This is a genomic window from Micromonospora sp. NBRC 110009, assembly GCF_030518795.1.
Lineage (GTDB): Bacteria > Actinomycetota > Actinomycetes > Mycobacteriales > Micromonosporaceae > Micromonospora.
The window spans coordinates 4,684,820-4,742,490 of record NZ_CP130427.1; the positions used below are offsets into that span (position 1 = coordinate 4,684,820).

The window sequence follows — 57,671 nt, forward strand, 5'->3', positions numbered from 1 at the left end:
GGAGTCAAAGCGGCATTAGCGTGGACACGAAGGCCTCCTGGTTGGCGGAGCGGTTTCTGGACAGCTCCACTCCACAACCGGAGGCCTTCGTCATCACGTCTATCTACGTCGTGTCATCACACGTCCTCAACCAACGTCCCTGGGCAGTACAGCTAGACGAGTAATTCCTAAGTCGGTCCGGGGCTGCGAACGCAGCGAAGGGTGTTGATGATCCGTTTGTGACGACAGACATCAACACCCTTCTCACCGCACTGTACGTGAAGATCGACGACTGGCTGGGGCGGCCCCGCAGGTCCGGTCGGCCACCGAAGCTGTCAGATGCCGAGCTGCTGACCCTCGCGGTGGCCCAGGTGCTGCTCGGGATCCGCTCCGAGGCCCGCTGGCTGCGGTTCGTCCCCGCGCATCTGCCCGGAGCGTTTCCCTATCTGCCGGGCCAGTCCGGCTACAACAAGCGCCTACGCGCCGCCGTGCCGCTACTGAAGAGGGCGATCCGGGCGGTGGCCGCGGACACCGACCTGTGGACCGACTCGACCTGGGTGGTCGACTCCACCCCGGTCGAGTGCGGCCGGTCCCGGCCCACCGCGCGCCGCTCACGGTTAGCGGGCTGGGCCAGCTACGGCTACTGCCCATCGCACTCGCGCTGGTTCTGGGGCCTGCGGCTACACCTGATCTGCACCCCGGCCGGCCTACCCGTCACCTGGGCTCTGGCCAACCCCAAGATCGACGAACGGCAAGTGTTGACCGCGGTCCTCGAACACGACCCGGACCTTTTGGCCGAACGCCCAGGCCTGCTGATCATCGCGGACAAGGGCTATGTGTCCGCCGAGCTGGACCGCTGGCTGGCCGAACGCGGAGTGCGGCTGCTACGACCCTCCTACCGCAACCGCACCCCACGCCCCGACGAACACCTCCTCAAACCGATCCGGCAACTCATCGAATCGGTCAACGACACGCTCAAGGGCCAACTCGACCTCGAGCTACACGGCGGCCGCAGCATCGAAGGCGTCGCCGCCCGCGTCGCACAACGACTCCTGGCCATGACCGCCGCCATCTGGCACAACCGCACCACCGGACAACCCCTGACCAGGTCCCTGATCGCCTACGACCACTGACCAGGATTAGGACTTACTCGTCTAGCGCTTGTCCGCCCGGCGCCCCTTGAACGCAGACGCGTTCCGGCTCTGGTCGTCGTCTGGCGCTTGGTCGCGCTCCGACCTTCCGATTTGTATGTGGACACTGGCCGAGCAACGGACGGTGACCCAGCGTAGCGGAGAGGCGAGAACTCGGCCCGTCCTTGCGACAACCGCCCGGACGGCGCGGCCCGCCGGCGGGAACAAGGGGAACAGGATGTGCCCGATCATGACAGCGAACGCGGCGTTGAAGACGACCGTGATGGTCTCACGCCAGGACGTAAGAGTGGGAGCCATTGTGGCCAGATGCGCTACAAAGGCAACGCTCGCGCTGCTACATACCGCCGGACTAAGAGGCGTTCTTGTCACGGAAGTCCCGTTCGGGTCCGTACCCATGCGACATCGCCCTCCTCAAACGCCTTGATCCGCTGTGCCTCTGCCAGGTTCGTTGGACTTGATTTCCGGGAACCTATGTACGAATGTGGCAGCTCTGGGCCGTCCGCACAGGGGGCACCACGGACGCAGAGCAGGGGCAATGACAGTGCACGACCTATGCCAGACCCATCGGGCTGTCATGCTGTGATCGTGGAGTTCGATGTCATCGAGACGCTGATCGAGTTGCGTCGCAGCTACGGCCTGACGCCCGGACACATCCGTGAGGTGGGGCAACCCCTCATGGACGCTCTGGGTACTAGCGATGCAGACCTTGCGCACAAGATCGTCGCTGACGCCATCGAGCATATGGGGCGGACACGGCACGCGCTCGTCCTCAGGGCGTCCTATGGACTGGACTCGGACGACGCGGTGACATCGCTGGCAACCCGGCAGAGTCAAGTGGCGAGGTCGCTCGGCATCTCAGTCGACACCGTTAAGCGCGACGAGCGCCGGGCCATCAACGAGCTCCAGCAGCTACTCTTCCCCGCCGGTGCGAGGATGCTCCCCGCTGCACGCTCTGACGACCGAGCACGCCAATATATGAACGCGCTCGAGTATATCGATCTTGACGCCCATTCCGGCCAAGCCCAGTTTTCAATCGCCGCCAGCAACCACTACCACAACCAAGGCGCCCATATTCCAAACACGCCTGCCGATGACGAGTGGCGTGACGACCACTTCCTGACGGTCACGTCCGAGGTGCGGAAACATGTGACCACGCTGCTTGCCTGCCTCGCTGGCTGGCCACTCGAGTCGCTGATGTTGGTACGGCCGGACGTGCGGTCCGTATTCGGTCAACGCCACGTCACTCAGCGGATCGATTCGGCTCAGGATATCGCGCAGCCCGGCTGGCACTCGATCTCCGCGCTGCTACACCTGCGGCGCTGGCAGATGTTCCGCGATGTCGATGAGGGCTTCGTCGATCTCTATGTAACCCCGTCCGCGGCTCAGCCGTGGGATGCGTACACGCCGGAGGTGTACGACGACGCGATTGCCAGCCGGCTAGTCGGAATGCGTGATCAGATCCTGAGACCGGTCACTAGGATCGTCCAAGAGGTCCTCAAGGAACCGACGGCCAGGCTGGCGTACAGCGGCAGCGTCCAGTGGGAAGAGGAAGGCACTCCCGTGACATGCGGCGACAGCTACCGCTTCCGACTGGTGATCATCGACAACACCTGATCAGCAACCCGTGAGGCAACATCCGCACAAGTCGCGAGTGGCGCGGTGAAGATCGGCATCGAATGAACCAACCAGCAGGCCACGGCACAGGTGTCCTGCTCCGCTGACAGCGTGATCACCGTCAAGCATCCCAATGCGACGCGGGTATCAGGCGCATCGTGAAGGACAGATTCGCCCGGGCGCCGGGCAGCATGGCCTGCGCGGGCTCTACCGCCGCGCCGTCTTAACGGCCTCGCCGTCAAGGTCATCCTCGACACTTCGGCGATCGTCGCGTTCAGCCGCGCAGTGGTGGACGTGGGCGAGCTAATCGCCGAGGTCGCCGACGAAGAGAACCTCTGTTTGGCCTACCGGTCATGTGCCTCGTCGGGGCGTCCTGGGCTGTTGCCGACCGGCGGGGAGAGGAATGCTTGATCCGTCCTGCCTTTGCCGGTAATTGGACATTGGATCATGGCGAGGCAAATCTCTTACTAACTCGTCGATGGGACCGGGACGAAGGCACCTGGCCTGGGGTACGAGCCAGTGCGCCGGGTTGCATTGGGCGGTGTCGAGGCCGGAGCCGGCGACCGGGTCGCCGGCTCCGGCCTCCGTGCTCCCTACCGGATCCATGATCCGAACTATTCGGCGGGGCGTGGGCGTGGGCGTGGGCAAAGCAACAGTGCCACAGGGCGGGTGGCCGGCTTCGAGCGCCATCTGCGCGCGCTGTTGCGGGAAGCCGCTGGACGACGGCCGATTCACCGAGCCGGATCCCGGCCACCGAGATAATGATTTGGCAACCCCGTGGATCAAATCTCCACGCGCAGGTGACCCGGCCGGCCTGCATACACCATCTCGTACCTGAACAGGCGGCTCAGCCGCGGCGACTCCCACGGTTGGGTGTACATCGTGCGGTAGTTGAATTCCAGTCGGCGTGGTGACCGGCCAGCGACGGTGCGGGCGACGGCCACCCGGTCGGGATGCTTATAGATCGCGCCGTTGGTGGAGAACAGGAAACGGTCGCACTCGGTTAACTCGAACAATTCGGCGCTGACGTTGTAGCGCGAGCCGTGGTGCGGCATCTTCAGCGCGTTCACCTTGACGGCTGGCACGCCACGCTTCTTGGCGAGCTGGCGCAGCCCGGCGGTCAGCACGCTGTCGTTCGCATCGCCGGTGAGAAGCAGGCTCCGGCCCTCGTACTCGGCCAGGAAGGCGATGCTCGCGCCGTTCGCCTCCGACTTGTCGTCCTCGAAAGGGGTCGATGCGAGTGCCGCCGGGTCCAGCGCCGCGTCGCCCAACCGGTCCGTCGGCGCGGTCCGCGCCTCCTCGGCCGCCTTGCCGGGCACCAGACCGGCCTTCTCGACCTCCTTCTTCCAGACCGGCCGCAGGTCGGCGAGCGCCGCCCGGGTGGGGGAGAGCAGCGTGAGGGTCAGCCCGCCGGGCAACGTGATTTCCGGCAGCGGCCCGCCGTCCGGGACCATGACGGCCTTGCCGCCGAACGCGGCGTTCCACGGCAATCGGCGGCGCGCGATCAGCTCGCCGAGCCGCTCGCCCTGCTTCGCGCCCAACTTGTCGGTGGGCAGGTGTTCCCAGCCGTTGAACCAGACGTCGCCGATCTGCGGTGGCAGTTCGCGGCGCTCCAGCAGGCTCAGGATGCCGGTGATGTGGTCGGCGTCGATGTGGGTGATCACGAGCAAATCGAGCGCCTCGGCGTCGCCCAGCACGGCCGAGATAGCCTCGCGGGTCGTAGTGCTACGCGGGCCGCCGTCGATGAGCACGCGATGCGGGTCGTCCGGTGTGCCGTACTCCAGCACGAGCGCGTCGCCGTGCAGAGCGGGGAGCAGATGGAGCGTCAACATCTCTCATGCCTCCGCGGAGATCAGCCAGTCCGCGTCGCCGAACGCGGCCAGCGCCAGCACGGTGAGGTTGCCCTCGGCGAGGAGCCGGCGGCGTAGCTGCAGCATGACCTCGCCGAGTCCATGCGGCTCCCGTCGGCACGCGCCGTAGAGCTCCTCGATCAGGGAGGCGGCGACCGGGGCCGCGTGCCGGCCGAGGACCTCGGTCAGCGTGGCGATGACGACCTCCGCCCCGGCGCCGCGCAGGATGCCGGGAAACTCCTCGTAGCTGATCTCCCCGGCGCATGCGGTGGCGCAGCCCAGCAGAGCGACGATCACTGGTCGGTCGTCGGGCGGCAGGAAGCCGCGGTCGATCTGAGGCGGCCAGATCCGGGCGTCGGCGCCGATCTCCAGGCCGTATCCGTCGTAGACCGCCGAGTGCACGGTGTGCGGCAGCACCATCAGGACGGCCGGCCGGCTCTCCTTGACGGCCTTCGCCCAGTCGTCCCAGATCTCGACCCGGCGGGTGGCGGAGAACCGTCCCAGTGCGGTCGCGAGCATCTTGACCGAGCCGGCCGCGAATCCGTCAACCCGGTCGCTCGTGGCGAAGACGATCGGGCCGAGCGTGATCCGGTTCCGATCCCGCGATGGGCAGCCGCGCAGCTGAAATCCGTCCGCCGTGCGGGCGCCGGGTCGGAACGCCTGGCGCTCGATCACCTTGGACAGGCCCCAGAAGCCGAACGGGCAGACGACGTCAGCGGTGTGCGGCCCGGGACAGATCCCGCCCGGCTGCTCGGCGCCGAGCGTGGCGATCGCCTCGGGGCACAGCGACGCGGACTCCTTCGGCTGCGGGAAGTCGTAGACCAGTTCCAGCGGCAGAAAGGCATCGGCCTCGGCGGACACCACCTGCACGTACTCGGTGGTGTGCAGAGCCTCGGTGAAGCCGGCGGCGTCCCGTTCGATCGCCATCCGGAGCAGAGATCCGCGGTACGCGAGGAAGATCAGCAGCTCGACGGCCGCGGGAGCGGTCAGTCCCGCGGTCTGCTCATCACCGGCGACGACCTCGGACAGCCGCGCTTGAATCCGCTTCATGGCGTCGTTGACGGCGTTGTCGGTGAACCGGATCGTGGCCGCCGCGGGGCCGGCCACGGCGGTCATCTGGGTGTTGCCGTCGGCGCCCGGCCCGACGAACAGCGTCGCGTCGAACGAGCGCCGTTCCGCGACCTCCGCCGTGGGGGGTGCAACCGTGATCTCGGGCTTGGCGGCCGGTGCCGTCTCTGGCCGGGCGACGCCGACCGAGGCGGGCAGCCGGGCGGTCTGCAGGAGCCGGTTGCCGCACAACACGATCAGCCGCGCGTCGACCGCGGTGGTGTCCGGCCGCGTGGTCAGCTCGAACGAAATGGTGGCGCTGTCGCCGATCAGGGGTAGCTGGAGGTCGGCGACCAGGGGCGCGGGCAGCAGGTCCGGCTCGGTCAGGAGGACTACGAGCGGGCGGGAGCCAGTCGCGTGTGGATCTTCCGGGAACGCGGTCCGGGCATGGAACCAGTCGGTGGCGTCCACGCCGATCCGGACGTCGATCCGGTGCCGGGTGCCAGCCAGCCACTCGGCGAGCGGCGGCTCGGGCCGGTCGGCCTCGACGATCCGGGCCTGCAGCGCCCGGGTGCCCGCAGCGGCGCGGATCAGCGGCGCCGCGACCCGCTCGAGGTGGAGGAGCTCGGTGGCCTCGCCGCCCTCGCTCTCGAACGCCCCCCGGGTGGCCACGTCCTCGAACTGGTTGGCCAGCGCGATCGGATTGACCTCGCTGGCCAGCGACGGCCCGGAGTCGCGTAGCAGTTGAGCGGTGAGCAGAGCCCGGCGGGCGATCGAGTGGCGCCCGACCGCGTCGTGACCGGCAAGGATGATTCCACCGAACGCCTCCTCGAACGGTACGTTGTGCGACAGCTCGCGGATGAGCTCGACGAGGGTTTCGGCCGTCGCGCGCGACGGCCCGACGCCGATCGACCACGCGCCGGTGCGGTCGGCCAGTGCGGCGAGCGCGTCCCGGGTCCACGGCTCGTCGGCGCGCTGAACGACGACCGTCCCGCACCGGATCTCGCGGATCTTCGCGATTGCCGCGGTCGTGTCCGAGGCGGGCCCGGGCAGCACGAGGATGTCGCAGGCGATCCGTTCACGTCCGATGACGACTGGCTCGATAAGCTCGCGGCGCCACGCCGACTCGCCGATCTCCTGTCGCAGACCGGCGAGGAGCGCACGGCCGGGTCCATCATCGAGCAGTCCGATGCGGATGGGCAGGCGCCACGACTCAGCCGTCCGGGCCGTGTCGAGCGGGATGTAGACGTCAGCGACGACGGCCAGGGTCTCCAACGTCCAGACCGTCTCCGGATCCGCCGGATCGAGGGGGACCGAGAGCACCGGCTTCGGCCACATCGTTCCTTCACGCCACGCCGTCTCCCACGCCGGCGCGCTCGGGATCCGGTCCGGGTCCGGACTGCGCCACGGGTAATGGGCCGGGCCATCGGCCGTGACGCGAGTGCGGAAGGACTGCAGTGTCGGTTCGCCGGCCGCCATGGCGACGCCGGCAGCCGCGAGCGCTTTCGCGAATTCGTAGTCGTCGAGCGACGCCCCCCAGTCGCCGTATCTGGCGCGACTCATGGTCACAGCACATCATGGGCGGCCGTGGGGGGTGCCGTCGTGTCGGTGATCCGTCATCCTTGCTGCTCACTCAAGGTCACACGTACGGTACTCATCGATGCGAGAGGAGTATCGGATGAAAGCTCATCGCCTGACTGGACCCGAGCAGGGGGAGCTGGCCGATCTGCTCGTCGAGGCGTTCACGCGGGCCCGGTTCGAGCAGATGTTGTCGCGCCGCCTCAACCGCAACATCGAGCGTCTGGTCAGCCCGGCGGACGATCTCGACACGGTCCTGTACAAGGTCATCGACGACGCCACCCGTCAAGGATGGTGGGTCGACCTGGTGACCGCCGCGCGAGCGGCACGCCCCACGGACGCCGGTCTCCAGGCGTTCGGCAGCCGGTTCGGCCTCGGTCCGGTGATCGTGACCCCGGACGGCGCGGTGACCGACGAACGACGGCTGCTGGCGTACGTCCGGAAGGGCCGCACCGGCTACGACATGGTCGAGTGGCGGGCGCGGCTGGGCGAAATCGAGGGCCGGGTCTGCCGCATCGAGTTTCCGCACGGACGGGGCCGGGTGCGGGCCACCGGCTTCCTCGTCGGCCCGTCCGTGGTGCTCACCAACCATCACGTGGTCGAGCCGATCATCGACGAGAAGGCGCCGCCGTCCGCGGTGACTATCCTGTTCGACCCCGCCTACCGCGAGGACGGCACGTCGCTGCCGACCGGCACCCGGTACCGGTTGGCGGCGGACTGGTGCATCGGGTTCAGCCCGAGCAGCCTGATGGACCGCAAGCTCAAGCCGGACCGCGAACCGCACGACGGCGAGCTCGACTTCGCCCTGCTGCGGGCGGATGGACGGCCCGGCGACGAGCCGGTCGGCGGGTCGACCGCAGACCGTCCGGCGCCCCCGCGCGGCTGGTTTCCGATGCCGGCCGAGGACCACGACTTCACCTCCTCGCCGGAGCTGCACATCGTGCAGCACCCTGGCGGGCGGCAGATGGTGGTGATGGTCGACAATGAGGCGGTCATCGAGGTCAATCCTCCGGGTACGCGCGTGCGCTACCGCACCAACACCGAACCGGGATCCTCCGGCTCGCCGTGCTTCGGGCCGGACTGGCAATGGGTCGCCGTGCACCAGAGCGGTGACCCGGCCTTCCCCGCCACCGGCGTCGCCGGGTACAACCAGGGCATACCCGTGTCGGCGCTGCGCCGGGCCACCGAACGGTGGCGCGCCGAGATCGAGGCCTGAGGCCGGCCATGCCCCGCGCGTCCCTGCAACCGCACGAGGTCCTTGAGATCCGCGAGGCGTTGTTCAACTACTACACCTTCAACCAGCTCAGGGATGTCGTCCGGCGACTCGATGTCGACCTCAGGCGGCTGGAGAAGGAGAATGCCACGCTCCCGGATTTCGCCCGCGACGTTGTCGAGACGGCCGACCGCCAGGGCTGGCTGATGCCGCTGCTCGCCGCTACCGCGCACATCGATCCGCTGATCGGGGCGCACCTCGAGCGGCTGGCCAAGGCGCAGGCGGACGCCGGCCCGTCGCCGGGCGAGCGCGGGAACCACCTGGTCGTCGCGGTCGCGCACGCGCCGCAGGACGCCGCGCTGGCCGACGAACTGGAGCGCTACCTGGAACGGTCTGCACTGCCGGTGCAGCCGTTGCGCGGCGGCGGCGCGGACGTTCTCGTGTTCCTGGCCACCGAACACGCGATCGGCGAGGCGTCTCCGTGCCGTGCCAAGGTCGAGGACGCAGTCACCCGAGGGCTGGACGTCATCGCAGTGGTCGCCGATTCCGCCGCGCCCCGATCCGGGTGGGCCGCCGGGCTGGACCCGGTCGACGGTCGCGACGGATGGGTGGGCCTCGGGCGCCGGCTGCGCGAGGCCGCCTCGCCCCGTCGGCAACTCCGCAAGCTGGTCTCCCGCCGGGACGCCGTCGAGCGCGGCCGGGCCGGCGCCGACACGGCCGAGGCCGACCGGATCAACGCCGAACTGCGGGAACTGCACGAGCTCATCGCGCAGGTGAGTCTGCGGCTCGACGGCCACCGCCCCGAACCCGCGCCGGCCCAGCCTCTCGACGTGCCGGGACCCGCCGACGACGACCTCGCCTATGCGGGTGAGCCGCTCGCCGCCGACCACTCGACGTTCCACGATCGGCAGCCGTACCTCGACGAACTGGAACGCCTTCTCTCCGAACCCGACCAGCGGATGATCTTTTTGCAGGGCCGCAGCGGCGTCGGCAAGACCGGCGTGGTGGCCCGGCTGCTCGCCGAACGCCGAGCCGGCCTCCGGGCGCCCTTCCTACGCGGCTTCGTCTATTTGCCGGCCTTCGGCTTCCGGCCGGTCAACGCCGCGGCCGTGGTCAGCGCGATCGCCCGGATGGTCCGTGGCCGGGAGCAGGCGCGGCTGGTGGTCAACGCGCAGCGGCTCAAACAGCCCTGGCTCGATGTTCTCGACCATGCTCTCGACGGTCTGGCGGATTGCCCGGTGCTGCTCGTCATCGACGACGCCGATGAGCTGTTCGGCGAGGACGGCCGGTTCCAGGACGAGGAGCTGCGGGACGTGGTCGACCGGCTGCGGCAGCGTCGCGACCACGGGGTGCGGATCCTGCTGGTGGGCCAGCCGATCGGGCCGGTGCCCGAGTCGTTCGAGCTGAGTCTGGACGAGGGCCTGCCCGAACCGCACGACCTCAGGTTCCTGCAGGCACTCGACACGGAAGGCCTGCTGCACCTGAACGACGTGCCGACGCTCACCTATCTCTGCCGCCTCGTCGACGGCTCGCCCCGTGCACTGGAACTCGTGTTCGCCCTGCTGAGCCAGGACTCGCGCCGCTCGATCGAGGACCAGATCCACGACCTGGAGCAGATCTCCGGTGACCCATCCGGTGCCGTGCTCAAGAAGGTCTTCCTGCAGCTCGACATCGAGGACAAGCGTATCCTGCAGGCCCTGGCGATCTACGCCCGACCGGTCAAGCCCGCGGCGGTCGACGAACTCCTCGGCGATTACGTGCCCGGTATCGGCAGCGCGCACCGATTGCTGCGGCTGCACCGCCTGCGGCTGGTCCGGCGCGACGATCAGGGCCGGTTCTACCTGCCGCCCCGCAACGACCGGGCGATCGTGCTGAACACGCTCGCCGAGGGCGGCTGTGACGACGTGGCCGCCAGTTCCGGGCTGCTGACCCAGGTAGCGCTCTACCATCGGGCGGCGGAGCACTTCGAGCGGCACCGCACCCCCGCCGAGAAGATCGGCGGCGTCGGAGATCTCGACAACCATCTGGCCGAGATTGACATGCGCATCGCGGCCGGCGAGTACTCCACCGCGCTGCACCTCGCCGACGACCTCAACCGGTTCTATCTCATGCGATGGGGGCACGGGGTACTTGTCGAGCGCCCGCTCACCCGGCTCGAAGGGCGGCTGACCGACCGCGACGAGTACTTCCGGCTCTGCGCTCTCGCGTGGATCGCGGGCCAGCAGCGCCGGCCAGAGCGGGTGATCGAACATGCGGCCGCGGCTCAACGGCTCGCAGGCAGCCGGAAGGCCGTCGCCCGGCTCCTGACCACCGTCGGCAAGGCTCACTTCGACCAGGATCGGCTGGACGAGGCCGCCAATCTTCACCGGCAGGCGCTCCGCCGCATTCCGATGGTCCTGGTCCCTTCCGGCGGTATCATCCGGGCCGCCGCGCAGATCGGCATCGCTTCGGTGCTGACCAGGGCGGCGGACTTCACTGGCGCGTTGGACCACTACGAGAAGGCCCGGCGGAACCTGCCCCGGTCGCTCGACGGCGCGGGTTCCGACGCCGCGCTGCTCCTCGTCCTGGACGCGGCCGGCCGCGGCATCATCCGCACCCACCTCGGCGACTATACCGGGGCGGCGCGCGATCTCGGCCGCGCGAGACATCTCGCGGAGTTGGCCGGCCTCGAGATCGAGCTCGGCGAGGGTCATCTTCACGATGCGCAACTGCTGATCGTGCAGGAGCGGTGGGACGAAGCTGAGACGGCGGCTGACCGCGCCGCGCGATCGGCGGACGAGACGGGAAGCCGGATGCTGCGCCGCGACGCTCGCGAGGTGTCGTCACTCATCGCGCTCTGCCGAGGCGAGCTCAAGCAGGCGGCCGACACGATTCGGGTCGCGGTGCGGCACGACCCGACCGCCGATGGGCTCGCTTTGAAAGGCATGATCGACTTCAGGTCAGGAGACCTGCCGGCCGCCCGATCCGCGTTCAAGGAGGGTCTCCGCCTCGTGCCTGAACCTCCCGCCGATGGGTACCCCGACTACCAACTCATGGACGCCCGCGGGCTGATCTTGACGGGGCTGGCGGTGTGCGACGATCTGACGTCGGACCTCATCGACCAGGCCGCCGACGCCTACCGTCAGGCCAGGCGCGTCACGGCGGCGAAGGGTGCCGTGGCCCGAGTTGCGTTGCGGCTCAAGCAGTTGGAGACGGACTCTGTGTCGATCCCGGAGCGACTTTGGGCTGCTGCTCAGATCCCATCACAATGATAGCCACGCCGAGGAGGACCAGGACGACGATCACGCCGACCGCGACCAGCACGCCACCGACCCCGCCCCGCTCGGCGGGGTCAATCCACCCTGCCATGTGCCTGCGGTAGAACATTGGATCACCAAGCGTCCATTTCGTGTCACTGTGAGTGCCTGAGGCGACGTTAGAGGCCGCCCGAGCGGCGGGTCCATGACGCATTGACCGCGTCCGTTCCCCGCCATCCGGCGGCGCGACCCTGACATGCACGTCGAGGTGCTGGCGGCGCCGCACCGTCTCGGCGAGGATCAGGCGATGGTTCCCCGGGTCGCGGTCGTCGATCCGTTGCCGCTGTTCCGGCGCGGCGTGGTCGCGGCGATCACCGCGGCCGGGTACGGCGTGGAGGAACCCGACGACGCGGTGACCTGGGCGGCCGTTCCAGAGAGGCGGATCGTCGTGCTGACCGTGCAGGCGCCCGGTGACTGGGCCATGCTCGACGCGGTCTGCCGTGGCGCGGCCGGCAACGGCGTGATCGCCGTCCTCGACCGGCCCGAACCGGCCGCGTACGTGCGTGCCCTAACCTCCGGCGCGGTCGCCGCGATCCCGCGCGACGCCCCACCCGCGGTGCTTCGCGCCGTGCTCGACGCGGCCGCCGACGGGAAGAGCCTGATCCCCACCGAGGCGCTGCGGGCCCTGATTCGCCCGGAGGCCGGCCCGGACGTCGGCGACGCCGTGCCGTCGGCGGACGAGATTTCCTGGTTGCGCCGGCTCGCCAGGGGAGACAGCGTCGCCGAGGTCGCCGACCGGTCCGGGTACTCGGAACGGATGATGTTCCGCCTGCTTCGCGATGTCTACACCCGGATGGGCAAACGGAACCGGACCGAGGCCCTCATGCACGCCAAGGACCAGGGTTGGCTCTGACTCTGTCGCATCCACGATTGCGCTCCGCGACCGGGAGTGCACACGCTGGTGCGACGGCAGGAGGAGTCATGACCGGAGACCTTGCCGACCTGCTGGCCGACCACAGGCCGGCTCCCGACCGACCGCGACGCGCCCGGGAGGGGACCGCGCTGTGCCTCTCCGGAGGCGGTTACCGGGCGATGCTGTTCCACGCCGGCGCGCTGATCCGGCTCAACGAGACCGGACTGCTCGGCCGACTCGACTTCGTGTCCAGTGTGTCCGGCGGCTCGATCGCCGCCGGCGCCCTCGCCTGCGGATGGTCCCGCCTCACCTGGGCGGACGGCGTCGCCACCAACCTCGACACCGCGGTCGTCGACCCGCTGATGCAGCTCGCCGGCCACACCATCGACCGGCCCTCGGTGCTCACCGGCGCGCTGCTTCCCTTCCGGACGATTGCCGAGCAGGCCGTCCGGGCGTACCGGAAACATCTCTTCGCGGACATGTCCACCCGCGACCTGCCGGACCACCCACGGTTCGTCTTCACCGCGACCAACCTGCAGTCCGGTGCGCTGCTGCGCATCTCGAAGAAGTACCTGCGCGACTGGCGGGTCGGCAAGGTGGACGTGCCAGACGTGCCGATCGCCGTCGCGGTGGCCGCGTCAGCGGCGTTCCCGCCGGTGCTGTCGCCGGTGCGGCTGCGGATTCCGACCGGGGCGTGGTCGGAGACTGGCGACGCGCTCGCCGATCCGGCCTACCGCACCGAGATGGTGCTGTCCGACGGCGGCGTCTACGACAACCTCGGCCTGGAGCCGGTGATCAAGCGGTGCTCGACCATTCTGGTCAGCGACGGCGGCGGGCAGTTGCGCCCGCGCACGCGCGTGGCGGTAACCTGGGCGCGGCACACCGCGCGGGTGCTGTCGGTGATCGACCAGCAGGTCCGCAACCTCCGTAGCCGGATGCTGATCCAGGGGTACGAGGACGGGGTGTACCAGGGGGCGTACTGGGGCATCCGCACGCCGATCGAGCAGTACGGGACCCCCGGCGCGCTGGACTGCCCCGAGCCGTCGACCCGCCTCCTGGCGCAGACACCGACCCGGCTCAAGGCGCTCGACGTCGTCCACCGCCAATGCCTGGCGAACTGGGGGTACGCGGTCTGCGACGCCGCCGTCCGCCGACATGTGGTCAAGGACGCGCCGAAGCCGGCCTTCCCCTGGCCGGAAGCAGCTGTCGGCTGAACACGGACCCTAACGCCCAGTGGCACGTACGGATCTGAGGTAGCCAGGCAGCCGGTATCGAAGCCGGGCAGAGCAAGCCAACCGCGATTGCTTTCGTCGCCTCCGACGGAACGATGGCCCTCGCCAGCACGGATGCTGCAACCGATGCCAAGCTTCGCGAGCTGATCGACACGCTGCAATGACTGTCCGTGCTCCTCGACAAGCACGACTTGGCCGTTGCGCCGGAATCGTAAGTTGCGCGTCGGTGAGCAGCCGGCGTTTCTCCTCGCTCTTCGGCGTGCCCGAAGAGGTCACCGACCAACTAGGCTTGGGTTAGCCTCAAGGTCTTGCCGATCCTCATCGGCCGTGGGGCAATGGTTCGTGTGGCCCCTCGGACACCAGTTCTGGTGGAGTTCCACTGAAGATGAACGGGACCCGGTTCCGCATCGATGCGCCGGAGTACCTGCGCTCACCCGTCATCGTGAGCGTCGGCTAGCCGTACGTGGGCCCCGGCGCGCAGCGGGTTGTTGCCGGTTGGACCGGCCATGACACCAACTCGACCCCGCGACCGTGAGCAGCTCATCGGCGCGCTCATTCCGGTCCCGCTTTCCGACCGACCGCGACCCCGTCCGGCGCCGATGCCGGCGCTGCCCGCACCGCGCCCGCCGGCAGACGCCTCACGGGACGAGATCCTGATCGGTATGGCTCGCCCGGACCGCTCCGGCCGGGTGACCGAACGCGGTCTGCTGCGCGCGCTGCGCTGGGGCCCGGGCCATCGCATCGCCATCAACGCGCAGGACCAGATGCTGGTGATCGTCGGCGCGTGCGGGGCAGCATGTGGTGGGCAGCCGAGGGGAGCTGCCGCTACCGGCCAGCGCGCGCCAGATGTGCGCGATCGTGCCCGGGCAGTCGCTGCTGCTCGCCGCTCTGGTCGCCCATGACCTGCTGGTGATCCACCCGGCCAGTACCGTCGCGCGGCTGCTGGCCGACCTGCACGCCCAGGTGATCGGAGGCCGTCGTGTCGGCTGATCCCGCCCGTGTCGCCGCAGCCCGGCAACTGCTGGCCCACCTCGGCGTCACCCTCGCCGATCTGCAGGCCGAGCCCGGTCCGAGCCTGCCGACGCTTGCCGAGTACCTGCCCCACGTCGTCGCGGCAGCCGGGCCAGGTGCCCGTCGCACCTACGGGACCTACTGGAACCGCATGGCCGCCGCCTGGGGCGAGCGCCCCTTGGACGCGGTCGTCGCCAGCGACATCGAGGCGATGCAACGACAGATGGCCGTGACCGCCCGGTCGCGGCGTAACAGCCGCTGCGGCCGGCACGCCGGCGAGCACGTCATCGCCGCCGCCCGCGCCATCTACAACCGGGCCATCGCCGACGGGCTCATCGACGCCGCAGCCAGCCCCGCCCACCGGGTGGTCAAGCCCCGCCGACTACCGAGCACCCGCCGCGCCCTGACCTCCGACGAGCTCGAACAGATCAACGCCGCCGCCCGCAGCAGCGGTAACGACGTCCTCCTTGACGCCCTTCTGCTGCGGCTGCACACCGAGACCGCCTGCCGCCGCGGTGGCGCGCTCGGGATACGGCTGGCCGACCTGGACGCCGAACGCGGGCTCGTGCGGCTGACCGAGAAGGGTGCCACCCTGCGCTGGCAGCCGATCACCCTTGACCTGGCCGCTCACCTCGATGAACATGCCCGCGCCCGGGGCGCGGTCTTGCCCACCGACCTTCTGCTGCGCTACCGCAACGGGCGGGCGATTACCGGCCGCCGCTACGACCACCTGTGGAAACGCATCGGCGAGCAGTTGCCGTGGGTGGCCGCCCAGGGCATCTCCACGCACTGGCTGCGGCACACCACCCTGACCTGGGTCGAACGGCACTTCGGCTACGGCATTGCCCGCGCCTACGCCGGGCACACCGACTCCACCGGGCCCGCGACCACTACATACATCAAGGCCGACCTGTAAGCCGTCGCTGCGGCGCTGTCCGCCCTGACCGGCCAACCCCACCCGCTCGCCGCCGTAGACCGCGCCAGCGGGCCGTGATGTCAGCCGGAACTGCCAGCGGCGGAATCGGGTTGATGGTCAGCCCCGTTTCGCAGCTGGCGGTCAGCGCACGGTTACAGCACATCGGACTCCTTGATATCTGGCAGCCCGGTGGGTGTAACCATGGCAGGGCACAAGAATCGGATACCGAGCCGGATCAGCCAGTCCGCGCTGGCGGCCTGCAAGGTCCACGGGCGGTGCAGCAGGATCGAACGCATCGCTTCAGGCGTGGCAATCTGCGCCGGCAGTGGCGGCAGTTCTCTGAGCTGCTGGCCGTAACGGCTCCAATACTCGTGCTCACCGTCGAAGGCGGCACTGACACACTCCTTGACCAGCTGCGGCCACGTCGGGGTGCCCCACTAGCCGGGCACCACGAGGCCGTGCTCGTAGGCGAAGATCACCGCTTGGATGCGGTCGCGTAGGTCGAGTTTGGTAAGGATCCGGCTGACGTGGGTCTTGGCGGTCGTGTCGGAGATGAAGAGCTCTGCGGCGATCTCGGGGTTGGACAGGCCACGTGCCATGAGCCGCAGCACCTCCAGTTCCCGGGCGGTGAGGGTATCCAGGGCGGGTGAGCGGCGCGGGATAGGGGCCCTGGCGAAGGCCTCGATGACGCGGCGGGTCACTCCTGGCGTGAGCATGCCGTTCCCCGCCGCGACGACCCGGACCGCCTCGATGAGCTGCTCGGCCGGGGCCTCCTTGGTGATGAACCCGGCGGCTCCGGCTCGCAGCGCCTCGTAGACGTACTCGTCGAGGTCGAAGGTGGTCAACACGATGATCCGGGTGGGCTGTCCGGCCAGTTGCCGGGTTGCCTCCAGGCCGTTGACGCCGGGCATCCGGATGTCCATGAGCGCGACGTCGGGGGTGAGGGAGCGGATCGCCCGTACGGCCTGCTCACCGTCACTCGCCTCCGCCACGACCTCCATATCGGGCTCGTCGTCGAGCATCAGCCGGAAGCCCCGCCGTACCATGGCCTGGTCGTCGGCGATCACCACCCGAATGCTCACCGCTCGCTCCCCGCGAACGGCAGCAGGGCGTGCACGCGGAAACCGCCGCCCTCGCGGGGACCGGCCTCCAGCCGCCCGTCGTACAGCGTTGCCCGCTCGCGCATCCCGATCAGACCGTGCCCGGTGCCCGGGCCGAGCGGCGCCGTCCCCTTACCGTCGTCGCGGACCTCCAGTTCCACGGCCTCGCCGTTCCACCGGATCGCGAGCTCCGCCCGCGCGCCCTGCCCGGCGTGCCGGAGGGTATTGGTCAGCGCCTCCTGCACGATCCGATACGCGGCCAGGTCTACGCCGGGTGGCAGCGTGGAAGGCGCACCCTCGACCGTCACCTCGACGGTGAGTCCGGTCTCGCGCATCTGGTCCAGCAATGGTGGCAGCCGGTCGAGCCCGGGCTGCGGGTCGAGCGCAAGCACTTCGCCGTCCGCGCGAAGGATCCCGAGCAACCGCCGCAGTTCTCCGATCGCGCCCCGCCCTGCCTGCTCGACCTCGTCGAGGAGTTCGCTGTCGCTGGGCCGCTCGTGCCGCAGACGCCGCCGTACGACGCCTGTTTGCACGACCATCACGCTGAGACTGTGGGCGATCACGTCGTGCAGCTCGCGGGCGATCCTGGTCCGCTCGGCGAGCACGGCCCGCTGCGCGTCCTCGGCACGCCGCCGCTCGAGCTCGGCGGCCTGCTCCTTCAAGATTTGCGTCTCCTGGCCGCGCATACGGATCAGGTAACCGAGGATCCACGCCCCGGCGAACAGCACTCCGGTGAACAGGAAGTCCCCGACACCGCCGCGACGGGGGTCAATGGCGAAGCCGACCAGCACGAACGTGGCCACCATGGCGGCGCCGACGACGGCGTCACTGAGCTTGGCGTTGGCCGCCACGGAGTAGCAGCCCACGATCATGGCGAAAAACACGTAGCCGCTCTCGAAACTGTGGCTCACCAATGAGGAGGTGGCCACGACGAACATGACAACGGCGATCACACCGAGCGGCCAGACGCGCCGCCACGCGATGGGCACGACCGTGGCGGCAGCGACGAGCATTTCCAGAATGGTGAAGTGAAGATCGGTGCTGGTCAACGCCTCGGCCACGGCGGCCGTGAGGAGCGCCCCGGCGACCAGGATGTCGGTCCAGGGCGGACGGGGCGGGGTCCAGCGCATGGCGCTCACGATAACGCCGCCGGCCGGGCGGTCGAACCCGTCCGCGTGGACGACGCCGGGATCGTCGGACTGCCGGACGACCAGCGGCATCCGCGCGACCTACGGTGACGGCCTCACCCATCAAGGAGGCTCACATGTCCACAACCCCCGACGACTTCCGTCGCCGCTTCACCGGTATATGCCTGATCGCCGGGCCGATCGTGATGACCGCGGCGATGGCGCTCAAGACAGTGTCAAGCCAGGACTCCCGCACCATCCTCACCGAGGTCGCCGCCGACCCGAGCCGATTCCGGCTGTCGATCCTACTCCAACTGGTAGCAGTCCTCCTGCTGGTGCCGGGGCTGGCCGGACTGCCGCGGCTGTTCCCCGGACGAGGCGCGGTGCTCGGTCACCTCGGGATCGGGCTGCTCACCCTCAACATGCTCGCGAACCTCGGCGATGCGGCGAGCGGCTCGGCCCTGTCAGCCATCGCCCCCGGCGGCGTCACCGACCAGAACGTGGCGATCCTGGACGCGGTCGCTCGCGAACCTGTCTTCATCATCATCCAGCTCATGGTGCTGATCGGCCTGCTCGGGTTCGTCCTACTGGCAGTCGCCCTGTTCCGGGCGCGCACGGTCCATTGGGCCATTCCCACGCTGTTGCTGGCGACGCTGGTTTCGTTCTTCGTACCCATCACTGAGGCGCTGGGGGGCGTTCTCCTCGTGCTGGCCTACGGCTGGATCGGCGCTCGCTTCCTGCGGCCCGAACCTGCTACGGAACACGTTGTTGAGCATGCCGCGGAACCTGCCGCGGCAGGGTAACCTCCCTGAGGATCCGCGAGGTGCTACGGCAACGCCAGCATCGGAGGCCACTCAGCAACCACGACCTCCTCCACACTCGCGGCTGTGGCGCGGGTCAGAGATGCACAACGATTCGCTCGCTCTTCTGCCCAGCTCGCTGAGGCTGCCCAGAAGCGCACTTCAGCGGGCCGAAGCGACTATTCGAGCCCCGCGCCCGCCATGACGGCACGGCCACCGCCCCACATCGGAGATCTTGGTCAACCTCGATACTCACGGCGGTGGCCGCGCAATGTCACGTCAACACGCTGAACCAAGCTGCGGCCACCGGCATTATCCCGCCGCGGACTTGGCTGACAGGCCATGATGGCCGCGGGAACCGCCAGCCGCAGAATCGTCAGCCCGAGCGGCTGTTGCCAGGGATGTTCGGTCACCGCAGATCGGACTCGTAAGGTTTCGGGAAGGCCAGATGGCGGCACTGTGGCAGGGACTATGAACCCGATGTCGAGCCGGATCAGCGACCCGCGACGTGCAAGGTTCACGGACGGTGCAGCAGGGTCGAACGCGTCGCTTCAGGCGCATGGCTGGCCGGAACCTAAAGGTGGTGCCGCCGCCAAGCGGTGGTTTCGGCTTCGAGCGCGAGGCGTGCAGGGTGGTGTCGCGGACCTCCCGGCGGCGTTCCCGAGGTGCAGCTGGACCAAGCAGCAGGGGTGATGCAGGGAGGACGGCCAATGCGGGCACCCGGAGCAACGCGGGGATGGTCATGGCGAGGACGGGCTCGGCATCCTTGATCCCCAGCCGACGCGGTCTGCCCTGCAGGAAGTGGTTGTTGGGCCGCTGCGGCCTGGTTCATCCAATCGGGGTGGCGATGGTGTGACCGAGGGTGCGCAGTGTGCGGCGGAACTGGCTTTCGTGTTCGACGGGTATGGCGAGGTGACGGTCGCCGACGAGGGTGCACAGGGTGCGCAGTTTCGGGTCGCGGGCGATGAGGTTTGCGAGGGGTACGTCGGCGCATTCGACGAGGCGGACGAGGCCGCGGTCGCGGACTCTGGCGGCGCGGGTGGTCACGTCATCGACGAGGACGATCATCGCTGCCGGCAGGTCGTGTGTTGCCCGGTCGGCGAGGAAGGTGACGAACTGGCCGAGCGGCCGGCCGGTTTCGACTGCGGTGAGCAGCGTGTCGGCGCGTACGGTCCAGACCCGGTCGCTGGTGTGCTCGGCGTGGGCGTCGAGGACGAGCCGGTCGGCGGCCGTGGGATCGCCGACGGCGACGATGTCCAGGGTTGGCAGGACTTTCAGGGTCCGCTCCGGCTCCGTGGTGCTGGCGGGTGGCTGGTAGTCGCCGGTCAGCCCGAGTGCGTAGGCGCCGAGCGGGTTGAGTCGGATGGCGCGCAGGCCGTCGTAGCGGCTGAGGTAGTCGAGGTCGTCGGCACCCCAGTTGCCGTGGTAGTCGCTGCGGGCGCCGACCGGGTCGGTGTACTCGATGTCGATGAGGCCGAGGGTCGCGGCGTACTCGAACAGCACGGCGAGGGTGTACCGGCCCTCGAGGACCGGCCAGTCCGCGAATCCGCTGTAGCCGAGGCTGCCGTACTGGGGGTCGACAAGGTAAAGCTTCCACAGCCCACGTTCGCTGCGGGCGACGGTCGGGGAGGTCTCCCGGCGGCGGCGCATGGCGGCGAACAGTTCATCGACGGCGATCCACTCGTCGCATCGGCAGGCGGCAAGGGCGGTGGCGAGGGCCTTGCGGCGGGTCTTGACCGACGTGAGGGCGTTCGCGGCACGCTGGCCCTTGATCCGGTCGATCCGGCTGAACTCGTCGAGCACGGTGGTGGTGACCCAGGACCGCCAGAGTTGCCGGATCGTCTGGCGGCCGGTCTACCGAGGGCTGCGCGTCCGCGATCGGTGAGCTGGAGTCGGCCGCCGGCGAGTTCGGCCAGTCCGCCGGCCTGCAGCAGCAGCGGCCACGCGAACGCCGCGATCGGCTCGGCGGGGTAGAAGTCCCCGCCGTCGAGCACCTCGGCGACGGCGGCGACGGTCGCGGCGGCGGGTCGACGGGTCGTTTCGCTGCACCGTAACCGACGGGCTGCCACGAGGTGCAGGACGGCGTGAAGGTTGGCCTCGGCCTGTGCGGCGGTCGACCGGAGGGTCTCAGGCATCGAGTCCTGCCAGGTCGAGGCGTTCCAGCAGGCTGGGCTTACGTGCGTGCACCGCCCGTAGTTCGGCCAGCCGCTGCCGGAACGGCGTGGTGCTGCCGTCGCGTTCGCTGAGGTCGCGCAGGTCGACAAGGAGTTGAACGCCCGTGTCGTAGTCGCGGGGTTTCTTCGTGGCGATGAGTTCGTTGACCCGCTGCCACGCGGCGGGCTGATCGACTGCGAGGGCGTCGAGGTGCCGTTGCCGGGCGGCCGCCGTGGACCGTTCCTGGCGGATCCGGTCCCGCTCACGCTGCTCGGCGACCTGGCGTTCCCGTTCGGCGCGGAGATCCGCGGCGGCGGCGAGCAGCTCCCCAGCGGTGCGTGGGGCCGTCGTGGTGGACGTGTCCGGGAGGTGTTCGTCGCGGTACCGGCGCAGCAGCCGGCCGCGCAGGGGACCGTCGCCGCCGCTGACCAGGTCGGCGAGGATGGCGTCCTTCTCTCGGACCGGGAGTCTGGTGACCCACGAGCGCAGTTGCGCGGCGGTCGGCTCGACGGCGGCCTGCGCCGAAGCGGCCGCCGCGGCCGCGATCAGATCAGGGTCGATGCACAGGAACTCGGCGACCGCGGTGAGCGAGGCGTCGAGCGTGCCCAGCCCGGCCGGGACGGGCGGCTCGGGTTCGTCGTCGTCGAGTTCCAGGGACTGTACGCAGCGCAGCCAGCCCAGGTACAGCAGGCGCAGGTCGCCGGCGGCGAGACCGGCCCGGACCGGGATGATCGAGGCCAGCAGGCCGTGACCGTCGAGGTCCCACTCATCGGTGCCGTCCTCGTCCTCCCGACAAAGGCGAACGATGACGTGCCTGCCGGCGGTCCACGCGGACGCACTGTCACCCGGAGAGTAGTCGGCGACGGCGGCGGGGTCGAGCACGCGCTTCGATAGCCGCAGCATGACCTGGCGGGTGCCCCAGTTCGCCAGGTACAGGTGCGCGTCGAAGTACCGCTCCATCAGCTTGCGCGGGTCACCCTTGAAATCGCCCCACTGATAGGTGTTGACGAAGCTGGTGGCGGTGATGTCGGCCCGGGTGGACAGCGACCGCAGTTCGGCCTGTTCGCGAGTCGTGAGGGGCCGGTCGACGGCGGTGAACTCGTAGTACTGATACTCGCTCACCGGCGGTCTACCGTCCCGCCCAGTGCCGGTAGGCGTCGATCCAGTCGGCGCCGTCCGGTGCTGGTGTGGGCAGCGGCAGGTCGAGCAGGTCGATCTTCTGCCGGTGCCGGCCTTGGGTGCAGACCGCGACGATGCTGTCGGCGGTCAGGTCGACCTTCCGCACGGTCACCTCCATGCCGAGGACGGTGGTGGTAAACGGCACCGCCAGATGCTCTTCGAGCAGGGTGAACAGGCCGGTGAGCTGTTCGTCGTCGCCGTACGCGTCAACGGTGGCCTCTTCGATCATCGCCTCGAGCGCCGCACTCCGCTTCGATGCCATCGGCGCAGGATAGCGGACCCGTCCCGCGGTGTTCGAAGCCCGATACGCGAGGATGGTCCGGTGGGTTCGGTCGACGAGTTCGAAGGTCTTCGCCGCGAGCTGCAGCGGTTACGGGCGGAGAACGCCCGGCTGTCACGGCTGCTCGAACTGCGTGGTCAGGACACGGCTCCTGCGCCGGAGCAGCTGTCCGCGCCGGTCGCTGCGCCGGGCCTGGTCACGATGGCCTCACCGGTGGCCGACAAGCTGGCGCTGTTCGCCGACCGGTTCCGGGCCCGCGTCGACGTGTATGCCGTGCGGTGGGAGAACACCCGCACCGGCGCCGCCGGGTGGATGCCCGCCGTCGCCGGCGGCTGGCGTAAGGGCATGGACCGGCGCGGCGCTACTTACCTGCCCCGGACGGGGGAGGTCGTCGCCGCTCATCTCGTCGGCGACGTGTTCATGGGGCTGTACCCGCTGCTGCCTGGCAACACATGCCACTTCGTCGTGGCCGACTTCGACGGCCCGACGGCGATGCTCGACGCCCTGGCCTACATCAAGGCGGCGCGGGCCAGCGCTGTGCCGGCGGCATTGGAGATCTCCCAGTCCGGTCGCGGCGCCCACGTGTGGATCTTCTTCGCCGGTGTGCTCCCGGCGACGACGGCGCGTGCCGTCGGCACCGCCCTGCTGCACGAGGCGATGGTGCTGCGCGGGTCGATGGATCTGCGGTCGTACGATCGGCTGTTTCCCAACCAGGACGTCCTTCCCGAGGGTGGCTTCGGCAACCTCATCGCCGCGCCGTTGCAGGGCCGGCGCCGTAAGGACGGGCTGACGACGTTCCTCGATCTCGGCACGCTCGAGCCGTACGCCGACCAGTGGGGGTTCCTGTCGACGCTGGACCGGCTCAGCCCCAGCGACGCGGAACGCATCGCCCGGCAGGCGAAGCGTGCCACCACCGGCGCGGACGTCGCGGCGATGAGCCGGTCCGATGCGACTCGAGTAAACCCTGCGCTGCCACCGGTGGTGCACGCGGAAGCCGGTGCCGGGCTGAGCCTCGACGCCGCACAACTCACCCCGGCCGCGTTGGCGACGTTCAAGCACGCCGCCGCCATGGCCAACCCGAAGTTCTACGAACTGCAGCGACTGCGGAAGTCCACCTGGGACACCCCACGATTCATCCGCGGCTACGACCTCACCCTCGACGACCGTCTGGTACTACCGCGCGGCCTGCGCCACACGATCGCCGCGATCGTCGAACACACCGGATCGCGGCTGGCCGTCACCGACGGACGAAACCCGGGCCGCGAAATCGACGCCCCGTTCACCGCCGAACTCACCACCAAGCAGAGCACCGCAGTCGGTGCGCTCCTCGCCCACGACGACGGTGTACTCGTCGCTCCACCAGGTTCCGGCAAGACCGTCATGGCCTGCGCCGTGATCGCCGAGCGCGGCACCTCCACCCTGGTGCTCGTCGACCGCAAAGCGCTGGCCGACCAGTGGCGCGCGCGCCTCGAACAGTTCCTCGGCATCCGGGCCGGCCAACTCGGCGGCGGCCGGCGCAAGCTCACCGGAGCGGTGGACATCGCGCTGCTGCCCTCCCTGGCCAGACGCGACGACATCACCACACTCACCCAGGGGTACGGGCACGTCATCATCGACGAGTGCCACCACCTCGCGGCCGCCGCTTACGAGCACTCGGTCAAACGGATCGCCGCGCAGTTCTGGCTCGGGCTCACCGCCACACCCGCCCGGCGTGACCGGCTCGACCAGCTCGTCACCTGGCAGCTCGGCCCGATCCGTCACACCATGACCGACGAGGAGCAGGGCACCATCGCGGCCGCGATGGCGGTCGATGCCGGACCACAACGACTGCTGCACGTCCACGACACCACGTTCCGGGCCGGCGACGTGGACCTGAACGCACCAGGCGCACTCGCCGAGATCCACCGATGCCTAGCCCTCGACCACACGCGCAACACCCAGATCGCCGACGATGTCACCGCAGCCCTCACGCGCGGGCGCAACTGTCTCGTCCTCACCCGGCGGGTCGCCCACGTCGACGCACTCACCGCGATGCTCGCGGCGCGCGGACATCAGGCGCTCGTACTCCAAGGAGCGATGAGCACCACCGACCGGCGAACCGCCGTCGACCGACTCGGCGAAGCCAAGGCCGGTGACGGCCTCCTCGTCATCGGCACCACACCGTTCATCGGCGAAGGCTTCGACGCCCCCGTCCTCGACACCCTCTTCCTCGCCGGCCCGATCTCCTACGAGGGGCTGCTCATCCAGTGCGCCGGGCGCGTGATCCGGGCGGCGCCCGGCAAGGACGTCGCCGAGGTCCACGACTACCATGACCCGGCCACCCCGATTCTCGCCACCTCACTCCAACGCCGTATGCCGGGATACCGAGCACTCGGCTTCTCCAAGGCGTGAGCGCACCGGACCCTGGGCCCCCGGGCACCGACAGGCCGGTCTGCAAGCGTCACGTAGTCCCCGCTACTGCAGCGAAGGCTGTAGTATCAGCGCATGCGCACTCAGAGTGCGCATCGATGCGGATCGTGGGGGTTCAGTTCCCCCCTCGGACACAAACCATTACCCCACGGTGCGCGCTTAGGTCCACTGAATTTCCGGCTGGCAGGTGGGCCGAAGGCCGAGTTGGCGGTAGACCTTGGCCTTGTCGGCGGGGTCGGCGTCACGGAGGACGGCGGCGATGTCGCCGAGGGCCGTCACCAGGTCTCTGATTTCCGCTCGGCTCATCTGGCGTGGGCTGTTGCCCGCGTTCGCGTCAAGCTCTGCTTCGGCGCGGGCGCGTTCGGTCTGGGTTTGAGCGATCCACCCGGTGACTACCGCTGGGTCGGCTCCGGCATCGAGGGCCGCTCGGTAGCGTTCCAGTTTCGCGTCGCATTCGTTGATGATTGTCTGGGCTGCCGTGGTTGGAACGGGCGGATGATTCAGGGGTTGGGCGTCGGCGAGCGCGGTGATTGTCTGTTCGATGCGGTGGGGTGTGAAGGCGGAGGCCAGCCAGGTGTCGAGGGGGTCGGTGAGGGCGTCCTCGCGTAGGTACACGTTGCGGGGATGTGGGACCTGGTTGGCGAGGGCGTATTCGTGGGGGAAGTGGCAGGTCGCGATCAGTTGCCCGACAGGCCGCGGCGCGCGGCCGCCAGGCCCCGACATCATCCCGAGATCCGCATGGGTCCACTTCCGCGGACCCGACAACCTGCAGGCGACGGCGGAAGAGACCGTCGTTACGGCGGCATTGACCGTGAAAGCCTGCGACGGCATTAGCGATGGGCATCATGCCCCGCGCTCGATGGCCTCCGAGCGGCAGGGAATGCACCTGCCAGCAGGCTGGCCGATGTGCCCCGGACGCGAGCAGCGGCGGCCACCGCCGGTCATCGGCGGCGCCGCGCCGCCCCGCTCGGCGTAACCCGGAGCGCGGGTCTGCTTCCTCTGCGGAGCGAACCGGTCGCGATTCGGTGCCCGCCTGTCTTTCATTGGTTGGTCTTCGAGGCTTCGGGTGACACCCTGTCTGTCACCCCCGCTTGCCGATTCTGTCACCCTGCCCTGCTGATTTGTCACCCCAGAGGCGGATCCCAGCCGCCCGGCTCCGGTGACCAGACGGTAGACGCGGGTGGCGATCCCGGCGACCTTGGACACGGCCAGGCGGCCGAGCTGCACCAGCTTGGAGAGGCATCGCTGCACCGTCCGCTCCGAGCAGCCGGCGTAGTTGGCGATGGTGGCGACGGAAGGCCAAGCCTTACCTTCATGATTGGCGTGTGCGGCGATGGCGATAGCCACGGCACGCTCGTTCTTCCCAAGATCTTTCGTCGCGAGAAGAGCGACTTTAACGGCCAGGCTCATGGCGTCGGAGCTCCTACGTCCGTCGGGGCCACGGGTAGGTGTTCTGCACCGACGCGGCCGAGCTTCAAAGGCATCCCGCGCCGTACAAGCGACAGGTCTAGTGATCCACGCTCACCTATCGCTGAAGGTCAAGTCGCAGAGGAGAAGCGGGCATCCCAACCGGCCGCCGACTGCGTCCGAATCGAGCTCGGCGAGGAGCCCCCACGCCCGGAATCCCGATACGAGCGCGCTGAGCGTTTGAGGTCGGCGAGGCGGCGCGGCGGGGAAGGCTACATGCGGACATTCCGGGCCGGACGGGCTCAGCTCACGAGGTGAAGGCGATTGGTCAGGTGAGGAGAGTCGAGTGCGAGGTCCGCGAGGCTGAGCGGACTCGCCGCGGAGCTGCTACAGCGCGCCGACTCGGCTCAAATCGGCCCAGGCGGCGTGGCCCAGGCTGGCGGTGGCAACGGGCACGCGTACCGATGCGGCGGCGAGGTGTTGGCGCAAGAGGGGGCGCGGGGGGCGGAGCACCGGCTCGGGGTCAACCGCATCTTCGCCAGCTCAGCCGGCTATGCCCGCAGCCAGCCGGCTACCCGTGTAATCCGTCAGCGTTGGGATCGGGGGAACTGGTGGTCGTGCAGTTGGGTGCACTAAAGGGCGTTGAGCCGCACTGAACGACGTTCAACGGCATCGTCCTCGGCCTGCGACCATCCGTACCCGCAGGTGGAGGCGGATGGAACCCTCTTGTTTCACACGGAGTGCTCAGCGGTTTTGGGCAGCAGTCGACAGCGCTCTATGTCGCCTGGCAGGGGAGTATGCGCAGGTCACGGCGGTAAGGAGCTGCTGGATGTCTCGACCTTGCAAGTGGGAGCAGACTGGGTGCAGCTTGGCGAAGTGGTCACCGCGTCCGAAGTGCTCACCGATGTCCGACAAGGAATAGTGCGCTGACCTGCGGCGATGTGGGCGAGCGGGTCGGCGTGACCTCCCAGAGAACACCGAAGAGGTCAGCCTCCGCTGCTCCCCGCCTGGCCGGTGCCGGCTGTCGTCGTGGAGCCCGCTGACGCCAATTATGAGGGCCTCGCCGCATCCACGTACGGCTCTGGGTCGGCCGCGCTGCTGTCGGTATGGATCCCGATACCTGAGAATCGAATCCCACCAGCAACCCTCTGGCCAGGGCTTCTTGCTCGGAGACCTATTCGGCAGCTCCGAAGAGATCGCTGCAGGAGACGCCGCCTTACAGCTCGAGTGTGACAACGGCGCAGTTGCTCGTTCCTCAGTGAGCGCTGGGGCGCCGCTGCGCGCCGAGTTCCGTTAAGACACCCAGCATTCCAGCTGGCGTGTTGTGCGCGAACACGACTTCGGCGAGCTCCGGGGTGATGTCCGGCAGGTGCCACGGTCCTTGGCCAGGGTGGGGCAGCGCGGTGACGACGATCAGGTCCATGCGGCCTTGCCACCGCTGCCGGCAGAGCATGATTTCGGCGACGTCGTCCTTGGTCATCTGGATGTGGTGGTGGGTGAGGCGGTGTAGCAGGAGGCGCAGCATCGTGGTCCCTTGAGGTGGCGGCAGTAGCGGAGATCGAAGCAGGAGGGTCCGACGTTCGGACCGCGGTGGTGGGATCGCTGGCGTCGGCAGGATCCGCTGTTCGCAGGTGCGGGAGGTGGGCCGGTAGGCGGTGTATCGAGAGGGCGGTGATCGCCCATGGTGGGGCTAGACGAGTAATTCCTAAGTCGGTCCGGGGCTGCGAACGCAGCGAAGGGTGTTGATGATCCGTTTGTGACGACAGACATCAACACCCTTCTCACCGCACTGTACGTGAAGATCGACGACTGGCTGGGGCGGCCCCGCAGGTCCGGTCGGCCACCGAAGCTGTCAGATGCTGAGCTGCTGACCCTGGCGGTGGCCCAGGTGCTGCTCGGGATCCGGTCCGAGGCCCGCTGGCTGCGGTTCGTCCCCGCGCATCTGCCCGGAGCGTTTCCCTATCTGCCGGGGCAGTCCGGCTACAACAAGCGCCTACGCGCCGCCGTGCCGCTACTGAAGAGGGCGATCCGGGCGGTGGCCGCGGACACCGACCTGTGGGCCGACTCGGTCTGGGTGGTCGACTCCACCCCGGTCGAGTGCGGCCGGTCCCGGCCCACCGTGCGCCGCTCATGGTTAGCGGGCTGGGCCAGCTACGGCTACTGCCCGTCGCACTCGCGCTGGTTCTGGGGTCTGCGGCTGCACCTGGTCTGCACCCCGGCCGGCCTGCCCGTCACCTGGGCTCTGGCCAACCCCAAGATCGACGAACGGCAAGTGTTGACCGCGGTCCTCGAACACGACCCGGACCTTTTGGCCGAACGCCCAGGCCTGCTGATCATCGCGGACAAGGGCTATGTGTCCGCCGAGCTGGACCGCTGGCTGGCCGAACGCGGAGTGCGGCTGCTACGGCCCTCCTACCGCAACCGCACCCCACGACCCGGCGAGCACCTGCTCAAACCGATCCGGCAACTCATCGAATCGGTCAACGACACGCTCAAGGGCCAACTCGACCTCGAGCTACACGGCGGCCGCAGCATCGAAGGCGTCGCCGCCCGCGTCGCACAACGACTCCTGGCCATGACCGCCGCCATCTGGCACAACCGCACCACCGGACAACCCCTGACCAGGTCCCTGATCGCCTACGACCACTGACCAGGATTAGGACTTACTCGTCTAGCGCTTGGCGGCGGGGTTGATCAATCGGCCCGTGGGATGGAAAGGGGGCCGGTTCGGCGCAACCTGCTGGAGGGTGGCGCTGCAACAGGATGCGCCGGCGGCACGTCGTCTGCACTACTGGCGCACCCCCGACGGGTACGAGTTCTCCAGGGTGGCCGTCCACGACGACTACCGCCCATGAACGTGCTCTCCCCCGCCATACGCCTACGGTGCGGCCGGCCAGCTGCGCGGTCGGCCACCTGGAACTGACAAGGAGTGCCGTGAACGAGGATGCTGTTTACGCCGCCGCCCGCAGGGTGATCGACGCCGGTCTGGCCGCGACGGGTCGGCCTTCACCCCTGGCCGGGCCGTCTGGACAATGGAAGACGCCGACCAGCTGGATGCCAGGTTTGTTCAGCGGCCGGACGCGGGCAGAGGCAGCTTCGTCAGGAAGCTACAGGGGCAGCTTGCCGCAGCATTCCCACGGCGGTGCAGCTCATGGGCGAGCTGATCATGTCGACAGCTACAGTTGATCAACTGGTGCGGCGTCGAGGCAGACGCATCCGCCGGCGTGGGAGGAGTTCACCCCGTTCCTAGCATTCCCGCCCGGGATCCGCCGGATCGTCTACACCACGAACGCGATCGAGTCGCTCAACGCCCGCTTCCGCCAGGCCGCCCGTCCCGCGGCCATTTCCCCAATGAGCGGGCCGCGCTCGAGGTGTTCTACCTGGTCATTCGCAGCCCGAGGCTCAGCCGAGCTAACGTCACCGGCAAGACCGGTGGCTGGAAACAGGCGCTGAACTCCCTCGCTACGTTCTGCGGCGAGCGCATCACCGGACACTGAGAAGACGATCGCCCCCCCCACACACACAAAGATCCGGACAAACCCTCGCCGGCATCGTCTGGATGCCTAACCATTATTGGGCGAGCAACACCCAGCGGAGGTCAGTCGGGCCGCTGGTCACGTGCCTGAGAGTACGCTCCGATGTCCCGGCGGTACTCTTCGATCAAGTCCATGATCTTCTGGTTGTGCTCGTCTTCCTGCTCGGGAGTGGCCGAGACGGTGGCGTGATGTTCGTTGTAGTCCGAGTTCATGCCATCGTGCGGATTGCTGTGCTCCGCGTTGAGCGGAACGTCTTCTGCAATTCGATCGATGTGCTTGTAATGCTCATCAGCTACCTGCTGGAGAAAGCGTTGTCTACGCTCGCGGCGCCACCTTACGGCTTCGTCGTCAACCACGTCGTTACCCTCAAACTTCTCTCGATCACTGGCGGTGCCCCCGAGGCTACCTATGCGGGAGCGAGAAGTACCCCCTTAGAACTCCTAACTCTTTGAGCGTTGGAGTCGCCGCCAGCAGATGATGGCGCGGGGGGAGGGTGAGGAAGGCTTCGTGGATGTCGTCGCGGATTTCCCAGCGGATGCGTAGCCGGCGGAGCCAGTGCAGCAGGGCGATGGTCTGTTCGACTACCCACCGTCGGGTGCCGAGGCCGGAGCCGTGGCTGGTGCCGCGTCGGGCGATGACCGGGGTGATGCCCCTGTCGCGGAGCTGGCGGCGGTAGATGTCGTAGTCGTAACCCCGGTCGGCGTAGATCCGGCCGGGTCGCTGCCGGGGTCGACTGCGGATGCCCTTGATCCGGGGGACCTTGTCGACCAGGGGCAGCAGTTGGGTGACGTCGTGGCGGTTGCCGCCGGTCAGGGTCGCGGCGAGGGGGATGCCGCCCGCGTCGGTGATGACGTGGTGTTTCGAGCCTGGCTTGCGGCGGTCGACCGGGCTCGGACCGGTTTTGGGCCCCCTTTGAGCGCCCGGATGTGGGAGCCGTCGATCACCGCCCGGGACATGTCCAGTTGACCGGCGGCCCGCAGCTTGCCCAGCAGGACCTCGTGCAGTCGTTGCCACACCCCGGCGTCGTTCCAGTCCCGTAGCCGGCGCCAGCAGGTCATGCCTGACCCGAACCCGAGCTCCTGGGGCAGGAACTCCCACGGGATCCCGGTGTAGAGGACGAACAAGATCCCGCCCAACACGCTCCGGTCATCAAGCGGCTTGCGACCGGGATAGCGGCGCCGACGAGGCGGGCGGGCCGGTAGCAACGGCTCGATCTCGGCCCACAGGTCGTCCGAGACGACCCGCGGCGGCTGCTCACGTGGGTGTCCACATCTCAGGGGGAAGCCCACCGCCCCACGAAGCAGACCACTCGCGGTTATCAATCCTTGACAGGCTCTGGAGGGTTGTGTGAACGTGCGCAGATGATCGGGGAGTCGCGCACTAACGATCGTCGCCGCGAACCCCGGGGTGTGGTCCGCGGAAGGAGACCCATGCCAAGCACACGAATGCGCCTATCGGGGCGGCATGCCCCCCGAGTTGGGGCGAGCGCTCGGCGGAGCGGAATGCGGGCCGCCGCTCTCTTCGTCGCGGTTGCGACCGCGTTGCCGATCTCGCTAGCGACCCAGACGCCAGCGTCTGCGGCAGCGGTCTCGGTACCGCCGGTTTGGCCTACGCCGCAGTCCGTGCAGGACAAGAAGGATCTCGTTCCGGTCACGCCCAACGTCGCGCTCATCACGGGGGCTAAGACCGATTCGTCCGCCATCGCTCTGGTCAACCAGGTACTGACGAGGGCGGGCGTCAAAACGGTGTCGACAGTGTCCGACGCGGATCCGGCACCAGACGCTGGCCTCTCGATCTACATCGGTGGGCCGAGCGAGAACTCCGCCTCGGATGAGGCCCTCCACGAAATCGGCATCGCCGCCGACGCCAGCGACCTTCCCCGTGACGGCTACGTTCTGGGCATCGGTAAGGGCAGCGACGGTAAGGCGCGGGCCGTCCTGGACGGGGTCGATACGACCGGTACGTTCTATGCGGCGCAGACGCTACGCCAGCTTCTCGTATCGCACCCGGGTCGGGACGTGTTCCCCGCCGTAGCCATCCGGGACTGGCCGGCAATGCCGCTGCGTGGGTTGATTGAGGGCTTCTACGGGCAGCCGTGGTCACAACAGGACCGGCGGAGCCAGCTGGAGTTCTACGGCCGCACCAAGCAAAATATCTATGTCTACTCGCCTAAGGATGACCCCTACCTGCGGGATCAGTGGCGCCAGGCGTACCCGCCGGACAAGCTCGCCCCGATTCAGGAACTTGTGGCGACGGCGGGGAGCAACCACGTTCAGTTCACCTACGCGCTTTCGCCGGGTCTGTCGGTTTGTTACAGCTCCGACAACGACGAGCGGGCCCTGGTCGACAAGTTCCAGTCCCTGTGGAACATCGGGGTGCGCTCGTTCGCGATTCCATTGGACGACATCAGCTACACGAAGTGGAACTGCGCCGAGGACGCGGCCAAGTTCGGTACCGGCGGCGGCGCGGCGGGTGCGGCGCAGGCATTCCTTCTCAACCGGGTGCAGCACGACTTCATTGCCACCCACCCCGGCGCCGAGCGGCTGCAGACGGTGCCGACGGAGTACTACGACGTCAACGATTCGCCCTACAAGACCGCCATCCGTACCAAGCTCGACCCCGCGGTGATCGTCGAGTGGACCGGCGTAGGGGTGGTGGCCCCGGCCATCACCACCGCCCAGGCTAAGAGCGCACACACGGTCTTCGACCACGACATCCTGGTGTGGGACAACTACCCGGTCAACGACTACGTGACCAACCGGCTGCTGCTCGGCCCGTACGTCGGGCGCGAGCCTGGTATCGAGCGGTATCTCGTCGGCGTGACCGCCAACCCGATGATCCAGGCCGAGGCGTCGAAGATCGCCGAGTTCACCTCGGGTGCCTTCTTCTGGAACCCGGGGGCGTATGACCCGGCGGCGGCGTGGACCGCAGCGCTGCAGGACCTCGGGGGCAGCGCATGGCCGACGCTGAAGGTCTTTGCCGAAAACAACTACTCGTCGAACATCGACCCGGCCGAGTCGCCGACCCTCAAACCGCTGATCGGCGCGTTCTGGTCGGCCTATGAGCGTGGCGTAGGACTCGAAGCCGCGGCCGCCGCGATCGACGACTATTTCGGCCAGATGGTTGGCACCCCGGCCACGCTACGTTCCGGGTTGCACAACCAGCCGTTCCTCGACGAGGTCAAGCCGTGGCTGGACAAGCTTGGCCTGTACGGCCAGGCGGGCCAGCACGCGGTGCAGATGCTGCTGGCACAGCGGGCAGGTGACGGCAACACGGCGTGGGCGCAGCGGCAGGCGTTCGAGGCAGCGCGGGCCCAGGCCGACGCGATCAGCCAGAGCGTTGCGCCGGGAGTGATGCCTCCATTCCTCGACCGGGCCGCGTCAGCGAGTGACCGCTGGCTCGGGGCGACGGGGGGGAGGGCGAAGGGCACGAACTCCTTGGGGCAGTGGCAGGCCAACTCACCCGCCAACATGGTCGACGGGGACCTCACGACGTTCTACTGGAGCGACCGGGCCGCGAACCCGGGTGCCTACGTGGGGGTCGACCTCGGGTCGGTTCAGGAGATCAGCAAGATCGATCTCTACATGAGCAAGCCCACCAGCCCGACGGACTACATCCGCCAAGGCGTGCTCGAGTTTTCCGCCGACGGATCCACCTGGACCACTGTCGGCACCTACAAGGACCAGCCGGAGATTCACGCCGCCGTCGCCCAGGGGACCAAGGCGAGGTACGTCCGGATGCGCGCGACGGCGGCACAGAATACCTGGGTGGTGGTCCGGGAGTTCCAGGTCACCGTGGTCGGCGGCACCAAACTGACAGCGGCCGGCGCCCCACCGGCGGCCGCCGGTTCCAGTCTGGCAAAGGCCGTCGATGGCGACATCAGTACGGCGTACGTCGCGGACCGGAACCCGCAGTCAGGCGAATCCCTTCAAGTCACAGTTTCGCGGACCCGTCCCATCGACCAGGTGGTGGTCCTCCAGTCGGGCGCCCCGTCGGCAGCCGCGGTGCAGGTGCGCTCCGTCGACGGCACCTGGACCACGATCGGTGACCTGTCCGGCGGCTACACGCAGCTCGACGCGGCAGGTGTGAAAACCGATGCGATTCGCCTGGCTTGGAAGGATGGTGGCCAAGCGCCCCAGATCAACGAGATCGTTCCCTGGTTCGGTGATACGCCGCTCGCTGATCTCGCCGTCGACCCAGTGGCCGTCGACGCCGAGGCCGGCGGGCAGCCCGCGACGACGACAGTTCGTCTCGCCTCGACCCGGGCCGAGGACGTCTCGGGCACTCTGACCGTCCGCACACCTGCCGGACTGACTGCGAAGCCCGCGAGCCAGGAAACCAGCGTCTTCCAGGGCCAGGACACGGGCATCCCCGTGACCGTCAGCGCCGCGGCCGACACAGCGGCCGGTTCGTACCAGGTGCCGGTGGTCTTCACCCCGGTCAGCGGTGAACCGGTCACCGCGACGCTGACCGTCAACGTCTATCCGAAGACCAGCAACACGAACGTGGCGTTGGCCACGAACGGCGCCACGGCCACAGCATCGACCACCGAGGAGGAACTACCGCAGTTCACGCCTGATCACGTGATCGACGGTGACCCCGCCACGCGCTGGTCGTCCAACCACACCGACAACCAGTGGCTGCGAGTGGAACTGGCGCAGTCACAGCGGATCGGCAAGGTCGTCCTGCGCTGGGAGACGGCCTACGGCAAGGCGTACCGGATCGAGACCTCCCCGGACGGTACGACCTGGACGACCGCGGCAACTGTGACGGCGAGCGATGGTGGCGTCGATACCCTGCGCTTCGACGCGGCGCCAGCGAAGTTCGTCCGTATGCAGGGCGTTCTCCGTGGCACGCAGTACGGCTACTCGCTGTACGAGATGGAGGTCTACCCGGTCGCTCCGTGAAGGCAGTTGCGAAGGGCCCCGCGCTCAGCCCCTCGGGCGACGCGGGGCCCGTACGCAACCTCCAGCCGGCGCAGGGGATCAGCGGGATTCAGCAGACCTCCCGCTCTGCCGAACCGCTCCGGAGACGCCGGACGGTCCGCATTTGGGACGCCGGTGCCACGAAGTTTGAGGCTTCCCGGGGGCCCGGCGCGCTCGAGTCAGGCGAGGACTACGGACCGGGCCAAATGACGTGGCTTGTCGGGGTCGACTCCTGCAGCGCGGGCTTTTCGCAGGCACACTCGGTGGACGCAGCGGACGCCGGCGGCGGCCAGCGCGATGGCGATCCAGTCGAGGATGTGCAGCTGGCCCCAACGGGACTGGTCCGGCGCGGCGGACGGCGGCTCGCCGACGGTCTCCACGAGGGCAGATCCTCGCACATAACCGGCTCGCGGCGGCGTACCGGAATCGCCGCAGCATATTGACGTCCGACGAATGGATTAGGAAGGATTCCTTACCGGGACGGGGGCGGCCCGGGCCGGCGGGGTCCGGGCGACCGGTCCCGTGGGAGGCCTGACATGAGATCGCGCAGAAACGCCGTACTCGTCGGGGCGGGCGCCCTGGCCGTGTCCCTCTTACCGGCGCCGCCGGCCGCGGCCGCCGACAGCCAGATGGTCACCGTCACGACCGACCGGGCCGTGTACCCGGCCGCCGAGGGGAGCCACGTGCCGGTGACGGTGGCCGTCACCACCTCCGACGGTCGGCCGCTCGCCACGGCGACCACCGTGCGGTACGCGACCGGCGCCGGCACCGCCACGGCCGGCGCCGACTACGCCGCCGCATCCGGCGAGCTCACCTTCCCCGCCGGCAGCCCGTCGGGCGTCACCCGGCGGCTCACCGTCGCCGTCCAGCGGGACCGGTCCGCGGAGACCGCCGAGACCGTCCCGCTCACCCTCACCTCCGCCGGAGCCACTGTCGCGGGCCGGCCGACCGTCGTGATCGACGCGCACGGCCTGCCGTACCTCAACTCGCGGCTGCCCGTGGAGAAGCAGGTCGCCGACCTGCTCGGCCGGATGACCCTGGCCGAGAAGATTGGCCAGATGACGCAGGCGGAACGGGCGGCCGTCACCGGCGACCCCACCGCGATCGCTCGCTGGCAGCTCGGTTCGGTCCTCTCCGGAGGCGGCTCGACGCCCGCCAGCAACACCCCGACCGCCTGGGTCGAGATGGTCAACACCTTTCAGGCGCAGGCGCTGAGCACCCGGCTGCAGATCCCGATGATCTACGGGATCGACGCCGTGCACGGCCACGGCAATGTGTACGGCGCGACGGTCTTCCCGCACAACGTCGGCCTCGGCGCCACCCGCGACCCCAAGCTGGTCGAGCGAATCGGGCAGGCCACCGCGGCCGAGGTGCGGGCCACCGGCATCCCGTGGGACTTCTCGCCCTGCGTGTGCGTCTCCCGGGACGAGCGGTGGGGCCGCAGCTACGAGTCCTTCGGCGAGGACCCGGCGCTGGTGGTGTCGATGGAGAGCGTCATCGACGGCCTGCAGGGCCGCGGCGCGGACCAGTTCGACGCCGACCGGGTGCTGGCGACCGCCAAGCACTACGCCGGTGACGGCGACACCGACTACGACGAGGCCGCCGCCGCGGCGAACGCGGGCAAGCCCTGGTGGGAGCAGAAGTACACCATCGACCAGGGCGTGACCGTCACCGACCGGGCGCACTACGCCCGCGTCGACCTCGCGCCCTACCCGCCGGCGGTGCGGGCGCACAAGGTAGGCAGCGTCATGCCCTCGTTCTCCAGCGTGGACTGGACCGAGGACGGGCTGGGCAACCCGACCAAGATGCACGCCAACCACGAGCTGATCACGGACGTGCTCAAGGGCCAGATGGGCTTCGACGGCTTCCTGATCTCCGACTGGGAGGGCATCCACCAGATCCCCGACCCCAGCGACCCGACCAACGGCGGCCTGACCGCGTACAAGGTCCGGGTCGGCGTCAACGCCGGCACCGACATGTTCATGGAGCCGAACACCGCCGAGCAGTTCGAGCAGCTCCTGATGGCCGAGGCGACCGCCGGACGGGTCAGCCGGGCCCGCATCGACGACGCGGTCCGGCGGATCCTGCGCAAGAAGTTCGAACTCGGGCTCTTCGAGCATCCGTACGCCTCGACCGCCAACGTCGACCAGGTGGGCAGCGCGGCGCACCGGGCGATCGCCTGGGAGGCGGTGGCCAAGTCGCAGGTTCTGCTGAAGAACAGCGGGCAGGCGCTGCCGCTGCGTCGGGACGCCTCGATATACGTGGCCGGCCGCAACGCCGACGACCTCGGCAACCAGGCGGGCGGCTGGACGATCTCCTGGCAGGGCGGGTCCGGCAGCGACGCCATCCCTGGCACGTCCATCCTGGACGGCATCCGCGAGGTGGCGCCCGGCGCGCAGGTCACCTACAGCGCGGACGCCTCCGCCCCGACGGCTGGCGCCCAGGTGGGCGTCGTCGTGGTGGGGGAGACCCCGTACGCGGAGGGCTACGGCGACGTCGGCGGGCCGGAGTGCGGCTGGTGCTCGGTGCCCCAGCAGGAGGAGAAGTCCCTGAGCCTGCAGGCGGCCGACCGCGCCGTCATCGACAAGGTCTGCACGGCCCTGCCGACCTGCGTGGTGCTGGTGGTCTCCGGCCGGCCGCAGATCCTCACCGATCAGCTCGGCGAGATCGACGCGCTGGTGGCGTCCTGGCTGCCCGGCAGCGAGGGTGCGGGTGTCGCCGACGTGCTCTTCGGTCGGCGCCCGTTCACCGGCCGGCTCCCCGTCAGCTGGCCGCGTACCGAGGCGCAGGTGCCGATCAACGTCGGTGACGCCGACTACCAGCCGCTGTACCCGTTCGGCTGGGGGCTGCGTACCGATTCGGGGCGGTCCCGGCTGGCCGCGGCCGCGGGTGACGGCTCGCAGGTGACGGCGGCGCTCACGAGGGCGACCTGGGACACCGACGGATCGCTGCGCAACGCGCCGCAGGTGCTGCCGCTGCTCAGCCGGCAGCTCGGCGCGGTACGCGGGGACAGTGGGCTGGTCGACGCGATCCTCGGGGTGGCCCGGGACGCCGCCCAGGCGGCCGTCGTCCACGGCACCGCACCGGCGGACTGGGCGACGCTGATCGCCGAGGCCGACCGGGCGCAGCTCAACGGGGACCCCGTCCGGGCGTTCACGCTGCTCGCCCGCGCGGCCAGCTGATCGGTCGGGTGTGGCCGGCGGCGCCGAAGCCGCCGGCCACACCGGCGAGCCCGCGGCGCGGCGGCGCTCCGTCCGGCACACTTTTGCCATGGACGACGAGCCGAGAAGGTCTGTCATCTCCGTGATGCTGATCGTCGCCGACGCGGCCGCCGCGGTTGCCTGGTACAAGAGCGCCCTGGGCGCGACGGACCTGTGGGACCTGAGCGGCGTGGCCGGCCTCGAGATCGACGGCGCCCCGTTTTTCCTGCACGAAGCGGATCCCAGGAAAGCCACCGAGTTCGTCGACGAGGCGACCAGCCTGGCCGAGCGTGGCATGACCGCCCTGCTGACGGCCTACCGACTGCCGCCGCACGGCGACCAGCGGGCCTGGGCCGACGCCGTGCGGGCCGCGGTGCTGACCCAGCGCCGCGGCCTCGACGTGCTGACCGCGTGGGCCGACCGGCTCTGCTACTTCGGGCACAGCGGCGGCGCCGCGCTGGGTGCCATCCTCAGTGCGGTGGAGCCGCGCCTCTTCGCGCTGGCCCTCGCGTCCTACGGCTCCGGCACCCTCAAGCGCATCGCCGCCGCCAGCCTGCCGCAGAACGATCCGGTAGCCGACGCCTACGTGGAGTTCCTGCACCGCTTCGAGCCGGCGTCCTACGTCGCGGTGCCGGGCGCCCGGCGGTTGCTGTTCCAGCACCGCAGCGACGACGAGATCGTCTACCTGTCGGAGGGGCTGCGATTGTTTGACGCCGCCGCCGAACCCAAGGAGTGGCGCGAATACCCCTGCGGACACGACACCTCGACGCCGCCGCAGGCCCGGGCCGACCGCGTGCGGCTCTTCGCCGCCACCCCGCAATAAATCCTGCCCCTCGTGGCCAGCGCAACGAGACGAGGGCGGGCCTTCGTCGTTGCGGCAGTGCGCCCGAGATACCCTGATCGGACAGCGTCGCCGCCGGAGACCGCACTGCCACATCTGCCGCGATCCGCGCGCTACGCAGCGTCACGCCAGCTGGCCCGGTTGCCGTCCGGACATGCCGATGTGCGTGCGTCTTGCGGGGGACCCTGGCCGCGGCCTTCGCCTCGACGGCGCGTACGGCGCCGGGGCAGCGCATGAGGCACCGGGCGCCGAGCGTTCGCAATCCAGGTTAGGTTGCCGACATGTCCGATTTCACGATCAAGGCGCTCACGTCGGAGACGTTCGGCGACTTCGCCGCTCTCGTCGAGCGAAACGGGGGCATGTTCGCCGGTTGCTGGTGCACGAAGTTCCATCCCGACTGTGCGGAGAAGGGCCAGAGCCGCGAGGGGAACCGGGCGCTCAAGCAACGCCTGGTGGCCGAGGGGATCGCGCACGCGGCGCTGGTCTACGACGGCGACCGCGCCGTCGCTTGGGCGGAGTACGGGTCACCCGAGGAGCTGCCCGACATCCATCACCGCAAGGAGTACCTCGCCACTGCCGAGCGACTCCCCGATTACCGGGTCACCTGCATCCTGGTCGAGCGTGGCCTTCGCGGTCGGGGCCTGGCGGCGCTCGCGCTGCGCGGAGCCGTCGAGCTGATCGCGCAGGCCGGCGGCGGCCGGGTCGAGGGCTACCCGCACGACACCGGCGGGGTCCGGAAGAAGAACTCGTCGTTCCTCTACAACGGCACCCGCGCGATGTACGAGCGCGAGGGGTTCACCTACGACCGGTCCAAAGGACAGGGCAACTGCGTGATGGTGCGCGAGGTGGCCCCGAGCACGCGTGCCTGAGACGCACCCTCAGGCTCCGTTGCGTTGAGCGTCGCCGAGATCGAGGCAGACTTGAGCAGTGAAGTCATCGACCCGGCCTGGCTCGTGGCTGCCTCCGAAGTCGGCGTTCGCCGGATTTCGGTTCTCGCCGGAGGTGATCGTGGTCGCGGTGCGCTGGTATCTGCGGTTCAACTTGTCCTATCGGGACGTTGAGGAGTTGCTGGTTGAACGTGGCGTGGAGGTCGATCACGTCACCGTGTTCCGGTGGGTGCAGCGGTTCACGCCGCTGTTGGCCGACGCCGCCCGCTTCTGCCGCCACTCGCCAGGCGACAGGTGGTTCGTCGACGAGACGTACGTCAAGGTCAACGGTGTGTGGCGGTACGTGTACCGGGCGGTCGACCAGTACGGGCAGGTCATCGACGTGCTGGTCTCGGCCCGTCGGGACGCCGGCGCGGCCCGGAGGTTCTTCCGCCGGGCGCTGTCGGCGTTGAAGGTGACACCCGGCGAGGTCGTGACCGACGGCGCCGCGGTCTACCCCGGCGTGCTCGACGAGCTGATCCCGTCCGCGTGGCACCACGTCGAACGGTACGCGAACAATCCGATCGAGGCTGATCACAACCAGTTGAAACACCGGTTGAGACCGATGCGCGGGCTACGAACGGACAAGTCAGCACAGGTGATCATCGCCGGACACGCGTTCATGCAGAACCTCCGACGCGGCCACTACGAACTCGCCGTCGACGCCCCGCCCGCTACGCGGGTCGCCGCTGCGTTCACCGAACTCGCCCAAGCGATCTGACCTCGGACCCGACATGGGCTCAACACGTCCGCCGATCCGATAACGCAACGGCGCCTCCAGGCCGTGCTCGCGGAGGCCAACATGTCGACCCCCATCGGTAGCAGCGACGTCCCGGTCGTACACGAGTCTATTTCGGACTTGGGCTCGATCCTCGACGCCTGGCTCGCCGCGCGCGCCGAAGGGATCGCCTGCGTCATCGGCGATCCCACGTTCCGGGCGACGTCCCGCGTCCGGTCGCTGACCCCGGAGCTGTCGAAGGGGCTAGAGTTCGACCTGGTCGTCCTCATCGACCCTGAGGCATTCGGCGACGGCATCGAAGGACGGGCCGGGTTCCGCCGTCACTGGGCGAGGAAGGCGGCCAGACCGTCGAGGACGCGCGCGATGTCGGTGTCGTCGCTGTAGGGGGCCAGGCCGAGCCGGAGCGCGTGCTCGTCGTCCAAGCCGAGGCGGTGGAACGGCTCGTATGCGTAGAAGGATCCGGCGGGGGCGAGCACGTTACGGCCCAGGAGGAACTGGTACGCGTCCCAGGTCTTGCGGCCGGGCAGGGTGACCAGCAGCGTCGGGGTGCGGTCGGCAGCACGGGAGTGGACCACGACGTCGGCGCCCAGTGCCGCGAGTCCGTCTTCGAGTAGGCGACGAAGGCGCATCTCGTGCTCGTCAACGGCATGCAGGGAGGCCTGCAGCCGTTCCCGCCGTGAGGAATTGCCGTTCGTGGTTCCGACGGCCGCGGGGGTGATGTCTGCGAGGAAGTCGACGGCGGCGGTGGCGCCGGCGAGGGTCTCGTAGGGGAGGGTGCCGAGCTCGAAGCGTTCGGGGACGGCGTTGGTGGAGGGGAGCAGCTTGTCCGGATGCAGGGTCTCGAGTAGGTCGGGGGAGGCGGCCAGGACGCCGCAGTGCGGGCCGAGGAACTTGTACGGGGAGCAGACGTACAGGTCCGCACCGAGGGCGGGGACGTCGACGAACTGGTGCGCGGTGTAGTGCACGCCGTCGACGTAGACCAGCGCGCCGACGGCGTGTGCAGCGTCGGCGATCGCCCGCACCGCGGGCTTGGTGCCGAGCAGGTTCGACGCGGCGGTGACGGCGACCAGCCGCGTCCGTTCGGTGATGGCGGCCTCGACGGAGGTGGGATCGATCTCGGCGGTGGTGGGATCGATGTCGATCCACCGCACGACCGTGCCGGCGTTCTCGGCGGCGATCACCCAGGGCCGGACGTTGGCGTCGTGGTCGAGCTTGGTCACGACGACTTCGTCACCCGGGCGCCACTGCTTGGCGATCACCCGGGAGAAGTCGAAGGTCAGTTGCGTGGCGCTGCGGCCGTGGACGATCCCGCGGGCGGGAACGCCGAGCAGGTCGGCGTAGGCCTGCCGGAACGCGGTGACCGCGGCGTCGGCGTTGGCCTCCGACACCGAGCCCGTGCCACGGTTGGACAGCGGGCTGGTGATCGTGGCGGCGATCGCGTCGGCGACCGGCCGCGGCGTCTGTGTGCCGCCCGGACCGTCGAAGTGCGCGATGCCCGAGGCCAGGGACGGGAACTGCGCCCTCAGCGCAGCGATGTCGAATTCGGTCGACGCTCTGGTGGCCGATTCAATGGAGGTCATTGTCAGTCTCCTGCGGTCGAGCCACATCGTGGCGGTCGGGGGCAGCGCCTGAAGCAAGACGTGTGGTCAGCTGCTGGGCACCAATCTCCGGGCCGCTGCACTCCGCGCATCGGCGCATGCAATATAATGCAGATCACCGTCACGTGCAATATGCTGCATGCCGGGCTCTTGGTGGACGAGTCGCATGCCCACCGAACTGAGTGCGGAGGTGCCGATGGAGACCAAGGCCAGCTGGAGCGACCCGTTCATCGAACGGGTCGGCCAGGAGGTACGCCGGCGCCGTCAGGAGGGCGGCATGACGATGCAGCAACTGGCCGACGCCTCCGGGGTGAGCGTGCGGATGCTCAGCCACATCGAGCTCGGCGAGGCCAACCCCAGCCTGGTCACCGTCGCCAAGGTCGCCCACGCCCTCGGCACCGACTTCGCATCCCTGGCCCGCGAGACCCGGCCCGGCTCACTGGTCGTCAACGCCCCTGGCACTGCCACTGGCATCTGGTCCTCGGCTGCCGGAAGTCACGCGGTGCTGTCCACCGCGAGCACAGCGCGCCCCTCGGCAGCCTTGTGGGACTGGATTCTCGTCCCCGGGGACTCCTACCAGGCCGAGCCGGACCCGCACGGCAGCGAAGAGCTGTTCCTGGTCCTCAGCGGCGTGCTCACCCTGATCGCCGACGGCCACGACGAAACGGTTCTCGACACGGGGGCATCAGCGCGGCTCGCCACCGACCGGGACTACGGCTACCGCAACGACGGCAGCGAACCTGTCAGGTTCATCCGCGTCACCCACGTCGCCACCTAACCGGCATCGCCGAGCAGGCCGGGATCGAGATCGTTCGCGTCAGCACCGGAGGCATTCGGGCTGACGCCCTCGACCCGGCCCATCGCTTCGCGACAGCAAATCTGCCCAGAATCCGTGACCATCGTTAGGGCAGCGGGACTACGCCTAGGCGCTGCCGCTCCAAGGGGCGGGCACCAGCACCCAGATCAGTTCGGCGCTGCGGCTCTGGCTGGTGTTGATCCACGTGTGCGGCTCGTTGCCGACGAAGGTGAGGGCGTCTCCGGCCGCGAGTCTCTGGCGTCGATCGGTGAAGACGACGTCGACCACGCCCTTGAGCACGTAGACCACCTCGAGCTGGCAGTTGATCGTGTAGAACTCCGTACCCCCGGTGCCGCCCGGCTCCGCGACCGTATGGATGAGCTGGAGCCTGGGTTCGCGTCGTGGGGTCATGAGTCGCTCGTTGACCCCGGTGCCGCCCAGATTGATCGCGGGCGCTGTCTCCCGGCGTACCAGCGTGGCGTCGGAGGCGGTGAAGAGCGAGCCGACGTCGAGGCTCATCACTTCGCAGAGCGTGATCAGCGATGCCACGCTGGGCGACGTCTCGTCCCGCTCCACCCGGCTGAGGAAGCCCTTTGTCAGACCGGCGGCCGCGGCGAGCTGGTCGAGCGTGAACCCGTGTGCCTTGCGAGCGGCGCGCAGCTTCGCGCCGATGCGGACCTCGTTGTTCGTCGGTGACACCGGCAGCGGTCGCATGCGGGTAGTTCCTCCACAACTTCTGACCAGGAGACGGCCATTCTCACCCGTTCCCTTGACATCACATGATGTCGCCCCCGATGCTCCCTAGCAACCTTTGTTGTCTCCTATGAAACCCCCCCCCAACATTGGAGATCATCATGCGGCTCCGTCATCTCGTACTGGCCGGTGTTCTCGCCACCGCGACCGCGGTCTCCGGTTGCGCCGCCCCGGACGCGGCCGGCCCCGCCTCCGCTCCAACGAACGGCGCCGGGGCGCCATCCGCCACCGCTCCGACGCTCACCAAGGACGACGCGATCGCCGCGATGCTTCCGGACGCGATCAAGTCCGCCGGAACGGTGCGCGTCGCGTCCGGGGTGAGCTTCCCGCCGATGGAGTTCTTCGACACCGACAACAAGACCGTCGTCGGCTTCGACGCTGACCTGGGCTCGGCTCTCGGGCAGGTGCTCGGAGTGAAGTTCGACTTCCAGAACACGAACTTCGACGGCATCATCGGCGGCCTCAACGCCGGCCGCTACGACCTGGCCCTCACGAGCATGATCGACAAGAAGGCGCGCCAGGAGACGGTGGACTTCGTCGACTACCTCAACTCGGGCGTCACCTTCATGGTCGCCAAGGGCAACCCCAAGGGGCTCAAGGACAAGCTCGACCTGTGCGGCAAAACCGCCGCGGTCGAGAAGAGCTCGACCGGCGACCTGTCCGTCGACGACATCACCAAGGAATGCACTGCCGCAGGCAAGCCCGCGGTGAACAAGCAGCCCTTCCCCGACCAGGCCAGCGCCGTCCAGGCGCTGCAGTCTGGCCGCGCCGACGCGGTGGTCGCGCTGGACCTGACGCTGGCCTACAACGTCAAGACCTCGCCCGAGGCGTTCCAGGTGGACGCGAAGCCCTTCGGCACGCTGCCGGTCGGCATCCCCGTGCCGAAGAACAACCCCAAGCTGCGCGACGCCGTGCAGGCCGCGCTCAAAAAGGTGATCGACTCCGGCACCTACGATGCGCTCCTGGCCAAGTGGAACCTTCAGGACCAGGCACTCAAGGGCGCGCCGCTCAACACCGGGCAGTGACCGGCGATGACCAGCGAGACCATCACCCCGACCGGGGCGAGCCACGCGGACGAGCCTGTTGTCCGGCTGCGGCACCCCGGTCGGTGGGTCGCGGCCGCGATCCTCGCCGTCCTCGCGGCGATGTTCGTCCACTTCGTCACGACCTCGCCCAAGCTCCGCCTTGACCTGGTGATCGGCTACCTGTTCGAGAGGTCGATCCTGCGTGGGCTGCTGTTGACCCTTGAGCTGACCGTCGTCGCGATGGTCGTCGGCGTGGTCCTCGGCACGGCGCTCGCGATGATGCGTCTGTCCCACAACCCGTTGCTGCGCGCGGTGGGCGCCGGGTACATCTGGCTGTTCCGAGGCACGCCGATCCTCGTACAACTGCTCTTCTGGTTCTTCCTCGGGACCGTGCTCCCGCAGATCAGCATCGGCATCCCCTTCGGGCCCTCGTTCGCCAGCGTGCCCACCAACACGTTGATCACGCAGTTCACCGCTGCGATTCTCGGGCTCGGCCTGAACGAGGCGGCGTACATGGCCGAGATCGTCCGGGCCGGAATCGGTTCCGTGGACCGCGGGCAGACCGAGGCGGCTCACGCCCTCGGCATGAGCCCCTGGGTCACCTACCGACGGGTGGTGCTGCCGCAGGCGGCCCGACTGATCGTCCCACCGACCGCGAACGAGACGATCTCGATGCTCAAGCTGACCTCGCTTGTCCTGGTCATCGGGCTTCCCGAACTGATGACGACCGCTCAGCTGATCTACGGTCGCAACTTCCAGCAGATCCCGCTGCTCATCGTCGCGAGCATGTGGTACCTCGTGCTCACCACCGTGCTCACCTTTGTGCAGACGCGAATCGAGCGGCGGGTGAGCCGGGGCATGGGGTCCGTCGCCCGCAAACGCATCCGACTGTCGATCGGAGGCCGCTGATGACCGCCATGGTCGAGGCACGCCGGGTGCGCAAGTCCTACGGCGACAACGAGGTGCTCAAGGGCATCGACCTGTCGGTCGCCGCCGGCGAGGTCGTATCGCTGCTCGGGCCGTCCGGATCGGGCAAGAGCACCTTCCTACGCTGCATCAACCACCTCGAGTCCATCGACGGCGGCGAAATCAGCGTGAACGGCCAGCTCGTGGGCTACCGGCGGCACGGCGGGAAGAAGTACGAGCTGCGACCGCGCGAGGTGGCGGCGGCCCGGCGGGATGTGGGCATGGTGTTCCAGCGGTTCAACCTCTTCCCCCATCGCACGGCGCTGGAAAACGTCATGGAAGCCCCCATCTACGTCAAGGGTGAGAGCCGGGAGGGCGCCCGGTCGTACGCCCTCGAGCTGCTCGACCGGGTTGGCCTGGCCGAGCGCGCCGCCGCTTACCCCGCTGAGCTTTCCGGAGGTCAGCAGCAGCGGGTGGCCATTGCCCGCGCCCTGGCGATGAAACCGCGGCTGATGCTCTTCGACGAGCCGACGTCGGCGCTCGATCCCGAACTCGTTGGCGAGGTGCTCGACGTGATGAGGAACCTCGCCGCCGACGGGATGACCATGATCGTCGTCACCCACGAGATCGGGTTCGCCCGGGAGGTCTGCGATCGGGCGATCTTCATGGACGACGGCGTCATCGTCGAACAAGGCAGCCCCGGTGAGGTTTTCGGCAATCCCCAACACCGCCGTACCCAGGCGTTTCTCTCGAAGGTGCTGTGAACAGATGACCGTCACCCCACATCGCGGACCGGTCGACGCCACCGTCACCCCCCGGTACGGTGGCCCGTCCACGTTCGCGCGGCTGCCCAGGATGGATGAGGTCGACCGGGCGGATGTCGCGATCGTCGGCGTCCCTTTCGACTCCGGCGTCAGCTACCGCCCCGGCGCGCGGTTCGGACCCGGGCATGTTCGCGCCGCGTCCAAGCTGCTACGCGACTACAACCCGGTCCAGGACATCGAACCGTTCGCCGTGCAGCAGGTCGCGGACGCCGGAGACATCGGCTGCAACCCCTTCGACATCGCGGAGGCGATCCGCCAGATCGACGAGGGTGCGAGGGCGATCGTCGGCACCGGCGCCAAGCTGATGACCATCGGCGGAGACCACACGATCGCCCTGCCGCTGCTGCGGGTCATGCACGAGCTGCACGGGCCGGTGGCGGTCGTGCATTTCGACGCCCACCTGGACACCTGGGACACCTACTTCGGTGCGCCGGTGACCCACGGCACGCCGTTCAGACGCGCCAGCGAAGAGGGCCTCATCGACCGGGCGGGCAGCATGCACGTCGGCATCCGCGGTCCGCTCTACTCCCGCAAGGACCTCACTGACGACGGCGTGCTCGGCTTTCAGGTCATCGGCTCGCACGACATGGACGACCTCGGCTGGCGCGGTGCGGTCGACCGCATCAAGGCGCGGGTGGGGGACCGGCCAACCTACGTCTCGCTCGACATCGACGTCCTCGACCCGGCCTTCGCCCCCGGCACCGGCACGCCCGAGGCCGGCGGCCTGACCAGCCGGGAACTGCTCAACATCCTGCGCGCCTTCGGTGAGCTCAACCTCGTCGGTGCCGACGTCGTCGAGGTGGCTCCGGCGTACGACCATGCGGAGATCACCGGTATCGCGGCCGCGCACGCGGCGTACGAGCTGATAAGCGCGATGGCCGCCGGCCAGCGGGGTACCGGTGCGTGAGCAGGTGACCGGCGGCGCGGCCGTCATCGATTCGCTGGTCGCGCACGGCGTTCGCGACGTGTTCGGCATCCCCGGGACCCACAACCTCGAGCTCTACCGCTACCTGCCGGCCTCCGACATCCGGCACGTGGTCACCCGGCACGAACAGGGCGCCGGCTACGCCGCAGACGGTTACGCCAGGGTCGGCGGACGACCGGGAGTCTTCATCACCACCTCGGGTCCCGGCATCACCAACGCCGTCACCGCGCTGGCGACCTCGTACGCCGACTCCGTGCCGACCCTGGCCGTCTCGCCCGGACCGCCCCGAGGCACGGTGGGCGCCGACGTCGGCTGGCTGCACGAGGTCAAGAATCAGCAGGCCGCGCTCGAGGCGGTGTGCGGACGCAGCATCCGCGTCGAGCACGCCGACGAGATCCCCGAGGTCGTCGCGGCGATCTTCGAGCAGTTCGCCACCGGTCGTCCACGCCCGATCCACCTCGAGATTCCCGTCGACGTGCTGGAGGGCGAGTGGAACCGCCGGCCTGCTCCGGTGCGCAGTCTGCCGGCGCCGGTGCGGCCCGGTCGCGCCGCGATCGAGGCCATCGCCGTCGCGATCGCCGCTGCGAACCGCCCCGTCGTCCTCGCCGGTGGCGGCGCACGCCGGGCAGCCGGCGAGATCCGCGCCATGGCGGAGTATGGCATCCCGGTTCTCACCACAGTCAACGGCAAGGGCGTACTCGACGAGAGGCACCCGGCGGCGCTCGGTGCCGCCGTACGGCTGAAGGCCGCGCGGGACGTGGCGGACGAGGCCGACGTGCTGCTCATCGTCGGCAGTGAGGTCGGCGACGCGGACCTCTGGGGCGGGACGCTGAGGCCCGGCGTCACCGGGGAGCGGATGGTCATTCGGATCGACCTCGACCCGGCCCAGATGCACAAGAACGTCCAGGCCGATCTGGCCATCGTCGGCGACGCCTCCGCGGTCCTCGGCGACGTGTTGGAGGTGTTGCGGGACAAGGGGATCGGACCACGACCAGTCGAGCCGCTGCAGGCGCACCGCGATGCGATCGCGGCGGCGGCGGACCGCGACGCGGGACCGTGGAAGCCCATCCAACGCGCGCTCGCCGCCGCCCTACCGGCCGATACGGTCGTCGCGGGGGACAGCTCGCAGGTCACCTACTACGGCACCGTGCACCACTGGCCCTTCACGCCCGCCAACAGGTTGCTCTACCCGACCGGCTACGCCACTCTCGGATACGGACTTCCGGCGGCGATCGGGGCGAAGCTGGCAGCCCCTGACCGCCCGGTCATCGGCCTTTTCGGTGACGGCGCGGCGATGTTCAGCATCCAGGAACTCATCACCGCGACCGAGCAGCGGCTGGCCCTGCCGATCGTGATCGTCGACAACGGCGGCTACGCCGAGATCCGCGAGCAGATGGTCGAGCGCGGCATCACTCCCCAGGCGGTCGACCTGTACCGGCCCGACATCCCCGCCCTGGCGCGTGCGATCGGCGCCCACGGTGTCGTCGCCACCACCGCCGACGACATCGCTCGGCTGGCCTCGCAGGCACTCACCGCCGACCGCCCCACCGTGATCCACCACCAGGTCGGGTAGGACCCGTGGGCGATGTCCAAGCCGTGCTCGCCCAACTCGCGGCCGAACTCGGACCCGGGGCCGTCCTGACCGATCCGGACGTGGTGCGCACATACTCGACGGACGCGGCCCGCTTCTGTCCCGTCGGCACCGCGGCGGGATTGGTGCGGGTCCGCTCCACCGCCGAGGTGTCCACCGTTCTGCGCCTGGCCTCGCAGCACCGCGTCCCGGTCGTGCCGCAGGGCGCGCGCACCGGACTGGCCGGTGGCGCGAACGCGATTGACGGTTGCCTGCTGCTCAGCCTCGAACGGATGGACCAGATCCTGGCCATCGACTCGGCCGAGCAGATCGCCGTGGTGCAGCCCGGCGTCGTCAACGCGGCGCTCTCGGCCGCGGTCGCCGAGAGGGACCTCTACTACCCGCCGGATCCGGCGTCCTGGGAGAGCTCGACGATCGGCGGCAACGTCGCCACCAACGCCGGCGGGCTGTGCTGCGTGAAGTACGGCGTGACCGGTGACTGGGTACGCGGCCTGGAAGTCGTCCTCGCGGACGGCTCGGTGCTGCACACCGGCCGGGCGACCGCGAAGGGAGTGGCGGGGTACGACCTCACCCACCTCTTCGTCGGCTCGGAGGGGACGCTCGGAGTGGTCACCGAGGTGACGATGAGCCTCAGGCCCAAGGCGAACACGCCGTTGACCGCGGCCGCGATCTTCACCGACATCGGAGCGGCATGCACCGCGGTCAACGACTACCTGAGCAGTGGCGTACGGCCATCGCTGCTCGAGTTGATGGACGGACCGACCATCGAGGTCGTCTCGGCGTACCGAGAGCTCGGGTTTCCGCCGGGGACCGAGGCGGTCCTCATCGCCCAGTCCGACGACGAGCATCGGGCCGCCGCAGACCTCGATGCGTTCGCGGAGGTTTGCCGGCGGGTGGGCGCGGACGAGGTCGTCGTCGCGGACGATCCCGCCGAGGGAAAGCTTCTGATTGAGGCGCGCCGGCTGGTCGGGCCCGCGCACGAGTCGGTCGGCACCGACCTCGTCGATGATGTCTGTGTCCCGCGCCCCCGGCTCGCGGATCTGTTGCGCGGCGTGGCGCGGATCGGCCACGAGTACTCCGTCCTGGTGACCTGTGCCGGCCACGCTGGCGACGGCAACATGCACCCCGCAGTCGTCTTCGATCCTGCCGACGAAGACATGACGGCTCGGGCGCTGGAGGCGTTCGGCGCGATCATGCGCCTCGGTCTCGACCTCGGCGGAACCATCACCGGGGAACACGGCGTCGGACTGCTCAAACGCCTCTGGCTCGAGGCGGAGCTGGGGGAGGTGGCGCTCGCCGCTCACCGGTCCATCAAGCAAGCGCTCGACCCGCTCAACATCCTCAACCCCGGCAAAGTCCTGAGCATGGGCGAGAGCCTGAGCCGAAAGTGAGGCCCGCTGGACCGGGGTGCTGGCGGTGGTACCAGGGCAACGAGAAACCTTCAGGATCAACGTCGGACCGACAACTACGCGATCGCCCCCCGTGACGAGCACTTCCGGTACCGGGCGCCCACCTTCGTCGACCCTGCCCTTGCCGAAAACGTCGTCCGCGCAGGTCACGCAGCGTGCTCGTACTCGTGGAGGATGCCGCCGAGGCGATCGCGTCTTCGTACGTCGAGGTGGGCTACCTTGTCCGGGTCGGCGACCTGCGGGGGCAACGGGGACAACAGGCGTCCGGAGGCCACGCTCCTTCATCGCATCAGAGTGGGTGCGGCGTCCTGCTTCACACGGAGCGCTCAGCCATTTTGGTCATCGGTCGATGCCGTTCTATGTCGCCTGGCCGGCGAGTATGCGCAGGTCAGGGCGGTAAGGAGCTGCTGGATGGCCCGGCCTTGCATCTGTGAGCAGATTGGGGGGCAACTTGCGGAAGTGGTCACTACGGCCGAAGTGCTCACCGAGGTCGGACAGGAGCAGAGGGCTCTGACCTGCGGTGATTGCGGGCGAGCGCTGCGGTGCCTGATCGGTGTCGGTCACGGCACCCGCCGCACGTTCATCGACTGTGAACGCACCTCGAGCCGACCCTCAGAGGCAGGACGAGGGTCTACCCGTGCGTCGCGCAGCGCTTGCCGGACCGGGGCACAGAGGGGAGCAGTCAGGGGATTCCCGAACATCGAAAGTTGTTATAACGTCCTGCCAATCTATCGATGCGAGCCTTCGGAACGGGAGGCGAGATGACATTGAATGGTTCCCGGACGCTACGGGCGGTGTCCGCGACGGCGGTGGCCCTTATCGTCGCGGCCAGCGCCACGGCCTGCGGCAGCGACGGCGGTTCGGGCGGGGGCGGCGATAAGCAGACGATCACGTTCCTGACCCACTGGTCCCCGGATCAGGTCAAGATGTTGGAGGACGCGGCCGCGTCCTACGAGAAGACACATGACAAGGTCCATGTGCAGGTCCGGGCAGTGCCCTTTGCGAACCTGCTGAGCACCTTGCGTACGCAGGGCGCCTCGCCCAACGGCCCGACGATCGCGAGCATCTATGACCTGTGGTTGCCCGAACTGGTCCGCGACAAGATCGCGGCGCCCGCGCCGGAGAAGTACGCCGGCGACGTGCAGTCGAACTGGCCGGCCAATCTAGTCGAGGACGTCACCAAGGACGGCAAGCGCTACGGCTACCCCAACGAGGTGGACCTGTACGCGCTGAACTACAACAAGAAACTCTTCGCCGACGCTGGCATCAGCGCGCCGCCGAAAAACTGGGCGGACTTGGAGGCGGCGTCCGCCAAGCTGGCGAAGGCGGGCCAGCAGGGTCTCGGCGTCATCACGAGCTGGCCGGCGGGCGTCGTGCACCCGTTCCTGTCTCTGGTGGCCTCCAACGGCGGCCAGTTGCTCGACGGCACGACCCCGAAGCTGACCGATCCCAAGGTGACCGAGGTCGCGGAGCTCTACAAACGGCTCGTGGACAGCAAGGCCACGGTTGCGGCGATGAGTCAGGCCAACGCGAACACGACCGGGCCGTACCTGGACAACTTCGTCAACGGCAAGACCGGCATGATCATTATGGCGAACTGGTGGCAGGGTTCGCTCAAGCAGTCCATGGGCGCCAAGTACAGCGACGTCGGCGTCGCCCCGGTCCCCGTCGGGCCGTCGGGTTCGAAGTCGTCTGCCATCTCCTACTCCTGGTTGACAGTGGTCGACGCGAAGGCCACGCAGGCGAAGCAGGAAGCGGCGTGGGATTTCCTCGCGTGGCTCAACGGTCCGGAGTCGGGCAAGGCGGGTTCGTCGGCCATGGCCGACATCCTGATGTCGATGGGCATTCTCCCCAGCCGCAACAGCGACCTGAAGGCGCATGAGGCACAGCTCTCCGACCCGTTCCTCAAGGTGTACGTCGAGCAGTTGCCGAACGCGACCCCGTTCCCCACGGTGCTCGGCGGTGAGCAGGCGTCACAGGTCATCCAGAAGCACGTCGAGGACATCGTGTTCGGCAAGGCGTCGCCGGCCGACGCGATGCGTGCCGCGCAGGACGAAGCCGCAGCGGCGTTGCAGAAGGCCAACGGGTGACCCTGCTGCAGGTGGCCCGGCGCCGCGGTGCTCGGATGCACCGTGGCGCCGGGGTGCGCCGCGCTGCTCCTGCGCATCGCGGCGCCGCGACGCTATTCCTCTCGCCGGCACTGCTCGTGATCGGCGCCTTCGTGCTCGTGCCGCTCGGACTCACCGTGTGGATCAGCCTGCATGAGTGGTCGATGTATTCGCCGCTGGGCGACATGACCTGGGTAGGGCTGGACAATTATCGATCGCTGTGGACGAGCGGCGACTTTCGCGGCTCGCTGTGGCGCACGTTTCTCTACGGCCTGATGGTCGTGGGTGGCACGCTACCGCTGGCGTTCCTCCTGTCCCTCCTGCTCTACTTTCCGACCGCGCGCGGGCGGAACGTCGTGCGGGCGATCCTCTTCAGCACGTACGTGATCCCGACCGTCGCCGTCGCGCTCGTGTGGGGTGCCCTCTACGCACCGGGTTATGGTCCGCTCGACCAGATCGTGACGGCGCTGGGTATGCAGCCGGTGGGCTGGATCAGCGATCCCGACGTCGCCCTGCTGTCCCTCGCCCTGTTCAACGTGTGGCAGATGCTCGGCTACTACACGATCCTCCTCGTCGCCGGCCTCACCCAGATCCCCGCCGACGTGTACGAGGCAGCCCGCGTGGACGGCGCGGGGCAACTGCGCCAGACCGCCAGCATCACCATCCCGCTGCTGCAGCGCACCCTCGTCTTCGTCGGGATGATCGCCGTGATCAACGCGGTCCAGGTCTTCGACCCCGTCTACCTGCTGACCCAGGGCGGCCCGTCCAACTCGACGAACGTACTGACATTCGACATCCAGCGCACCGCCTTCCAGTTCGGCCTCGCCGGGCAGGCCAGCGCGATGGCGATAAGCCTGCTGCTGGTCCTTGCCATCCTGGCCGGTGCGCTTTCCCAGGGGCGACGTCTGGTGGGGCGCCGATGAGACGGCTCGGACGCGCCGCAACGGTGGCAGGACTCGTCGTGGCTGCCGTCTTCCCCCTGTTCCCGCTCTACTGGATGGTGCTGTCCAGCCTCAAGTCGCCAGCGGAACTGGGCGCGATACCGCCGTCCTGGTGGCCACGGGACGCCACCCTCGACGCGTACCGCACGGTGTTCGAGGCAGTCCCCTTCGGACGCGCCTTCGGCAACAGCATGCTGATCGCCGGCGTCGGGACCCTGTCGGTGCTCATCACCAGCATCGGCGCGGGTTTCGTCTTCGCGAAGTACCGCTTCCCGGGCCGGGACACACTCTTCTGGGTGCTCGTGGGCACGATGTTCCTCCCGCCGATCGTCACCCTCGTGCCGCTGTACTGGATGGTCTCCTCGCTCGGCCTGGCCGACTCGTACCTCGGCGTGTTGCTCCCGTGGCTCGCCAACCCCTTCGGCATCTTTCTCATGCGCCAGTTCTGCGCCGACGTGCCCGATGAACTCATCGACGCCGCACGCGTGGACGGTGCGGCCGAGTGGCGAATCCTGGTACGGGTCGTGTTGCCGCTTTTGAAGCCAGCCGTCGTGACGCTCGCGGTCTTCGCCTTCGTCTACTACTGGAACAGCTTTCTCTGGCCGCTGTCGATCCTGCAGAGCGACACGAAGTTTCCCGTGGTGCTGTCCTTGTCGCAGCTGCTGTCGTACGCGTCGAGCGTGCGCTACCAGTCGGTGGTGATGGCGGGGGCGCTCGTGGCAAGCCTCCCGACCATCATCGTTTTCCTGCTGGCACAGCGCGTCTTCATCCAGAACATCGCGCGGACGGGTGTCCGATGACCGCGCTCGGCGTCGATGTCGGTGGCACGTCCCTCCGCGTCTGCTCCGAACGCGGCTTGGTGTCCACGGCTGCTGTCCCGGGCGGTTACGACGACCTGCTCGAAACGGTGACCCGGATGGCGCCGCGCGGTCTCCTGAACGCTGTCGTGGTGGGGCTTCCCGGCGCGACGAGCCCCGCCGCACCGAGGTGGGTACCGTCCCTGCCCTGGTTGGACGGCCGGCCGCTGGCGGCCGACCTCGGCGCGCGGCTCGGCGGTGCTCCCGTGACGTTGGCCAACGACGCCCAACTCGCGCTTCTTGCCGAGGTGCGAGAAGGGGTCGCGCAGGGAGCTCGAGACGCGGTTCTCGTCTCGGTCGGCACCGGCGTCGGCGGGGCGATCATGAGCGGCGGCCGGATCATCCGCGGCGCCCACGGTACGGCCGGAGCATTCGGCTGGCTGCCTGCGGCGGGAATCGAGGCGACCGCCGACCACGGGGCGCTGGAACTCGCGGCTGCCGGCACGGCGCTGGACCGGCTCGCCGGCCCGAACCTGGCGGGGCGCGATCTGATCGCGTCTGCTTGTTCGGGTGATTCAGCCGCGCGGGCGGCGGTGGACGGTTGGGCGGGTGCTCTCGGTAACGGGATCGCTGCCCTCGCGTCCATCCTCGACCCCGACTTGGTCATCATCGCCGGCGGGCTGTGCGAGGCGTTCGACGCATACGCCGAGCCGCTGCGAGCGGCGGTTCGTCGCGCGGGCAGTCCGGACGCCCGGGCGGTGGCCGTCGTGCCCGCGGGCCTCGGCGCCCACGCCGGCGCGCTCGGCGCGCTCTTCGCCGCAGACTGCGAGGTCGGGGTGTGGTCGTGACCGCCCGGCCGCCAGACGTGTCGAGCGGGGTGCCCCTGCACAGGCAGGTGGAGGACGACCTCCATCGGCGGATCACCGCCGACGAGTGGCGCCCAGGGGAGCGGATCCCGGCCGAGGAGCAACTCTGCGAGACATACCGGGTCAGCCGCATCACCATCCGGCAGGCCGTGGGCCGGTTGGTCAACCGGGGCCTGCTCGTTCGCGAGCGGGGACGCGGCACCTTCGTACGGAATGCAGCACTCACCGCCGGCGCGCGACACGTCACCTCCTTCACCACCGAACTCGCCCAGCTCGGCCTCATCGCCAGCGCCAAGGTTCTCCAGGTCGCCCTGGTGCCGGCCGACGAGCCGACCGCACTGGCGTTGGACATCAGCGAAGGGGAGGCGGTCGTGCTGGTGCACCGGCTACGCACCGGCGACGGGAAGCCCATCGGCCTGCAGAAGTCCTACCTGCCTGCCGAGATGTTTTCCGGCCTGGAGCGGATGGAGATCGGCGACCGCAGCCTGTACGGCCTGCTGCGTACCGAGTACGGCGCAGCCCCGACCGAGGCCATCGAAACGTTCACCGTCGGCGTGATCGAGGGCCCTGACGCGGCCCTGCTGGAGGTCGCCCCCGGCACCTGCGGCTTCTTCGCCGAACGAGTCACCTACAGCCAGCAAGGCGCGTTCGAGCGCGTCATCAGCGTCCTGCGAGGCGACCGCTACCGCATCCGCCTCGCGCTACGTAACCCGTAGGCCCGACCACCTGGAGGTCCACCGTGCCCACCTACACCCGGCGTCTGATCGAACTGCTCGACCGTTTCGCCGAGACCCAGCACGACAGGCTCGACCGGGTCGCGCAGCGTTGCGCCGACACCCTGCAGTCCGGTGGGCTGGTGCACCTGTTCGGCACCGGCCACTCCGTCATTCCCACGCTGGACGCCTTCCCCCGCTACGGCAGCTTCGCCGGCCTGCACCCGCTGACCGACCCTCGGCTGATGTGGCACAACGTTCTCGGTCCCGGCGGCGTGCGGGAGCTCCTGTGGCTGGAGCGCACCGAGAATTACATCGACAAGTTCCTCGACCACCAACCCCTCAACTCCGGCGACGTCCTTGTCGTCTACAGCCACGGCGGTCGCAACTCGGCCGGGATCGAAGCCGCCATGTACGCCGGCGACCGAGGCATCTTCACCGTCGCGGTCACCTCCTCCGAGTCGCTCTCTCGCCCCGCGGAGCACTCGTCGGGCAAGCGGTTGGCGGACGTCTGCGACGAGATGATCGACACCGGCGCTCCGGTGGAGGACGCACTGATGACGGTGGACGGCTGGGACCGGCCGGTCGGCGGCTCCTCCACCGTCATCGCCAGCGTGGTCAGCCACGAACTGGTGACCCGTACGGCGACGGCGCTTGCCTCGCGCGGAGTCGTGCTGCCGACGTTCGTCTCCCCGACCGTGCCCGGTGCCGCCCTGGCCAGCAACGACGAGGTATTCGCTGCGCACCGTGCCCGTCTCCACGCCGCCGAGGCCCGGAGGATCGAGAGCTGATTCGCGTGGACCCATCTGGCAGGGGCTTCTGGCGGTGGATGAAGCAGGGGGCGCCGACAGCTGACTGGTAATTCACCATCGACGAACCCACCGACACCGCCGCACTCCCAGCTTTGGGAGGCCACCGGCATAGCCGCGCCCTCCCGGGTCGAGTCGCATGGCATGGCCGGCCTGCTCACGCTGGGCGAACGGCAAGCGTTAGACCGACGCTTGATGGACTGGTACTACCGCGACGGCAACGGCATGCTCCTGGAATCCGCCACCCACCAGATCTTTCTCACGGCAAAACACAACCTCACCTGTCGGACCTCGCAGCTGCGCCCGACCGGCCTGATGGAACTGCTTCCCGAGACGATGTCCGGCGATCAGAAACGCGGTTGCCTCGCCATTCGGCAACTATCGCTCCTGCGTACGCAAATGAAGGTCGACATGGCGATCTACGGTCGCCCGTACGTCGCCGACCTCACCGATCACGAGGTTGCCTTCCTCCGGCAGTGCCGGATAGGCCTCCGTCGTCGCCCCTGGCGGTCGGCCATTCGGGCGGTGCCGGATCGGGAACCGCTCGGCGGCGTTGCGGCGTCAGCGCCGGACGGCGACCCGACAGACCGAGACCTCGGAGCCCCAATCGCGGCATACGCCCAGGTCAGCGATAACTACCGGGCCATCGACGACCTCCGGCTCCGGCTGCTCGCACTGCTACCACTGGCCACTGGGACTGGCCACTGGGACTGGCCTCTTGGTGCTGCTCGGCATCCGGGACGTGCCGCCGCACGTCGCGTTCTTCGTCGGACTGTTCGGGATGCTCACCACCCTGAGAGCGTGTTTGAGAGGGGCTTGATCAGGTCCAGATGAAGGTGCGCTTTGCCTGCCGTCGGGCTGGTCGGCCGCGGGTGATGCGGCGGGTCATGCCGGCGATGGCGGCCCACCTGACGATGCCTTCGGAGATTTCAGGGTGGCGTTCGTAGTCGCGGGCCAGCCGGCGGCAGGCGGTGAGCCATGCCAGGGTCCGCTCCACGACCCACCTGCGCGGGTGCACGGCGAAGCCCCGCTGGTCAGCGGGCTTGCGCACGATCTCCAGCGTGATCTTCAAGGTGTCGCGGGTCCAGTCGACGAGACGGCCCGCGAAGCCCTGGTCGGCGAAGACGTGCCGGATCGGGGTGGCCAGATAAGCGCCGAGCAGGGCGGTCTTCGCGCCGTCGCGGTCCTGCCACGACGCGGCCATCACCGCCACGGTGACCAACAGCCCGGCGGTATCGGTGATGATG

The 57,671-nt window shown here is 68.9% G+C and carries 47 protein-coding genes and 1 pseudogene (1 of these 48 cut by a window edge); 32 read left to right on the forward strand and 16 right to left on the reverse strand.

Annotation, left to right across the window (positions count from 1 at the left end; genetic code table 11):
* The first annotated feature begins 218 nt into the window (after positions 1 to 218).
* Both Q2K19_RS22265 and Q2K19_RS22270 read left to right on the forward strand, forming a co-directional pair.
* On the forward strand, positions 219 to 1,112 hold the full coding sequence (locus Q2K19_RS22265) for an IS982 family transposase (protein ID WP_302763426.1): 894 nt from the start codon (positions 219 to 221) through the stop codon (positions 1,110 to 1,112).
* A gap of 603 nt (positions 1,113 to 1,715) precedes the next feature.
* Positions 1,716 to 2,744: a sigma-70 RNA polymerase sigma factor region 4 domain-containing protein gene (locus Q2K19_RS22270; protein WP_302763428.1), complete on the forward strand. Its 1,029-nt coding sequence runs from the start codon at positions 1,716 to 1,718 to the stop codon at positions 2,742 to 2,744.
* A gap of 782 nt (positions 2,745 to 3,526) precedes the next feature.
* On the opposite strand, the gene Q2K19_RS22275 is transcribed toward Q2K19_RS22270, so the two are convergent.
* Complete coding sequence (locus Q2K19_RS22275) at positions 3,527 to 4,576, reverse strand: ComEC/Rec2 family competence protein (protein ID WP_302763431.1); 1,050 nt, start codon at positions 4,574 to 4,576, stop codon at positions 3,527 to 3,529.
* Between the two features lie 3 nt (positions 4,577 to 4,579).
* Positions 4,580 to 7,204 (reverse strand): hypothetical protein, encoded by a 2,625-nt coding sequence (locus tag Q2K19_RS22280; RefSeq protein WP_302763432.1) that lies wholly within the window; start codon positions 7,202 to 7,204, stop codon positions 4,580 to 4,582.
* A 115-nt stretch (positions 7,205 to 7,319) separates the two neighbouring features.
* Between Q2K19_RS22280 and Q2K19_RS22285 the strand changes: the two genes are divergently transcribed.
* From Q2K19_RS22285 to Q2K19_RS22310, 6 genes are all read left to right on the forward strand, one after another.
* Positions 7,320 to 8,435, forward strand: a complete 1,116-nt coding sequence (locus Q2K19_RS22285; RefSeq protein ID WP_302763433.1) for a trypsin-like peptidase domain-containing protein — start codon at positions 7,320 to 7,322, stop codon at positions 8,433 to 8,435.
* Positions 8,436 to 8,443: 8 nt separating this feature from the next.
* Positions 8,444 to 11,683, forward strand: a complete 3,240-nt coding sequence (locus tag Q2K19_RS22290; protein ID WP_302763434.1) for an AAA family ATPase — start codon at positions 8,444 to 8,446, stop codon at positions 11,681 to 11,683.
* A 292-nt stretch (positions 11,684 to 11,975) separates the two neighbouring features.
* Positions 11,976 to 12,581 carry a helix-turn-helix domain-containing protein gene (locus tag Q2K19_RS22295; RefSeq protein WP_302763436.1) on the forward strand — a complete coding sequence of 202 codons (606 nt, stop codon included), beginning with the start codon at positions 11,976 to 11,978 and terminating at the stop codon, positions 12,579 to 12,581.
* Positions 12,582 to 12,649: 68 nt separating this feature from the next.
* Complete coding sequence (locus Q2K19_RS22300; RefSeq protein WP_302763437.1) at positions 12,650 to 13,795, forward strand: patatin-like phospholipase family protein; 1,146 nt, start codon at positions 12,650 to 12,652, stop codon at positions 13,793 to 13,795.
* 819 nt (positions 13,796 to 14,614) lie between these two features.
* Complete coding sequence (locus Q2K19_RS22305; RefSeq protein WP_302763439.1) at positions 14,615 to 14,803, forward strand: hypothetical protein; 189 nt, start codon at positions 14,615 to 14,617, stop codon at positions 14,801 to 14,803.
* Positions 14,793 to 15,740, forward strand: a complete 948-nt coding sequence (locus tag Q2K19_RS22310; protein ID WP_302763440.1) for a tyrosine-type recombinase/integrase — start codon at positions 14,793 to 14,795, stop codon at positions 15,738 to 15,740. The genes Q2K19_RS22305 and Q2K19_RS22310 overlap by 11 nt, the downstream gene beginning before the upstream one ends.
* A 437-nt stretch (positions 15,741 to 16,177) precedes the next feature.
* Here Q2K19_RS22310 and Q2K19_RS22315 read toward each other — a convergent pair whose 3' ends face one another.
* Both Q2K19_RS22315 and Q2K19_RS22320 read right to left on the reverse strand, forming a co-directional pair.
* The gene (locus Q2K19_RS22315) at positions 16,178 to 16,786 is read right to left on the reverse strand and encodes a response regulator (RefSeq protein ID WP_302772706.1); all 609 of its coding nucleotides are present in this window, start codon (positions 16,784 to 16,786) and stop codon (positions 16,178 to 16,180) included.
* A gap of 32 nt (positions 16,787 to 16,818) precedes the next feature.
* Complete coding sequence (locus Q2K19_RS22320; RefSeq protein WP_302763442.1) at positions 16,819 to 18,060, reverse strand: sensor histidine kinase; 1,242 nt, start codon at positions 18,058 to 18,060, stop codon at positions 16,819 to 16,821.
* 44 nt (positions 18,061 to 18,104) lie between these two features.
* Here Q2K19_RS22320 and Q2K19_RS22325 point away from each other — a divergent pair, with 44 nt between their 5' ends.
* Positions 18,105 to 18,770, forward strand: coding sequence for a hypothetical protein (locus Q2K19_RS22325; protein ID WP_302763443.1), 666 nt, complete (start codon positions 18,105 to 18,107; stop codon positions 18,768 to 18,770).
* An 825-nt stretch (positions 18,771 to 19,595) separates the two neighbouring features.
* Here the strand turns inward: Q2K19_RS22325 and Q2K19_RS22330 are convergent.
* From Q2K19_RS22330 to Q2K19_RS22340, 3 genes are all read right to left on the reverse strand, one after another.
* A complete protein-coding gene (locus Q2K19_RS22330; protein WP_302763444.1) occupies positions 19,596 to 20,570 on the reverse strand; it encodes a hypothetical protein in 975 nt (324 codons plus the stop codon).
* A gap of 324 nt (positions 20,571 to 20,894) precedes the next feature.
* Complete coding sequence (locus Q2K19_RS22335) at positions 20,895 to 22,043, reverse strand: hypothetical protein (RefSeq protein WP_302763446.1); 1,149 nt, start codon at positions 22,041 to 22,043, stop codon at positions 20,895 to 20,897.
* 7 nt (positions 22,044 to 22,050) lie between these two features.
* Positions 22,051 to 22,362: a hypothetical protein gene (locus tag Q2K19_RS22340; protein ID WP_302763447.1), complete on the reverse strand. Its 312-nt coding sequence runs from the start codon at positions 22,360 to 22,362 to the stop codon at positions 22,051 to 22,053.
* A 60-nt stretch (positions 22,363 to 22,422) separates the two neighbouring features.
* Between Q2K19_RS22340 and Q2K19_RS22345 the strand changes: the two genes are divergently transcribed.
* Complete coding sequence (locus tag Q2K19_RS22345; protein ID WP_302763448.1) at positions 22,423 to 24,771, forward strand: DEAD/DEAH box helicase; 2,349 nt, start codon at positions 22,423 to 22,425, stop codon at positions 24,769 to 24,771.
* A 177-nt stretch (positions 24,772 to 24,948) separates the two neighbouring features.
* Here Q2K19_RS22345 and Q2K19_RS22350 read toward each other — a convergent pair whose 3' ends face one another.
* The 3 genes from Q2K19_RS22350 to Q2K19_RS22360 all read right to left on the reverse strand — a co-directional run bounded on the left by Q2K19_RS22350 (position 24,949) and on the right by Q2K19_RS22360 (position 27,721).
* The gene (locus Q2K19_RS22350; protein ID WP_302763450.1) at positions 24,949 to 25,620 is read right to left on the reverse strand and encodes a hypothetical protein; all 672 of its coding nucleotides are present in this window, start codon (positions 25,618 to 25,620) and stop codon (positions 24,949 to 24,951) included.
* Positions 25,621 to 25,632: 12 nt separating this feature from the next.
* Positions 25,633 to 26,199: a helix-turn-helix domain-containing protein gene (locus Q2K19_RS22355; RefSeq protein WP_302763451.1), complete on the reverse strand. Its 567-nt coding sequence runs from the start codon at positions 26,197 to 26,199 to the stop codon at positions 25,633 to 25,635.
* Between the two features lie 1,252 nt (positions 26,200 to 27,451).
* Positions 27,452 to 27,721, reverse strand: a complete 270-nt coding sequence (locus Q2K19_RS22360; RefSeq protein ID WP_302763452.1) for a hypothetical protein — start codon at positions 27,719 to 27,721, stop codon at positions 27,452 to 27,454.
* 231 nt (positions 27,722 to 27,952) lie between these two features.
* On the opposite strand from Q2K19_RS22360, the gene Q2K19_RS22365 reads away from it, so the two are divergent.
* Both Q2K19_RS22365 and Q2K19_RS33555 read left to right on the forward strand, forming a co-directional pair.
* The gene (locus Q2K19_RS22365; protein ID WP_302762558.1) at positions 27,953 to 28,846 is read left to right on the forward strand and encodes an IS982 family transposase; all 894 of its coding nucleotides are present in this window, start codon (positions 27,953 to 27,955) and stop codon (positions 28,844 to 28,846) included.
* 623 nt (positions 28,847 to 29,469) lie between these two features.
* Positions 29,470 to 29,649: a hypothetical protein gene (locus tag Q2K19_RS33555; protein WP_458329380.1), complete on the forward strand. Its 180-nt coding sequence runs from the start codon at positions 29,470 to 29,472 to the stop codon at positions 29,647 to 29,649.
* 145 nt (positions 29,650 to 29,794) lie between these two features.
* Here the strand turns inward: Q2K19_RS33555 and Q2K19_RS22375 are convergent, their stop codons facing one another.
* Together Q2K19_RS22375 and Q2K19_RS22380 are read right to left on the reverse strand one after the other, a co-directional pair.
* The gene (locus tag Q2K19_RS22375; RefSeq protein WP_302763453.1) at positions 29,795 to 30,088 is read right to left on the reverse strand and encodes a hypothetical protein; all 294 of its coding nucleotides are present in this window, start codon (positions 30,086 to 30,088) and stop codon (positions 29,795 to 29,797) included.
* 84 nt (positions 30,089 to 30,172) lie between these two features.
* Positions 30,173 to 31,009, reverse strand: a pseudogene (locus Q2K19_RS22380) (IS5 family transposase).
* A gap of 345 nt (positions 31,010 to 31,354) precedes the next feature.
* On the opposite strand from Q2K19_RS22380, the gene Q2K19_RS22385 reads away from it, so the two are divergent.
* Complete coding sequence (locus Q2K19_RS22385) at positions 31,355 to 34,639, forward strand: beta-N-acetylglucosaminidase domain-containing protein (RefSeq protein ID WP_302763454.1); 3,285 nt, start codon at positions 31,355 to 31,357, stop codon at positions 34,637 to 34,639.
* Positions 34,640 to 34,836: 197 nt separating this feature from the next.
* Here Q2K19_RS22385 and Q2K19_RS22390 read toward each other — a convergent pair whose 3' ends face one another.
* On the reverse strand, positions 34,837 to 35,037 hold the full coding sequence (locus Q2K19_RS22390) for a hypothetical protein (protein ID WP_302763455.1): 201 nt from the start codon (positions 35,035 to 35,037) through the stop codon (positions 34,837 to 34,839).
* Positions 35,038 to 35,193: 156 nt separating this feature from the next.
* Between Q2K19_RS22390 and Q2K19_RS22395 the strand changes: the two genes are divergently transcribed.
* The 5 genes from Q2K19_RS22395 to Q2K19_RS22415 all read left to right on the forward strand — a co-directional run bounded on the left by Q2K19_RS22395 (position 35,194) and on the right by Q2K19_RS22415 (position 40,747).
* Positions 35,194 to 37,839, forward strand: a complete 2,646-nt coding sequence (locus Q2K19_RS22395; RefSeq protein ID WP_302763457.1) for a glycoside hydrolase family 3 protein — start codon at positions 35,194 to 35,196, stop codon at positions 37,837 to 37,839.
* A gap of 10 nt (positions 37,840 to 37,849) precedes the next feature.
* Positions 37,850 to 38,680, forward strand: a complete 831-nt coding sequence (locus tag Q2K19_RS22400) for an alpha/beta hydrolase family protein (protein WP_302763458.1) — start codon at positions 37,850 to 37,852, stop codon at positions 38,678 to 38,680.
* 299 nt (positions 38,681 to 38,979) lie between these two features.
* A complete protein-coding gene (locus Q2K19_RS22405; RefSeq protein ID WP_302763459.1) occupies positions 38,980 to 39,567 on the forward strand; it encodes a GNAT family N-acetyltransferase in 588 nt (195 codons plus the stop codon).
* Between the two features lie 88 nt (positions 39,568 to 39,655).
* Positions 39,656 to 40,345, forward strand: a complete 690-nt coding sequence (locus Q2K19_RS22410; RefSeq protein ID WP_302772707.1) for an IS6 family transposase — start codon at positions 39,656 to 39,658, stop codon at positions 40,343 to 40,345.
* Between the two features lie 81 nt (positions 40,346 to 40,426).
* Positions 40,427 to 40,747, forward strand: a complete 321-nt coding sequence (locus Q2K19_RS22415) for a hypothetical protein (RefSeq protein WP_302763460.1) — start codon at positions 40,427 to 40,429, stop codon at positions 40,745 to 40,747.
* Here the strand turns inward: Q2K19_RS22415 and Q2K19_RS22420 are convergent.
* Positions 40,684 to 41,943 carry a cysteine desulfurase-like protein gene (locus tag Q2K19_RS22420; RefSeq protein ID WP_302763461.1) on the reverse strand — a complete coding sequence of 420 codons (1,260 nt, stop codon included), beginning with the start codon at positions 41,941 to 41,943 and terminating at the stop codon, positions 40,684 to 40,686. The genes Q2K19_RS22415 and Q2K19_RS22420 overlap by 64 nt on opposite strands.
* A 184-nt stretch (positions 41,944 to 42,127) precedes the next feature.
* On the opposite strand from Q2K19_RS22420, the gene Q2K19_RS22425 reads away from it, so the two are divergent.
* On the forward strand, positions 42,128 to 42,739 hold the full coding sequence (locus tag Q2K19_RS22425; RefSeq protein ID WP_302763463.1) for a helix-turn-helix domain-containing protein: 612 nt from the start codon (positions 42,128 to 42,130) through the stop codon (positions 42,737 to 42,739).
* Between the two features lie 144 nt (positions 42,740 to 42,883).
* Here Q2K19_RS22425 and Q2K19_RS22430 read toward each other — a convergent pair whose 3' ends face one another.
* A complete protein-coding gene (locus tag Q2K19_RS22430) occupies positions 42,884 to 43,471 on the reverse strand; it encodes a helix-turn-helix domain-containing protein (protein ID WP_302763464.1) in 588 nt (195 codons plus the stop codon).
* A gap of 305 nt (positions 43,472 to 43,776) precedes the next feature.
* On the opposite strand from Q2K19_RS22430, the gene Q2K19_RS22435 reads away from it, so the two are divergent.
* The 13 genes from Q2K19_RS22435 to Q2K19_RS22495 all read left to right on the forward strand — a co-directional run bounded on the left by Q2K19_RS22435 (position 43,777) and on the right by Q2K19_RS22495 (position 57,258).
* Positions 43,777 to 44,535, forward strand: coding sequence for an ABC transporter substrate-binding protein (locus Q2K19_RS22435; protein WP_302763466.1), 759 nt, complete (start codon positions 43,777 to 43,779; stop codon positions 44,533 to 44,535).
* Positions 44,536 to 44,541: 6 nt separating this feature from the next.
* Positions 44,542 to 45,444 (forward strand): amino acid ABC transporter permease, encoded by a 903-nt coding sequence (locus tag Q2K19_RS22440; RefSeq protein ID WP_302763467.1) that lies wholly within the window; start codon positions 44,542 to 44,544, stop codon positions 45,442 to 45,444.
* Complete coding sequence (locus Q2K19_RS22445) at positions 45,444 to 46,205, forward strand: amino acid ABC transporter ATP-binding protein (RefSeq protein ID WP_302763469.1); 762 nt, start codon at positions 45,444 to 45,446, stop codon at positions 46,203 to 46,205. Before Q2K19_RS22440 ends, Q2K19_RS22445 begins: the two co-directional genes overlap by 1 nt.
* A gap of 4 nt (positions 46,206 to 46,209) precedes the next feature.
* Complete coding sequence (gene speB, locus Q2K19_RS22450) at positions 46,210 to 47,172, forward strand: agmatinase (RefSeq protein WP_302763471.1); 963 nt, start codon at positions 46,210 to 46,212, stop codon at positions 47,170 to 47,172.
* Positions 47,165 to 48,763 carry a thiamine pyrophosphate-binding protein gene (locus Q2K19_RS22455; RefSeq protein WP_302763472.1) on the forward strand — a complete coding sequence of 533 codons (1,599 nt, stop codon included), beginning with the start codon at positions 47,165 to 47,167 and terminating at the stop codon, positions 48,761 to 48,763. The genes speB and Q2K19_RS22455 overlap by 8 nt, the downstream gene beginning before the upstream one ends.
* 5 nt (positions 48,764 to 48,768) lie before the next feature.
* The gene (locus Q2K19_RS22460) at positions 48,769 to 50,172 is read left to right on the forward strand and encodes an FAD-binding oxidoreductase (protein ID WP_302763473.1); all 1,404 of its coding nucleotides are present in this window, start codon (positions 48,769 to 48,771) and stop codon (positions 50,170 to 50,172) included.
* Positions 50,173 to 50,984: 812 nt separating this feature from the next.
* Positions 50,985 to 52,280: an extracellular solute-binding protein gene (locus Q2K19_RS22465; protein WP_302763474.1), complete on the forward strand. Its 1,296-nt coding sequence runs from the start codon at positions 50,985 to 50,987 to the stop codon at positions 52,278 to 52,280.
* Positions 52,277 to 53,221 (forward strand): carbohydrate ABC transporter permease, encoded by a 945-nt coding sequence (locus Q2K19_RS22470; RefSeq protein WP_302763475.1) that lies wholly within the window; start codon positions 52,277 to 52,279, stop codon positions 53,219 to 53,221. Before Q2K19_RS22465 ends, Q2K19_RS22470 begins: the two co-directional genes overlap by 4 nt.
* 38 nt (positions 53,222 to 53,259) lie before the next feature.
* Positions 53,260 to 54,039, forward strand: a complete 780-nt coding sequence (locus tag Q2K19_RS22475) for a carbohydrate ABC transporter permease (protein ID WP_302763477.1) — start codon at positions 53,260 to 53,262, stop codon at positions 54,037 to 54,039.
* Positions 54,036 to 54,884: an ROK family protein gene (locus Q2K19_RS22480; RefSeq protein WP_302763478.1), complete on the forward strand. Its 849-nt coding sequence runs from the start codon at positions 54,036 to 54,038 to the stop codon at positions 54,882 to 54,884. Before Q2K19_RS22475 ends, Q2K19_RS22480 begins: the two co-directional genes overlap by 4 nt.
* Complete coding sequence (locus Q2K19_RS22485; RefSeq protein WP_302763479.1) at positions 54,881 to 55,618, forward strand: GntR family transcriptional regulator; 738 nt, start codon at positions 54,881 to 54,883, stop codon at positions 55,616 to 55,618. The genes Q2K19_RS22480 and Q2K19_RS22485 overlap by 4 nt, the downstream gene beginning before the upstream one ends.
* 23 nt (positions 55,619 to 55,641) lie before the next feature.
* Positions 55,642 to 56,406: an SIS domain-containing protein gene (locus Q2K19_RS22490; protein ID WP_302763480.1), complete on the forward strand. Its 765-nt coding sequence runs from the start codon at positions 55,642 to 55,644 to the stop codon at positions 56,404 to 56,406.
* Positions 56,407 to 56,568: 162 nt separating this feature from the next.
* The gene (locus Q2K19_RS22495; protein ID WP_302763481.1) at positions 56,569 to 57,258 is read left to right on the forward strand and encodes a hypothetical protein; all 690 of its coding nucleotides are present in this window, start codon (positions 56,569 to 56,571) and stop codon (positions 57,256 to 57,258) included.
* Here Q2K19_RS22495 and Q2K19_RS22500 read toward each other — a convergent pair.
* Positions 57,245 to 57,671, reverse strand: partial view of an IS5 family transposase gene (locus Q2K19_RS22500; RefSeq protein ID WP_302763482.1) — the 3' portion only. Its footprint extends 410 nt past the window's final position; the window shows 427 of its 837 coding nt (coding positions 411-837); its start codon lies beyond the right edge, outside the window — the gene reads right to left on this strand; it ends in the stop codon at positions 57,245 to 57,247. The genes Q2K19_RS22495 and Q2K19_RS22500 overlap by 14 nt on opposite strands.

Bases quoted from the DNA above. Each gene is read 5' to 3' on its own strand.
- Q2K19_RS22275 (WP_302763431.1), bottom strand. From the start codon at position 4,576: ATGTTGACGCTCCATCTGCTCCCCGCTCTGCACGGCGACGCGCTCGTG.
- Q2K19_RS22280 (WP_302763432.1), bottom strand. From the start codon at position 7,204: ATGAGTCGCGCCAGATACGGCGACTGGGGGGCGTCGCTCGACGACTAC.
- Q2K19_RS22285 (WP_302763433.1), top strand. From the start codon at position 7,320: ATGAAAGCTCATCGCCTGACTGGACCCGAGCAGGGGGAGCTGGCCGAT.
- Q2K19_RS22290 (WP_302763434.1), top strand. From the start codon at position 8,444: ATGCCCCGCGCGTCCCTGCAACCGCACGAGGTCCTTGAGATCCGCGAG.
- Q2K19_RS22295 (WP_302763436.1), top strand. From the start codon at position 11,976: ATGGTTCCCCGGGTCGCGGTCGTCGATCCGTTGCCGCTGTTCCGGCGC.
- Q2K19_RS22300 (WP_302763437.1), top strand. From the start codon at position 12,650: ATGACCGGAGACCTTGCCGACCTGCTGGCCGACCACAGGCCGGCTCCC.
- Q2K19_RS22315 (WP_302772706.1), bottom strand. From the start codon at position 16,786: ATGGTACGGCGGGGCTTCCGGCTGATGCTCGACGACGAGCCCGATATG.
- Q2K19_RS22320 (WP_302763442.1), bottom strand. From the start codon at position 18,060: ATGCCGCTGGTCGTCCGGCAGTCCGACGATCCCGGCGTCGTCCACGCG.
- Q2K19_RS22325 (WP_302763443.1), top strand. From the start codon at position 18,105: ATGTCCACAACCCCCGACGACTTCCGTCGCCGCTTCACCGGTATATGC.
- Q2K19_RS22340 (WP_302763447.1), bottom strand. From the start codon at position 22,362: ATGGCATCGAAGCGGAGTGCGGCGCTCGAGGCGATGATCGAAGAGGCC.
- Q2K19_RS22350 (WP_302763450.1), bottom strand. From the start codon at position 25,620: ATGCCGTCGCAGGCTTTCACGGTCAATGCCGCCGTAACGACGGTCTCT.
- Q2K19_RS22355 (WP_302763451.1), bottom strand. From the start codon at position 26,199: ATGAGCCTGGCCGTTAAAGTCGCTCTTCTCGCGACGAAAGATCTTGGG.
- Q2K19_RS22360 (WP_302763452.1), bottom strand. From the start codon at position 27,721: ATGCTGCGCCTCCTGCTACACCGCCTCACCCACCACCACATCCAGATG.
- Q2K19_RS22395 (WP_302763457.1), top strand. From the start codon at position 35,194: ATGAGATCGCGCAGAAACGCCGTACTCGTCGGGGCGGGCGCCCTGGCC.
- Q2K19_RS22405 (WP_302763459.1), top strand. From the start codon at position 38,980: ATGTCCGATTTCACGATCAAGGCGCTCACGTCGGAGACGTTCGGCGAC.
- Q2K19_RS22415 (WP_302763460.1), top strand. From the start codon at position 40,427: ATGTCGACCCCCATCGGTAGCAGCGACGTCCCGGTCGTACACGAGTCT.
- Q2K19_RS22420 (WP_302763461.1), bottom strand. From the start codon at position 41,943: ATGACCTCCATTGAATCGGCCACCAGAGCGTCGACCGAATTCGACATC.
- Q2K19_RS22425 (WP_302763463.1), top strand. From the start codon at position 42,128: ATGCCCACCGAACTGAGTGCGGAGGTGCCGATGGAGACCAAGGCCAGC.
- Q2K19_RS22430 (WP_302763464.1), bottom strand. From the start codon at position 43,471: ATGCGACCGCTGCCGGTGTCACCGACGAACAACGAGGTCCGCATCGGC.
- Q2K19_RS22435 (WP_302763466.1), top strand. From the start codon at position 43,777: ATGCTTCCGGACGCGATCAAGTCCGCCGGAACGGTGCGCGTCGCGTCC.
- Q2K19_RS22440 (WP_302763467.1), top strand. From the start codon at position 44,542: ATGACCAGCGAGACCATCACCCCGACCGGGGCGAGCCACGCGGACGAG.
- Q2K19_RS22445 (WP_302763469.1), top strand. From the start codon at position 45,444: ATGACCGCCATGGTCGAGGCACGCCGGGTGCGCAAGTCCTACGGCGAC.
- speB (WP_302763471.1), top strand. From the start codon at position 46,210: ATGACCGTCACCCCACATCGCGGACCGGTCGACGCCACCGTCACCCCC.
- Q2K19_RS22480 (WP_302763478.1), top strand. From the start codon at position 54,036: ATGACCGCGCTCGGCGTCGATGTCGGTGGCACGTCCCTCCGCGTCTGC.
- Q2K19_RS22495 (WP_302763481.1), top strand. From the start codon at position 56,569: ATGGCCGGCCTGCTCACGCTGGGCGAACGGCAAGCGTTAGACCGACGC.